The sequence below is a fragment of the Microcoleus sp. K5-D4 genome, from assembly GCF_036704575.1.
Taxonomy (GTDB): domain Bacteria; phylum Cyanobacteriota; class Cyanobacteriia; order Cyanobacteriales; family Microcoleaceae; genus Microcoleus.
Genome location: NZ_JAUBSD010000051.1, coordinates 1 through 46,062 on the forward strand (window position 1 = coordinate 1; position 46,062 = coordinate 46,062).

Annotated in this window: 34 protein-coding genes and 1 tRNA gene; 17 read left to right on the forward strand and 18 right to left on the reverse strand. The window is 45.5% G+C overall.

All coding sequences use genetic code 11. The annotated features are described in order from the left end of the window. Positions 1–208 precede the first annotated feature (208 nt). Positions 209–745, reverse strand: a complete 537-nt coding sequence (locus tag QUA77_RS16845; RefSeq protein ID WP_333451331.1) for a GrpB family protein — start codon at positions 743–745, stop codon at positions 209–211. Positions 746–828: 83 nt separating this feature from the next. Then, the gene (locus QUA77_RS16850; RefSeq protein ID WP_333451333.1) at positions 829–1,377 is read right to left on the reverse strand and encodes a GNAT family N-acetyltransferase; all 549 of its coding nucleotides are present in this window, start codon (positions 1,375–1,377) and stop codon (positions 829–831) included. Between the two features lie 203 nt (positions 1,378–1,580). On the opposite strand from QUA77_RS16850, the gene cax reads away from it, so the two are divergent. Beyond that, positions 1,581–2,702: a calcium/proton exchanger gene (gene cax / locus QUA77_RS16855; RefSeq protein ID WP_333040146.1), complete on the forward strand. Its 1,122-nt coding sequence runs from the start codon at positions 1,581–1,583 to the stop codon at positions 2,700–2,702. 1,117 nt (positions 2,703–3,819) lie between these two features. Continuing rightward, positions 3,820–5,892 carry a serine/threonine-protein kinase gene (locus tag QUA77_RS16860; protein ID WP_333040148.1) on the forward strand — a complete coding sequence of 691 codons (2,073 nt, stop codon included), beginning with the start codon at positions 3,820–3,822 and terminating at the stop codon, positions 5,890–5,892. Between the two features lie 105 nt (positions 5,893–5,997). Here the strand turns inward: QUA77_RS16860 and QUA77_RS16865 are convergent, their stop codons facing one another. From QUA77_RS16865 to QUA77_RS16875, 3 genes are all read right to left on the reverse strand, one after another. After that, a complete protein-coding gene (locus tag QUA77_RS16865) occupies positions 5,998–6,549 on the reverse strand; it encodes a GUN4 domain-containing protein (protein ID WP_333040150.1) in 552 nt (183 codons plus the stop codon). 49 nt (positions 6,550–6,598) lie between these two features. Further along, positions 6,599–8,299 carry a calcium-binding protein gene (locus QUA77_RS16870; protein WP_333451335.1) on the reverse strand — a complete coding sequence of 567 codons (1,701 nt, stop codon included), beginning with the start codon at positions 8,297–8,299 and terminating at the stop codon, positions 6,599–6,601. Between the two features lie 227 nt (positions 8,300–8,526). Next, complete coding sequence (locus QUA77_RS16875; RefSeq protein ID WP_333040153.1) at positions 8,527–9,165, reverse strand: transaldolase family protein; 639 nt, start codon at positions 9,163–9,165, stop codon at positions 8,527–8,529. A 437-nt stretch (positions 9,166–9,602) separates the two neighbouring features. Here QUA77_RS16875 and QUA77_RS16880 point away from each other — a divergent pair, with 437 nt between their 5' ends. Next, the gene (locus QUA77_RS16880) at positions 9,603–9,830 is read left to right on the forward strand and encodes a hypothetical protein (RefSeq protein ID WP_006635810.1); all 228 of its coding nucleotides are present in this window, start codon (positions 9,603–9,605) and stop codon (positions 9,828–9,830) included. 176 nt (positions 9,831–10,006) lie between these two features. On the opposite strand, the gene QUA77_RS16885 is transcribed toward QUA77_RS16880, so the two are convergent. Then, positions 10,007–10,675, reverse strand: a complete 669-nt coding sequence (locus tag QUA77_RS16885) for an ElyC/SanA/YdcF family protein (RefSeq protein WP_333040158.1) — start codon at positions 10,673–10,675, stop codon at positions 10,007–10,009. Positions 10,676–10,771: 96 nt separating this feature from the next. Between QUA77_RS16885 and QUA77_RS16890 the strand changes: the two genes are divergently transcribed. Continuing rightward, positions 10,772–11,443 (forward strand): aminotransferase class IV, encoded by a 672-nt coding sequence (locus QUA77_RS16890; RefSeq protein WP_333451338.1) that lies wholly within the window; start codon positions 10,772–10,774, stop codon positions 11,441–11,443. A 116-nt stretch (positions 11,444–11,559) separates the two neighbouring features. Then, positions 11,560–13,011 (forward strand): anthranilate synthase component I, encoded by a 1,452-nt coding sequence (locus QUA77_RS16895; RefSeq protein ID WP_333451340.1) that lies wholly within the window; start codon positions 11,560–11,562, stop codon positions 13,009–13,011. Between the two features lie 385 nt (positions 13,012–13,396). Here the strand turns inward: QUA77_RS16895 and QUA77_RS16900 are convergent, their stop codons facing one another. Next, positions 13,397–14,557: a quinone-dependent dihydroorotate dehydrogenase gene (locus QUA77_RS16900; protein ID WP_333040167.1), complete on the reverse strand. Its 1,161-nt coding sequence runs from the start codon at positions 14,555–14,557 to the stop codon at positions 13,397–13,399. Positions 14,558–14,788: 231 nt separating this feature from the next. Here QUA77_RS16900 and QUA77_RS16905 point away from each other — a divergent pair, with 231 nt between their 5' ends. Further along, positions 14,789–17,710 carry a GAF domain-containing protein gene (locus QUA77_RS16905; RefSeq protein ID WP_333451342.1) on the forward strand — a complete coding sequence of 974 codons (2,922 nt, stop codon included), beginning with the start codon at positions 14,789–14,791 and terminating at the stop codon, positions 17,708–17,710. A 343-nt stretch (positions 17,711–18,053) separates the two neighbouring features. Here QUA77_RS16905 and QUA77_RS16910 read toward each other — a convergent pair whose 3' ends face one another. Next, positions 18,054–18,512 carry an ABA4-like family protein gene (locus tag QUA77_RS16910; protein ID WP_333451344.1) on the reverse strand — a complete coding sequence of 153 codons (459 nt, stop codon included), beginning with the start codon at positions 18,510–18,512 and terminating at the stop codon, positions 18,054–18,056. A gap of 178 nt (positions 18,513–18,690) precedes the next feature. Between QUA77_RS16910 and QUA77_RS16915 the strand changes: the two genes are divergently transcribed. Beyond that, complete coding sequence (locus QUA77_RS16915; RefSeq protein ID WP_333451346.1) at positions 18,691–19,701, forward strand: leucine-rich repeat domain-containing protein; 1,011 nt, start codon at positions 18,691–18,693, stop codon at positions 19,699–19,701. 471 nt (positions 19,702–20,172) lie between these two features. Here the strand turns inward: QUA77_RS16915 and QUA77_RS16920 are convergent, their stop codons facing one another. Then, positions 20,173–21,672, reverse strand: a complete 1,500-nt coding sequence (locus QUA77_RS16920) for an NAD(P)/FAD-dependent oxidoreductase (RefSeq protein WP_333451348.1) — start codon at positions 21,670–21,672, stop codon at positions 20,173–20,175. Between the two features lie 70 nt (positions 21,673–21,742). Between QUA77_RS16920 and QUA77_RS16925 the strand changes: the two genes are divergently transcribed. From QUA77_RS16925 to QUA77_RS16935, 3 genes are all read left to right on the forward strand, one after another. Further along, the gene (locus tag QUA77_RS16925) at positions 21,743–23,434 is read left to right on the forward strand and encodes a hypothetical protein (protein WP_333451349.1); all 1,692 of its coding nucleotides are present in this window, start codon (positions 21,743–21,745) and stop codon (positions 23,432–23,434) included. 183 nt (positions 23,435–23,617) lie between these two features. Next, positions 23,618–24,613, forward strand: a complete 996-nt coding sequence (locus QUA77_RS16930; protein ID WP_333451351.1) for a pentapeptide repeat-containing protein — start codon at positions 23,618–23,620, stop codon at positions 24,611–24,613. Between the two features lie 154 nt (positions 24,614–24,767). Then, positions 24,768–26,099 (forward strand): serine/threonine-protein kinase, encoded by a 1,332-nt coding sequence (locus tag QUA77_RS16935; RefSeq protein ID WP_333451353.1) that lies wholly within the window; start codon positions 24,768–24,770, stop codon positions 26,097–26,099. A gap of 275 nt (positions 26,100–26,374) precedes the next feature. Here QUA77_RS16935 and QUA77_RS16940 read toward each other — a convergent pair whose 3' ends face one another. Next, complete coding sequence (locus QUA77_RS16940; RefSeq protein WP_333451369.1) at positions 26,375–28,786, reverse strand: ATP-binding protein; 2,412 nt, start codon at positions 28,784–28,786, stop codon at positions 26,375–26,377. A 255-nt stretch (positions 28,787–29,041) separates the two neighbouring features. On the opposite strand from QUA77_RS16940, the gene QUA77_RS16945 reads away from it, so the two are divergent. Next, positions 29,042–29,164 carry a hypothetical protein gene (locus tag QUA77_RS16945; protein ID WP_333079081.1) on the forward strand — a complete coding sequence of 41 codons (123 nt, stop codon included), beginning with the start codon at positions 29,042–29,044 and terminating at the stop codon, positions 29,162–29,164. Between the two features lie 918 nt (positions 29,165–30,082). Here QUA77_RS16945 and QUA77_RS16950 read toward each other — a convergent pair. The 4 genes from QUA77_RS16950 to ndhL all read right to left on the reverse strand — a co-directional run bounded on the left by QUA77_RS16950 (position 30,083) and on the right by ndhL (position 32,850). Next, the gene (locus QUA77_RS16950; RefSeq protein WP_333040193.1) at positions 30,083–30,730 is read right to left on the reverse strand and encodes a DUF6658 family protein; all 648 of its coding nucleotides are present in this window, start codon (positions 30,728–30,730) and stop codon (positions 30,083–30,085) included. 498 nt (positions 30,731–31,228) lie between these two features. Beyond that, complete coding sequence (trpA, locus tag QUA77_RS16955) at positions 31,229–32,026, reverse strand: tryptophan synthase subunit alpha (RefSeq protein ID WP_333158452.1); 798 nt, start codon at positions 32,024–32,026, stop codon at positions 31,229–31,231. Positions 32,027–32,328: 302 nt separating this feature from the next. Next, positions 32,329–32,634, reverse strand: coding sequence for a DUF3007 family protein (locus tag QUA77_RS16960; RefSeq protein ID WP_333040197.1), 306 nt, complete (start codon positions 32,632–32,634; stop codon positions 32,329–32,331). Beyond that, positions 32,635–32,850: an NAD(P)H-quinone oxidoreductase subunit L gene (ndhL, locus tag QUA77_RS16965; protein WP_193972727.1), complete on the reverse strand. Its 216-nt coding sequence runs from the start codon at positions 32,848–32,850 to the stop codon at positions 32,635–32,637. Positions 32,851–33,049: 199 nt separating this feature from the next. Between ndhL and QUA77_RS16970 the strand changes: the two genes are divergently transcribed. Further along, positions 33,050–33,134, forward strand: a tRNA-Leu gene (locus QUA77_RS16970). A gap of 240 nt (positions 33,135–33,374) precedes the next feature. Here the strand turns inward: QUA77_RS16970 and QUA77_RS16975 are convergent. After that, positions 33,375–35,150, reverse strand: a complete 1,776-nt coding sequence (locus QUA77_RS16975; RefSeq protein WP_333451355.1) for an ATP-binding protein — start codon at positions 35,148–35,150, stop codon at positions 33,375–33,377. A gap of 236 nt (positions 35,151–35,386) precedes the next feature. Further along, complete coding sequence (locus QUA77_RS16980) at positions 35,387–38,101, reverse strand: DNA methyltransferase (protein ID WP_333451357.1); 2,715 nt, start codon at positions 38,099–38,101, stop codon at positions 35,387–35,389. A gap of 290 nt (positions 38,102–38,391) precedes the next feature. On the opposite strand from QUA77_RS16980, the gene QUA77_RS16985 reads away from it, so the two are divergent. The 5 genes from QUA77_RS16985 (at position 38,392) to ureC (ending at position 43,449) form a co-directional block, all read left to right on the forward strand. Continuing rightward, positions 38,392–39,267, forward strand: a complete 876-nt coding sequence (locus QUA77_RS16985; protein ID WP_333451359.1) for an urease accessory protein UreD — start codon at positions 38,392–38,394, stop codon at positions 39,265–39,267. A 154-nt stretch (positions 39,268–39,421) separates the two neighbouring features. Further along, complete coding sequence (gene ureA, locus QUA77_RS16990) at positions 39,422–39,724, forward strand: urease subunit gamma (RefSeq protein ID WP_006635319.1); 303 nt, start codon at positions 39,422–39,424, stop codon at positions 39,722–39,724. Between the two features lie 33 nt (positions 39,725–39,757). Continuing rightward, entirely contained in the window at positions 39,758–40,075 is a 318-nt protein-coding gene (locus QUA77_RS16995; RefSeq protein ID WP_333451361.1) for an urease subunit beta, read from the forward strand. A gap of 332 nt (positions 40,076–40,407) precedes the next feature. Next, entirely contained in the window at positions 40,408–41,535 is a 1,128-nt protein-coding gene (locus QUA77_RS17000) for a glycosyltransferase family 61 protein (protein ID WP_333451363.1), read from the forward strand. A 177-nt stretch (positions 41,536–41,712) separates the two neighbouring features. Then, entirely contained in the window at positions 41,713–43,449 is a 1,737-nt protein-coding gene (gene ureC / locus QUA77_RS17005) for an urease subunit alpha (RefSeq protein WP_333451365.1), read from the forward strand. 232 nt (positions 43,450–43,681) lie between these two features. Here the strand turns inward: ureC and QUA77_RS17010 are convergent, their stop codons facing one another. Then, a complete protein-coding gene (locus QUA77_RS17010; protein WP_333451368.1) occupies positions 43,682–44,311 on the reverse strand; it encodes a hypothetical protein in 630 nt (209 codons plus the stop codon). A 255-nt stretch (positions 44,312–44,566) separates the two neighbouring features. Then, on the reverse strand, positions 44,567–46,054 hold the full coding sequence (locus QUA77_RS17015) for a calcium-binding protein (RefSeq protein WP_333451371.1): 1,488 nt from the start codon (positions 46,052–46,054) through the stop codon (positions 44,567–44,569). Positions 46,055–46,062 lie beyond the last annotated feature (8 nt).

The following is a 46,062-nucleotide window of genomic DNA, read 5'->3' on the forward strand; positions in this document are numbered from 1 at the left end:
GATTTTAAATCACCCTAACCTTCCTTCAGTCTTGTCTTATGGTACTTTGGCTGCTTAAAAACTGTCCGGACTATTGTAATACCAATTTAATGTGAAGTGGCACATATCTCGATCCCCCTCGCATCTCCCTGATAGTCGGGGGACGAAAGATCGGACTCTTGTCCCCCCCGGACACGGAGGGCTAGGGGGGATCGGATTCTACGGGGCCTCATAAAAAATTGGTATTAGCCGCATTCAGATCCATTGCTTTAATGAAACCATCTTTTCCGTCCATGTACCCTTGAATATTATCAGGGTATTTTTGGGCAAGTTTTCTCTTTAGTTCGCTGTATTGCTGCGCGTCATCAGGATGGGAAATCATATAATCTCGAAACGCTAAATGGCGCTCTATCTGCGCTGAGTTCACTTCAAATCCGTGAAGGTGGTGGGTTCTAATCCCTGCTTCATTACCCTTGCGAAAAAAACGACGACCGGATATCCCAAACTCACCCATTGCTTCATAACCTAATGCCTCCATTTCTGAACTATGTGTATCGATTTTAAGAATATCTTTAACCTCAACTAGCATATCGATGATCGGCTTTGCATGAATTTGTGGAATCGCTGTGCTACCAATGTGATGTATAGCAACCACATTTTCCTTAAGTGCAAGTGCAATCAGTTTCGACTCAGTTTCAAAGGCGCTGCGCCAATTTGGATCGTGCGGGACGACTTCTACTTTGAAAAAATCTAGTTTTCTTGACATGGCTGATAATTATGTGCTTTTTTTGTTATCTCATTGATTTACCATCGCATTTAACCGAAACTGATTTTATGATGCCTCATATTTTACGGGCTGCACCCAAAGCTCTTAAACATACGGACAACGGGGAGGAAGTGACTGTTTGGGAGAGAAATTTCAAACCGCTCGATCGCCTGATAGTCAAATTTTGTGTAAAATGGCTCTCCCGCTAGCGTCGCAATCATCTCAACTTGCTTAAATCCAGCACGCTCAGCAGCCAGTTCACATACTCGCATAATCTGACTTCCAATTCCTCGACGTGGCCAGGCTGGATGAATAAAGAATGCACGAATCTTTGCCGAGTCGCTGTCTGGGTTGAGCAGGCCCTCTTCTGGATTATTTTTGCCTGAATCACCTCCATAAAGCGTTTTACGCTTACTCCAACCACCGCAACCAACAATTTGGTGATTGTTCTCAGCAACAAAGTATGTTTGGTCTAGAATCAGTTGAGTATCAACCCCAAAAACTTTGCCGAGTGCGCCTTCAATCTGCTCTGAACTATAGTAGCCTGCTTGCAAAGCTCTGGCAGAACCAGGAATTAAAGTTGTCAGCTTAGGAATGTCTTCTAAGGAAGCTAATCGAATACAAAAATCCATTGAACCGATCGGCTAAACAAATCGCTCTCTTAGTTTGTCACATCCGTGAAAGCGGCAATGTAGCGATCGCCCGTTAGCGGCGAAGCCCTCGAAGAGGATCGCCCACCCCCAGCTTTAAGCCCACATCCAAATATCGAACCCTCCCCCTTTGTTAAACATTGTGGCAGGCTATGATTGACGGTTGGCAGCTTTTGAGAATCTAAATGCTAAACACAAATACAATAATTTCCAGTCTGCTGTTATTTATCCCGGTTTCCATCGCCGGACACTTTCTCGGCTGGGAATCCTCCACAATCTTCATCACCTCGGCTTTAGCCATCATCCCTCTAGCCGCCTGGATGGGGACGGCCACCGAAGAAATCGCCGTCGTCCTCGGTGCCAATTTGGGGGGTTTGCTGAACGCTACCTTCGGAAATGCTACGGAACTGATTATCGGCATCGTCGCCCTCAACGCCGGACTAATAGATGTTGTCAAGGCCAGCATCACCGGTTCAATTATGAGCAACCTGCTGCTGGTGATGGGATTGGCGATGCTGCTGGGCGGCTTGCGCTACAAAGAACAAGATTTTCAGCCGACAGTCGCCCGCTTGAATGCTTCAGCGATGAACTTAGCCGTGATTGCCATTTTGGTGCCAACAGCAGTTAATGCCACTTCTATTGGCATCCCTCCGGCAACTATGCAGAACCTCTCTAGCGCTGTTGCTGTAGTGCTGATTGTCGTCTACGTGCTGACGCTGCTGTTTTCGATGAAAACCCACAGTTATCTGTACGATGCAGGGGTGGCAGAAATAGAAATGCTTGAAGAATTAGCCGAAAGTAACTTAGCACCAGACAGTCCTGACCACAAAGTCAATCTGCCGCTGTGGATTGGGGTGCTGTTGGCCTGTACCCTGATGGTAGCTGTCGAGTCGGAACTGTTGGTGGGTACTCTCGAAGAAGCGACGGCGCGTTTGGGGCTGACATCACTGTTTACCGGGGTGATTTTAGTGCCAATTATTGGTAATGCGGCCGAACATACGACAGCGGTGACGGTGGCGATGAAAAATAAAATGGATTTGTCGGTTTCTGTGGCCGTGGGTTCGAGTTTGCAAATTGCTTTGTTTGTTGCCCCGGTGTTGGTTTTGGCAGGTTTTGTCTTGGGCAAACCGATGGACTTGAATTTCAACCCCTTTGAACTTGTAGCGGTTGCGGTGTCGGTGCTGATCGCCAATTCTATCAGTTCTGACGGCAACTCTAACTGGCTCGAAGGTACTTTGCTGTTGGCAGCTTATACGGTTTTGGCGCTGGCGTTCTACTTCCATCCGGTAATTGAGGGACTTGTTTAACAGGCTTTCTTCTGTTGAAGGAAGAGGGAAGAGGGAAGAGGGAAGAAGGCAGATTTTTTCACTGCCCCACTCCCCCACTTCCCTACTCTCACTTCTTTGTTCGAGAGTGGTGGTTGCGATCGTACAATTGAAATGTGGCTGCTCTCTCGTTATTAGTTCTGGTGTGTTTGTACATTATGTGCTGTGATCAGGGATTTGTGACCTTGATCGGCTGTGACAAACAACAAAACCTTTGGCATCAACCCGATCATCGTTAGAGCGCACTGCCACAGGTTATACAAAAACACGGGATGCTCAAGTCAAGCGAGACTAAAGCCTCCCTTGACTTCAGAGAAGCTGCAAGATTTCAATCAAGGGTGCTCATGAGTCTTTTACTAGGTGTGCTACGATCGTCATAAGTTGAAAATTGAGTCTGACTAGACAACGTAAAACCTCGTACTCTTATTGTTGAGTACGTCGTCCCACAAACACGGTGTTGCCGTCTAGGAAAACTCATATTTGAACAAAAACCGAACTAGATAAAGAGGATTAATTAAATACGGTATGCCATACCGCAATTAACGATTTTACAGAGGACACCTCTAATTCGGCTTGAGTCATCTTGTCAAGGCAAGTAACGCAAGCTGAATCAAAAATCTCACTCACCAAGAGTGCACAGAGGTTAATCTAATCGCTTAATACTTGATTAAACTTCCTCCGAGCTGCCGATCACAAGCATATTGACAGAGGCACATTTTTGTGCAACATTCTCAGAATAATGCCCAAAATCTGCAGGAAAAATTTTCTGGAAGAGTAAACGAGGGTCGATTTAAAACTGACCAGCCTATAAAAAGGTCGAACGGGATACCACGATTCGTTAAATTGGTTGAAAATAATGGTTAAACAATGGCTAAAAGCTTCCACAATAATAAATAGTTGTACAGACTTCAAAAATAGGGTGCTGCTCCACCCGAATTTACGCCTGTGGACAAGTAAGAGCCGACTCTCTTGGCAGAAGCAGGAATCAGACCCTCTAGAAAATACTTCTAGTTGAATGGTGAAGCTTAGATAAGTTTAGCCAAGTTTTGTATAGCAGTGTCAAAGTAAAACTTGATAGAGCAACCTCAATCAGGGTTATGTGGCTTCTGTGAGTTATTGCCTCAATCCCAAATGTCCGAATCCCTCCGATCCAGCCAACTCTGGCAAATCCGTGTGTATCCACTGCGGGTCTGAACTTTTGTTGCAAGGTCGATATCGGCTAGTCGCGCCTCTCGGAGGCGGCGGCTTTGGCAGAACATTTGAAGTGGACGACAACGGCGCCCGAAGAGTGCTCAAAGTCCTGCTCAAAGAACATCCCAAAGCTGTAGAACTGTTTAAGCAAGAAGCCGACGTGTTGGTCAGGCTAAGACATCCAGGTATTCCAAAAGTCGATCGCGACGGTTATTTTACATTTACGCCCGCTCACAGCACAGAGTCTTTTCACTGTCTGGTGATGGAGAAAATTGCTGGGGCCAATTTGCAAGACTGGCTGAAACATCGGGGCCGCCCCATCAGTCAAGAACAAGCTGTGAACTGGCTCAAACAACTGTCGGAAATTTTAGACCAAGTTCACCGCCTCAACTATTTCCATCGGGATATCAAGCCGCACAATATTATGTGCAAGCCAAACGGGCAGTTAGTGCTGATTGACTTCGGGACTGCTCGGGAAGTGTCGGCGACTTATTTCGCTAAGGTGGGCCAGGGGCAAAATGTGACCGGTATTGTTTCCCCGGGCTACACGCCGCCGGAACAAACTAATGGCAAGGCTGTTCCGCAGTCAGATTTTTTTGCTCTGGGCCGCACTTTTGTTTATTTGCTGACTGGAAAGCCACCGACTGCGTTTCCAGAGAACCCGCGCACGGGCAGATTAATGTGGCGCAAAGGAGCTCCTCAGGTTTCCGACGCCGTGGCTAATGTAATCGATTATCTGATGGCGCCTTTTCCGGGAAATCGACCTCAAAGCCCGCAGATGGTTTTGCAGTGCTTGGAGGAAATTAATCTCGACGGCGCGGAAAGTCAGTTGCCTACTCAGTTGCCGACGACGGGGCAAACTAAACTTCGCGCAACTTCCGGGACGCCTGATGTGAAGAAGCAGACTTCTGTAAACCGCCTCAGACCTCTGAATTCGGGATTGAAAAAGGCGGAGAAAGATGTTTTTGATTGGAAAAAGAAGTTGCTGGCGGGCACTGCTGTTTTGATGCTGGGTATTGGGGGGTCTCAAATTTACGGGTCGATGCGTTACGGGGTGTTTCCGGCAAACCCGGTGTGGCTGCTTTCTACTTTACCTAGCAGTAAGTTTTTGCAAAAAAGTTTAAATAATGTCGAGGGTGTAAATGCGCTCGCCCTGTCGCCTGACGGTCAAACTTTGGTGAGTTCAAGCTTTGGGACGATTAAAATTTGGAATGTGAGGACGGGAGGCCTGGTGCGGACTCTCAATTCGGTGCATTCTAAAAAATCGGTCAACACGCTGGCGGTGAGCCCGGACAGCTCGATTTTGGCCAGCGGCGGCGGGGACAAGAATGTGATCCTCTGGGATTTGAAGAGGGGGCGACGGATGCGGACGATTCCCGCTCACACAGCCGCCGTCAACGCGATCGCTTTTAGCAGGGACGGTCAAACTCTGGCTAGCGGCAGCGATGACAAAACTATTCGCTTGTGGAATGTCAGAACCGGCAGCCGGTTGCGGACTTTGAGCGGCCACGCCGGAGGAGTAAATGCCATCGCTTTGAGCCGGGACGGTAAAACTCTGGCTAGCGGCAGCGAGGACAAGACTCTGCGTTTGTGGAATCTCAGCACCGGAGAAGTCAGAAGAATTATCACAGGGCACGGGGGCCCGGTTACTGCTGTGGCTTTTAGCCCGAACGGGAAAATTGTGGCTAGTGCTAGCACCGACAAACGGATCGTATTGTCGAACGTGCAAGACGGGAAGCGCACCCGCACTTTTAAAGGGCATTCGAGCTCGGTGAGGACGATCGCCTTTAGCCCGGACAGCCGGACTTTGATCAGCGGGGGCGGAAATATTATAGTTTGGGATTTGAAGACGGGAAAAGAAAGAAGCACTCTTTCTGGTCACACTCAGTTTGTGAGTTCTGTTGCTATTGCTGCCAGAGATAGCAAGACTTTTGTGACCGGCAGTCCCGATCGCACTATTAAGATTTGGCGAATGCCATAGTCCTACTATTTTAGATTTTAGATTTTAGATTGAAGAGTCGAGGCGATCGAGAAATCCCATCCCGACTCCGACGTGGAAGTCTGGGCATTGCCCGTCCTACAACTGTTACTTGCCGCAATTGGCAAAAGTAGAAAACAGGTTAAATTCTGTAACTCTCCACGCTTGCCATGTCTGCGCGCCCGCAAAAAGACTGTACCTAGTTATGCTTTTATCGCTGTCAACATAACTTTGCCAACTTAATGAAGCAACAGTTGGATACTGGGCTGGAAACTCCCCTGGTATAGGACTTACTTGCGAGCTCATGTTCCATCCTACTTGCTTGCTAAATTCTTTAATTTGACCTTCGCAAGTTCGACAGTTAGAACCGCCGACTTTCTGCCAAATCTCTAACTGCGGAGTCAATCCATATTTGCCATTGCTCGATTGCATCCACATCCCATCGATCGCCCGGAGGTTCGGACAAGACAGATTGGCGGAGTTGTTGCGGATCAGAGACACTGTTTCTTGATCTGCTTCGTACCATTTTTTGGCTTCTAATAAAGATTGAAGTTTGCTAAATTCGCTGTTGCTTTCTTGTGAATTAGCGGTAAATGCTGGTTGCAAAACTGCAATAAATGTGCCTACTAATGCGAGGGATAGTTTGCCAAGTTTAATCATGATGTTTTTCTGAGTAACAGTGATTTAACAAATGACCAGTTTACCATCTCTAGACTGAGATGAAATCTTCAGAGCCAATAAAATTGGGAGCAACGCCTGTCAAAGTAGCTAAAACTTCACCGCTGCTGGCAACTCTAATTAATGTGCCGTTAGTTCCAGGGGAAATTGATAGCTGTCCGAAAGTCAAGCCATTGATTAATTGAATGGTATCTTGAGAGTTGGCGAAATCAGAGATTGTATCAACTCCCAATCCCGCACCTAAAACAAATACATCGTTGCCCGCGCCACCGACAAGATTATCGTTTCCCAAACCACCGTTGAGGGTGTCAAAACCTTTTCCCCCAGACAGGTTATCGCTGCCGTCGCCACCATTGATGATATCGTTGGCCCGCAAACCACTCAGCACGTCATCGCCTGCCAAACCGTTGATGGTGTCGTTGCCGTTCGTGCCTGTCAGGTTGTCGTTGCCGTTCGTGCCGTTGATGACGTTTGGAGGGTTATTGATGTCGCCTGAAGTGTTGCCAGTGTCAGAAACGAAGATGTCGGTGGTGTTGTTGGTATCTCCCGGCACGAGGTTGGTGGCACTAGAATCAAACGCCACAAACCGCCCGTTGGTCGAGATGGAGGTAGAGAAGGAGATGTCGTTCCCCTGGTTGCCTGCTGAGTCAACTGAGACGCGGGTGGTTGTGTTGGCGCGCGTGTCGCGCACGAAGATGTCGCGACTACCGTTAGTGTCACCAGGCACGAGGTTGGTGGCAGCAGAATTAAATGCTACAAACCGCCCGTCGTCGGAAATAGAGGCAATCGCGAAGGAATTATTGTTCGCCTGATTACCTGCTGAGTTAACAGAGACGCGGGTGGTGGTATTGGTTGACAAGTCCCGCACAAAGATGTCGGTGTTATTGTTAGTGTCTCCCGGTACTAGGTTGGCTGCTATAGACGAAAACGCCACAAACCGCCCGTCTGCCGAGATGGAGGGGAAGCCAGACAACCCGTTCCCCTGATTGCCTGCTGAGTCAACAGAGGCGCGGGTGATGGTATTGGTTAATAAGTCGCGCACGAAGATGTCGGTGCTACTGTTAGTGTCTCCCGGCACGAGGTTGGTGGCATCAGACGAAAACGCCACAAACCGCCCATCGGCTGAGATGGAGGTAGAGATGGAATTGTTGTTCCCCTGATTGCCTGCTGAATCTACAGAGACGCGGGTGGTGGTATTGGCGAGCGTGTCGCGCACGAAGATGTCGTCCCTAATGTTGGTATCCCCCGACACGAGGTTGGATGCTGTCGATACAAACGCCACAAACCGCCCGTCTGCCGAGATGGAGGGCTTGCTCAAGGGGGGGTTGGAGATACCATTCCCCTGATTGCCTGCTGAGTCAACAGAGAGGCGGGTGGTGGTGTTGGAGCGCGTGTCGCGCACGAAAATATCTCGGCTGCCATTAGTGTCTCCCGGTACTAGGTTGGCTGCATCAGATGCAAACACCACAAACCTCCCGTCGCCGGAGATGGAGGGGACGTAGGATTCGCCGTTCCCCGGATTGCCTGCTGCATCCACAGAGACGCGCGTGGTGGTGTTCGTTAATAAGTCGCGCACGAAGATGTCGAGGCTAGCGTTACTGTCTCCCGGCACGAGATTGGGGGCACGAGATGCAAACGCCACAAACCTCCCGTCACCGGAGATGGAGGGATCGCCGGAGCCATTGTTCGCCTGATTGCCTGCTGAGTCAACTGAGACGCGAGTAATAGTCATAAGCCCTGACATTTAAGAGTATAAGTTTGGAGCTCCCGTGCGGTTGATTGACATTATTCAATAAGCAGATTTCAAAGTCAATTCATAAAATCCATAACCTTGACTTCATAAAAGTCATATTTATCAACAAATGTTACCAAGAGTAGACAAAATAGCCAAACTCATATGCAGTCAGCGAGCGAATGATACTTGCTCCAGAATTAATGAAGTTTTATCTATTGCAACATCTAATAACTAATTCCCCGCCCGTTTTTGGCAAATTCATCAACTGTTTGCTGGGACAATTCGTGAACTGCGATCGCCTGCAATACATCAAAAGGCAATGTCAAATGATGTGCTCCAGCTAATAAAGTCTTTACCGCTTCTTCCGGCGATTTAATGCTAGCTGCCAAAATTTCAGTATTAGTTCTGTGCAACACATTTGCCATATCCCGCACTAAGGCAAAACCGTCTCCCAACAATCGGGTGGCGCGATTCACGTAGGCGATCGCATATTTAGCCCCTGCTTCTGCTGAGACAACTGCTTGTGATGCGCTGTATATCGCCGTCACCGCACAAGGAATTTCCGGTGATAAATGCGCGACTGCTTGGAAACCCGCAGCCGTTGCTGGAACTTTCAAAACTGTTTGCTGTCCAATTAATTCAAAAGCGGCTTTTCCTTCTGCTACCATGCCATCAACATCAGATGCCATTAGCTGATAATACACTTCCCCAGGAATCAGTTGTGCCAGTTGTTTAAGGGTTTGCTCAGGAGATAACTCGCTTTTTGCCAAAAGTGTCGGATTAGTAGTAATTCCCGCTATCCATCCGAACTTGCTTGCCCGTGCGGCTTCCGCTACAATTGCAGTATCAACATAAATTGCCATCGGCTCTACACCTTCAGTTTGTTAATATTTCCCAGACGGTTGCTTGCAGATTGATATAAATCCGAGCGAAATTAATTGTTAATCTTTAACAATATCAGAATCTCGGAAATATTACTGTTAAGTAAATATAACACTTCAGTGATGTGCATCATCCGTAGTAGCGCGTGAGTTTTGAATTTAACAGGACTTAGGCTCCGAAAGCCCGTTTATTACAAAAAATTGGTAGAGGACGACCTATCTGTGAATAAATCGGCTTTCTGAGGAAAATTGGCTAAGTGCTATTTAAGATAGCTAACAACTGAAATCAAAACTTTTAAGTCAGTTGGTAACTGCGATTCTCGGGTAAGAAAAACTTGACTCCCAAAATCCCGGATACAAAGAAATTACATTTGTAGTAAGGGTTATGTATGCAATAACTCCAGGAGGTGACTCAGAAAATGACCGAAGAAAAAAATCAGCAGCCACAAGTCAGCCTTGAGACATCTTCTGAACAACCTCAGTTGGAAAAGTCAGCAGAAACCGCTGAAGAATTCTCGATAAATCTTAAGTCTGAAACTCTGTCTCAAACGGTTGAAAATAACGCCGAAGACCGTTTGAAGGCTCTAGGCCGCTTAATGATGGTGAGCCTAACTTGGTCGCTGGCGGGGCTTTCCAAACGCGAGTAAGTTATGGAACACTACCGCAACGGGCGAGTTATGATTTGTGAGTTGTGTTGTAAGTTTTGTTTAGCTCAAAACTTACAACTCCCGGACTTAGATGATGTCCGGTTAGTTGTAGGAAAACTCGTTTTTAGTGAAGGCTTTAGTCCTTAAAGCAAGGACTAAAGTTTTCAACAAAGCACTCATAACTTTTCTTTAATTCCTTCAAACGGCCCCAAAAAAGTCGGTTCTGGACGGGTAACGCGCACTTCCCAAAGCGCTTTGAGGACGGCCAAAAATTCGCGGAAACTGTAGCGAATCATGCCCTTTTGGCGAAATTTGCCCCAATCCGGCGTTCCTAAACCGATCGCCTCTACGCCCAACTGGCGGCAGGTATAAACAGCGCGGGCTAAGTGAAAGTTTTGGGTAACTAAAACAGCCTGGGTTATGCCAAAAATCTCTTTCGCCCGGTAGCAACTTTCATAGGTGCTAAATCCGGCATAATCGAGAATGATATTATTAGTCGGTACGCCCTGGGCTGCGGCGTAGTCCTGCATTGCTTGGACTTCGTTGTAATCGACGCTGCTATTGTCTCCTGTCATCAAAAGTTTGTCCACTCGCCCCGCTTTGTACAACTCGACGCCTGCTTGGACTCGATCGGCTAACATGGGGCTTGGAGTGCCGTCTTCCCAAAGTCCGGCACCAAAAACTATAGCAATCGGTTCTGCCGGCACGTTAGCTATATCGCTGTGGCGGTAGTTGCGGGTAACAAGTCGGACGTAGTAGTTGAGTGCTAGGGGTGTGATCGCTGAGGTTAATATTAACAGCCCGATGGCAAGCCGCCATTGAAATCTAAAGGATTTAGGCAACATAAATTCAAGTTAACTTCCTATATAATTACACCAACCGGAACCTTCGCGGGTCGAAAAATTGTCAAGTTACCTCATTTACATTATATTGACAAAAATATGATTCAACAACAGCAAAAATTTGAATTGCTGGAATCACTTTTATGGGAACCCAAAAACGGCTATTTTTTGCTAGACAGACATCTTCAAAGATTAGAGCGTTCGGCTGATTATTTTAATTTTCCCCTATCGCTAACAGAAGCAAGCAAAGCTTTACAAGCATTAAGTATGACTTGCGGGTCAGTCAAACAAAAAATACGGTTAACAATATCTTGTGAGGGAAACATAACATTACAAGCTCAGACACTAGATAGCGGTATCTTAAAAATCGGTGCATCTGTGGGAATTGCCCGCCAACCGATCGATTCTCAAAACCCATTTCTTTACCACAAGACAACTTACCGATTGCCTTATACAATGGCTTTGGAGTCGCAGCCCGAATATCAGGATGTCTTTCTGTGGAATCAAGATGGAGTTATCACCGAATCTACGATCGCCAATATCGCGATCGATACACCCGCAGGTCTAATCACACCTCCCGTCAAGTGCGGTTTATTACCGGGGACGTTTCGTTCTCAACTTTTAGAGGAGGGAAAAATTAGAGAAGAATTAATTACCTTAGAGGATTTGTGCAGTACCAAAACTCTATTTCTCATTAACTCCGTTAGGGGTTGGATACGCCTCAAAAAAGAAGCAACCCGAGATGTTTGGAAAGTTGTCAGTAATCGCTGATATAACGCTTTCAATCGATTTTAGTAGGTGCGAACTGTGCACCTTACTACTACAGATAGTGTCAAACTTGACTCGTAGCGTAAGTCCTGAAAGTGTTAACCATAGTGCAATTTATTATGAAACAAATACAACCTTGGCATTGGCGAAAGCTTCCCCTAAATCAGCGCAGCGGATCTGAGATTTTTCAAACTTTATTTCTCGGTCAAAATGCCCACAATGCAAGCTCAATATATGATTGTTTCCCCCGCGATATGGCGGTTCTGCTAGAAAGTCCAGTTACATCTTCTACTAAATTGGCACGATATTCTATTTGTGCAGGTTCTCCCCGGATAATTGACGGTCAATCTCAGCTATGGACACCGCCAGTCGGTGAAATTTTACCTTTTTTGCGCGCTCTTTTGGACCATCAAAAGCAAAATTTAGCAGTGAATGTACCGCCGGAAATTCCTTTTACTGGGGGTTGGTTGGGATGGCTGGGTTATGATTTAGCATGGGAAATCGAACACCTGCCCCAACTCAATACCGATCCGCTTCCTTTCCCGGTTAGCTGTTGGTACGAACCAGAATCTTTTGCGGTTTTAGACCATCAAACGCAAATTCTATGGTTGGCTGCGAGTCAACCTTCTCACCTCGATGTTATGCAGCATCAAGTAGAGCAAACAGATCGAGAAATAATCGAGAATAATTTACCGGAAACTTATCAACAAAATTCCCTTACTCCTATTTTTCAACTCTCTCAGAGTGAGTATAAAGAAATAGTGCAAAAAGCTCAGAAGTATATTCATGCGGGCGATATTTTTCAGGCTAATTTATCTCTGCGGTTTGAAGCCCGTACAGATTACAGTAGTTGGTCAATTTACCGCGCTTTGCAACGTATCAATCCTTCGCCTTTTGCAAGTTATTGGCAAACTCCGTGGGGGGCGATAGTTAGTTGTTCCCCGGAAAGACTCGTTCAATTATTAGGAAAAAAAGTGGATACTAGACCGATCGCGGGAACGAGACCGCGAGGTTTAACCTGCATTCAAGATGAGAAGTTAGCACAGGAATTAATAGAGAATATCAAAGAAAGAGCCGAACATATTATGTTAGTTGACTTAGAACGCAACGATATCGGGAGGGTGTGTGAATGGGGTTCGGTAAAAGTTAACGAATTTCTGACCATTGAACGCTACAGTCACGTGATGCACCTCGTCAGTAATGTTATCGGTACATTAAGAGGAGATTGCGACGCGATCGACTTGATTCGAGGGGTATTTCCGGGCGGTACGATTACAGGTTGTCCGAAAGTGCGCTGTCTGGAAATCATCGAAGAATTGGAACCCGTGAAGCGCAATTTATTTTACGGTTCCTGCGGTTATTTGGACTGGCGCGGCAACCTGGATTTAAATATTTTGATTCGCACCCTTTTATATGCACCAAAAAGTGACGGTACGACCGGGGGAGTTGTTTGGGGACAAGTGGGTGCGGGGATTGTTGCTGATAGCGACCCCGAAAGGGAATGGCAGGAGTCGCTGCAGAAAGCTCAAGCTCAAGTTAATGCTTTGAAATTAGCGGAAATATTTGATTAGATGCGTATTAGATAAATCGAATTGTTAATCTTGTTGAAGATTTTGAGCGCGGATTTAGTTTTGAGGTAATGCTGATATAAATCGCTCGAAAACAAAAGATTTCTTGTAGTATTAATGTTAGGGAACTGTTGGTATGGTGTTGCCTGATAGTTTTTTTAGCGATCGCACTGTGAGTCAGATTCTGGGTGAACTCATGGATATTAGACGAGACTGCCAAAGCTGGTTAGCTGTTGGATAAGCTCACTATCACGATCGGAAAGGAAAAGTACAAGCAATTAACAAAGCCCCTCAATGGCTGATTCCTGCAAGAATTTATTAGACTTCTTCAACAATTCTTGTGGGGCAGGCAGGATGCCTGCCCAAAACTTGCTTTTCCCTCGTATGTCTATTGATTGTCCGAACCTACTGCCTCAGAAATAGAACTAAATCCGCCTTCTTCTAACTTTTGCAGCAAACCTTGGAGAATCCGGCGCACCATCCAAGGGCCTTCGTAAACCCAACCGGTGTAGACTTGAATTAAACTCGCACCGGCGGCTATTTTCTCCCAAGCATCTTCGGCGGTGAAAATGCCACCAACTCCAATTATGGGTAATTCGCCTTTTGTATATTGCCAGATAAATCGGATTACTTCTGTCGATCGCTCCCGCACTGGAAGCCCGCTAATTCCCCCGGCTTCTTCGGCGATTGGTTTGCCTGTTTCTCGCAATATTTGTGTTTTCAATCCATCGCGGCGGATGGTGGTATTTGTGGCGATAATTCCTGCTAGTTGGTAGGTTTTTGCTAAGTCGAGGATTGATACGATCGCCTCCGACTCCAAATCCGGCGCAATCTTGACTAAAATTGGCTTGCTTCCCTGATTTTCTTGTTGCAAAATTTCCAAAATTGTGCTTAGCCCAGCAGCATCTTGGAGCGATCGCAACCCCGGCGTATTCGGAGAGGAAACGTTCACTACAAAATAGTCGCCCCAATCTTTCAGCAGCTTAAAACTCTCCAAATAGTCGGCTGCGGCCTGCTCTAACGGTGTTACCTTAGATTTACCCAGATTGATGCCCAAGGGGAACCGAGACTGAGGCATGGGGCGCGAGGCATCGAATTTTGACTGTTTCTGTGCTGCCTGAAACCGGGCGGCCATTGCCGCGGCTCCTTGATTGTTAAATCCCATGCGGTTGAGGGCTGCACTGTCCTCCGTCAAGCGAAACAAGCGAGGTTGGGGGTTTCCCGGCTGCGGTTGACAAGTGACAGTGCCGAGTTCGGCAAAGCCAAAGCCAAAATTTGCCCAAATATCGGCAGCTACGCCGTTTTTATCAAATCCGGCGGCTAAGCCGACAGGATTGTTAAAGCTCAGTCCCCACAAAGATTGTTCGAGGCGAGAATCTTGGACTCCCAAAGATTTCTGCAATCGCCAGAGCATTTGGCGGGTTGCGGGGTTTGACTGAGTTCTGGCTGCGAGTTCGAGAACTTGGAGAGTGCGGTTGTGCAGCCACTCGGCATCGGTTTTCAATACGGAAAACAACAGCGGGCGTACACTTGATTGATAAATATCCAATGATTTGTACTGGGGCAATTTACAAATTAGAAATGAGAAGGGAAATAAAAATATTCAGGAGCAGACAGTGAAGGCGAAGTTTTTACTTCAACTTCGCTCGACTGTATCCAATGTTTTAGATTCAAGGATAAGTGAGACGATTATATTATAAGTTGATTCTTTTGCAATTTAATTTTTTGAATTTTTAAGTTGGTAATTTTAAATTAGATAAATGTGCGGGGAAGCTTGGAAATGGGGCAGCAGCAAAGACCAAAGGATTTAGACGAACAAATCGCGACCCTAGAGCGCGTTCTCCAGACTCTCCGAGAAGAGGAGAATGTGGAAGTGCTACTTTCGACCACACTCGGTTACTTGCAAACTGAATTTGACTGGCCGTTGATTTGGATCGGGTTGTACGATCGACAAGCCCACAGATTGTTCGGCAAAGGTGGCATAACTCCTAACGGCGACCTGTCTTTTCTCAAACAGCGGTTTGCCCTCAGTCCGGGGGATTTGCTCGAACAAGTGGTGATTCAGCTCCGGCCGGTGGGAGTTCCGGATTTGCGATCGGAAAGTAGAGCCGGAGAATGGCGCAAAGCAGCTCAAACTTTCAATATTCAAGGCACGACTCTGTTTCCCCTCCGCTACAAAGACCGCTGTTACGGCGTGATTTTGCTCGGGACTGACCTGTGGGGAGCGTCGCCAAAGTCGGGGGAAAAAACGCAGTTGGCGATCGTATTTGGAGCGCTGGCAACTGCTCTTTACCAAATAGAAAAAGACTGGCAGCGACAACAAGTCAAACACCCAGATGAGTCTCTTTTAGCGCTGATTTCGCAGTTGGGGGAACTGCGATCGCTCGACCAATACTTGCAAGCGGTGGTCGAACAAACTCATGAATTTATCGAGCCGACGCGCACCAATGTTTATTGGTTCGAGCGAGAGCGGCGCTATTTTTGGCGCCGAGTCAGCAACCGCGAAGTTGCTCCGGGTTTGGGCGGGCCGAGCCGAGCGGCTTCAGGCATCACCGTTCAAGACTTGGGCGAATTTTATCAGGCTTTGGGCAGGGAAGAAATGGTTTGGATCGGTGAATCTCAAAGTTCTCTGAAAACTGAGCTGACGGGGCGGTTGATGCAGCAAATCCGCGCTCGCTCTCTGTTGGCTGCGCCGATTGTTTCGGAAGGGGAATTGTTGGGATTTTTGGCAGTCGAAGCCGGCGAGCCCCGGATTTGGCAAGACAATGAAAAACATTACCTGCGGGGAGTGGCGCAGTTAGTGGCTCTGACGGCTCCTGTGTCGGAGATGGAGGAGAAAATTCAGCAAATTGAGATCGATCGAGATTTAACTGCCGGAATAGCTCGCGCCATCTACAGCGATGCTGACTGGGAGGCGACTTTAAAAAATACCGCCGAACAGTTGTGCGAGCGGCTCAAATGCGAATACTTTTTGCTGCTGCTGTACGGCGAAGAACAAAATCGCTTTGAAATTGTCTGCCAAAATCTGCCACGCAACCGCAGGTCAGTGCCGTCGCCGCTCAACGCCCTCGATGTGGCTGACGTGGGGCTGTTGCAAGAAAGCGAACCTGTGGCTATTGAAAATTGGGAGGAAGACGGGCGGTTGAGCGCTTGGCGGGAAGTGTTGGGGGAGGCGGGGGTGCGATCGCTTTTGGCATCGACCACGAGGGGGAAAAACAAAGAGGGAGAAAACCCCAATCTAAAATCGAAAATCGCCAATCGAAAATCGATCGAGGGTTTGCTGGTTGTCGGACACAATGCAACTCGCACTTGGAGGCGATCTGAGCAAGAATTAGTTCGGCTAGTGGGCCAACAGCTAGGATTGATCCTGCACTCCTGGCAGCAGAGTGTGGAAATCGACAAATATCAGCAATTTGAGCGATTGCTCAAATCGGGTTTGGCGGTTTTGCACCATTCTCCTGATGAGCAATCTGAGCAAGAGATATCTGCTGCTTCACCGACGATGTTCCCAGAGTTGCCGCTACAAAAGCTCGATCGTAACTTTGCTCAACACGTTTCCCAAACACTTTCCTGTCCTTTAGTCGCCGTAATTACTTGGAATCCGGGTCAGGAGGAAGGTTCCATCGTGGCGACGGTAGCTGCCAATCCGGTATTTGCCCTCAATCCCGAGGCGGTGATTCCTGTCCGAACAGATGCCTTGATCCAACAAACCCTGGCAGAAGCGGGCGTGCTGCAACAGAGCACGAGCCAACTGCCGCTGGCGACGAAGCGGTGGCTCCGCAGTCCGGGAATTGGCGAGATTCTGACGGTGGCGCTGCGGACTGCCCCAGAACACGCTCCGGCGGGCATTGTGGTGGCTGCGGACGCTCCGGGCCGCCAGTGGTCGGAGTTGTCGGTGAGTTTACTCAGCTCGATGGCGTCTCAGTTGGCTTGGTGGCACAGGTATTTGGCGGTGCAATCGGCAAGCGAGTCGCAGCGATTGGATCTGGAGCTGCTCAACTGGTACAAACAGCGCCGTTTTGAGGAGTTTTACCGCACTGTGGGAGCGGGGGTGAAGGAGTTGGGGGAGTTGAGTCAGTCGATTTTCCAGTCAGTGAAGGAACAAAAGGATGCTCTGAAAACTTTGCGCTACCAACAGGTTTTGCGGCAAATGGGCAATGCTTTGGGGTCAACTCATTTGCTGCTGAAACAGGAACATTGGCGGCTGCAATTCGCACAAGATGCGGTGCCTGTGAGCGCTTGGCTGAGGCGATCGCTCGATCGAACGGCTTCCTTGGTCAAACAGTCGCAAGTCTTGCTGGAAGTACACAGAGAAACTGCTGTGTCGATGCCGGCGGGCCAGACTTTGAGCGTTCGCGGGGACAGCATCAAGCTCGATTTGATACTGTGCGAATTGCTGGCGGCGGCTTGCAGGCGCTCTGCTGTTGGCGCCAAGATTGAGATTCGCTCTCAGTTGTTGGGGGAAGGTTGGCTAGAATTGTCTGTGATCGATAGCGGCGCGTGCGATCGACAGTTAATTGCTGCCTTCAACGGCGGTTCCGGGCCGGACATATTAGCCGTTTCTAGTTCCAATAGGTCGATCGTCCAAAATCTCTTAATTTGTCAGCGAGCGGTACGCTTAATGGGAGGAAACTTTTCTATAGAAATGTTAGAAAACAATTTAATTGTGGCTCGTTTAGTGCTGCCCCTAGCCAATTCTTAAAATTCTGTACGGGCGAGTTCACCCTATCTGCAATTCACATACGAGGTACTTATAAACCAGCCCCTATCCAACTTTTAGCGGTAAAGTGCTTCAGGTGCACGCTACATAATTAGGTTCTGCGTCCAAGAGTGGATGATTGATATCAACTTTGTTTGATTCGGACTTGTATTATATCGAGTTCTGTTAGGTCGTAAGATTAAATGAACCGCGAAGACGCTCATAGCGCGAAGGAATAACCGCATCTTCTTCTTTCTCTTCCTTCGCGTCCTTTGCGCCTTCGCGGTTTAATCATTCCGATGCAACCGGATGCGATCTAACATCCAAGGTATTAAAAACCCTCTGCCTAAACCGATGAAGTAACAGTTTCCGCCGCCTCAGAACTCGGGAAAAACCTTTGAGTAATCCAAGCCGTTACAATATGAGAAAGCAATCCCATCGGCCCAGCAAAAAAACACAAAGCCAAAGAATGAACCGTCCAAACTCCTGTCCGCTGTCCTTCCCAATAAATCCAGCGCCCGACAAACAAGTCCATCACTAAAAAATGTATCCATCCCGTAGCAGCCGCCGTTTCTTCCCCCAGAAACTTAGCAATATCTGCTAACTTAGGATTCGACAAAGCAGCCGCATTTTCCGCAGTCAGACTGCTACCAAACAAATATATGTACAAAACGGCGAGCATCGCAAACGGAATAAAGGAATTCATCACTTTTCGGGTAATTCCCCAGTTGGGCAATAAAATCATAATTGCCCAGAAAGGCACAACGAACAGATTACCGACATTAAAAATTAGTTCTGGTGTCATAGTTGGCTCTTGGCTCCTGCGAATGCAATTCAATTAAGGATGTTAAGATTACTTTACACAATTTTTGCTGAAATTTCTCAAAATCCGAAAAAAATGTCATTCACAAATGAAATAGAATTGCTATACTTATCTAAAATTTTAAATCTCCCATCTAAAATCGATTAAGGCAGCACAGCCCATGAAAACTTATAATAACTTTCCCGATTGGTGCCAGCAAAAAGAGAATCTCTCGCCCGACGCCAAACATACGGTAGAAATACTGTTGCAAATATCAGACACTACCGAGTGCGATCGAGCCAACGCACTGCTTTCTAATACAACAGAACTTAACCTCAAAAATCTTCAAATTTCCGATATCAGCCCCCTCTCATCTTTCACTAAACTTACTAATCTTATCCTCGGCAGCAATCGAATATATGACCTCGCTCCCCTGCAATCTTTAACCAATCTGAAAACTTTGATTATGGATGTCAATCAAATATCAGATATCAGGCCGCTTTCATCTCTAATAAATCTGACTCAACTCGTTCTCGATACCAATCAAATCTCAGATATCAGCCCCCTAGCAGGTCTAACGAATCTTACCGCACTTGTCTTGTTTGACAACAAAATTTCCGACATCACTGCGGTGAAAAACTTAACTAACTTAAACGCGCTGATTCTCTACAACAATCAAATTTCCGATCTCGCTCCTCTGGAAAATTTAACTGAACTCCAGACACTCTACCTTTACAATAATAAAATATCAGATATCACCCCGCTGGCTTCCTTAAAAAATCTCACTACGCTGTTTCTCTTCGGAAATGAAATATCTGACATTACTCCTTTGAAAGCTCTAACTAACTTAAATAAATTGGTTTTATTCCAAAATCAAATATCAGATATTACTCCTTTGACCTCGCTCACTAATTTAATTGAACTCAACCTCGGTAACAATCAAATATCCGACATCAGTCCGCTGAAATCGTTAACTAATTTGACTGAACTTTATCTGTTCAACAACCCGATTTCGGATACCAGCGCGCTGCAAGCTTTAAATAATTTATTTTTACTAGACTTGTACAACAATCAAATCTCTGATATCAGTTCCCTGCAATCTTTGCAAAAGTTAACTACCCTGGACTTGCGCGGGAATCCCATTGTTAATAAAATTTGCCCTGTCAATCCTGAATCTATATGTCGGTTTTAATTAATTATTAAGACAGAGGCAAGATGGCAGTTTATAGAGTATAATGTTTAAGGTCAATATCAGGAGAAAGTGATGAGCGGACACGATGCTTTGATGTTAGGATTGCTGCTGTTGCCAGGTTTGGCTTTGTCGATCGCAATTATGGGCGCTTTTGCCGCTGGTGGGTAATCAGTTTTGGGAGCAGGCAGATTTTGTAAAAAGTAGTTTTTTCCTCGTACCCTGCCTCTGGCTGGGAACGCATTTCACTATTGCTCTGCCTCCTGTTTTTTTGCAAGCGAGGCAGAGCCTCTGGAGCTCGGTTCCCAGCCAGAGGCAGGGAACCAGTTAATTTCCATTCTTCCTTCTTCCTTCTATCCTTTACATCCGTTACATCCGTTACATCCGTTACAGAATCCGTTGCCGAACTTCCTTCTATCCGTTACATCCGTTACAGAATCCGTTGCCGAACTTCCTTCTTCCTTCTGCCATAACTTACAAAAATTGTGCTGTCACATCCGAATTCACCAAAGTGTTCGCGCACAAAATACCCGATGCTGCGACGGCGGGGACGCCAATTCCTGGCATGGTGCTGTCTCCCACCCGATACAAGCCTTTGACTGGTGTTTGTGGGCCGGGAAATGTGCCTTTTCCGGCGGCAATTGCAGGCCCGTAAGTTCCTTGATATCGGCGTAAAAATCGGGCGTGGGTTAGGGGTGTGCCGATCGACTCTAAGACTATCCGCGATCGCAAATCGGGTATAATTTTTTCTAAAGCTTGAAACAGAGATTGCGATCGCTCTTGCTTTTTCGGCTGATACAATTCGCCATATTCCCAACCTTCGTAAGGTTCCAATGTGTAAGCGTGAACGGCGTGATGTCCGGGCGGCGCCAGAGTTGCATCCCACACTGTAGGAATCGAAATCATGCAAGTATTTCCGGGTACTGTAATGTCAATCTTGCTGTCGTGAACGACGACGTGGTGGCCGGTCAAACCTTCGAGTCCTTCGGCTTTAATTCCTAAATGCAGGTGCATAAAACTGTCTACTGCGGGCATCGACAAAGCGTTTTTTCGGTAGCTTTCCGGCAAATCTTCAGGTCGCAGTAATTTTGTATAAGTATCCCAGATTGTGGCATTTGAAATAACAATTGGGGCGCGGATAACTTCACCATTTTTCAAGCGAACGCCCGTGGTTTTGCCGGATTCAACTAATATTTGCTCAACGGGAGATCCCAGGCGCAATTTTCCTCCCCAGCGCTGCAAGCCTCTCACTAAAGCATCGACGATCGCACCGCTGCCACCTACAGGATATTCGATCGCACAGCGCGATCGTTCGCCAATCATAAAAGCTATTTCCGGCGCGACAGTTCCGTGCGCTTTCAAACCCGACAGCAAAAAGCACTCCAAATCGATCAAACGCCGCACCCAAGGATCGCGCACATCGCGATCCATCAATGAACCGGCTGAACCCGCGATCGCACCTACTAGTGGCAACAGCTTCAGCAAAGCAGGCGAGTACCGAGACAGCAAAACAGGTATCAACTGCCAGTCGGATCTCAGCGCTAAAGCCGGAATTCCACGCAAAGCTTCATACAAAACTAATAAGTTTTTTTGAAATTGCTGTAATTCTACAGCACCTTGCGGTGCGAACTTAGCTACAGCATCTAAGTAACTTCTCGCATTAGCATAAATCGGTAAACTTCCCTCTGGAAAATGGTAATGCCCCAGCGGATCGTAGGAAATTGCTGCGATCGATTCCTCCAAAACATCAAAAACTTGCCGCAAAGGATTAAACGACCGGGAGTCAGTCAAACCGCAATAAAAAGAAGGCCCCGAATCAAAGTGAAATCCTCGGCGCGAAAAGCTGTGAGCTGCCCCGCCCGCTATGATGTGGCTCTCGCAGACGAGCACCCGCTTGCCGTAGCGAGCTAGCATCGAGCCGGCGACTAAGCCCCCAATACCGCTGCCAATTACGATCGCATCAAAGTCTTGCATTTATCAAATGTGGTATAATTGTATTATTTCTTGCTGAGTGTTGACAGGGTATTTTTATGGGAGGAAAACTATGAAAGCTTTATCTATTTTAGATGAAGTTGTTCGCGAATTAGAACAAGACGTGAATCTCTCGCGCATTAAAAAAATAATATTTTTTGCTTGTAAAGAGTCCTGGGAAAACGATCCGGCCCAACTCGCCAGCGCAGATGTAAGGCTTTTAATTGAAGAGCTGTGCGCCAAATACAGCAGGTTAGAAGATATTGAAGCAGTTTTAAATAATATAGTCTCTAAGGTTAATAAAAAAACCGAGTATGCTTTAGTAGCAGACCTCATAGTCTGTCAACTTAGCAGGCTGTATGAATTTGAAGATTTCACCAAATTAGAAATAAACATATCTAGTTTTGGCGGTCAGGAAGCTCCCGCATTTGAAGAACACTTTAGTTCGGAAGTACCCAGCAGCGAAGAAAGAGCAAGAAACCCCGGCAAATTATTTGATGTCAGACAAAAAATTTTGCAGCAAACAAATCCGCTGAGGGCGAAAATCCTAATTTTTTCTACTCTTTATCACGAGTTTACTTTTAGCGATCGCGACTGGCTAATGCTGAAAACTCAAGAACTTGACAATCTACTGCGACAACTGTTTAATGTCTGTGGCAGCCTAGCCGAACTGGAATCTCGATTGTACACAACTGCTAGCAATCTCGACAACAGAGATGAAAACGACCAAGCTGCAAGCGTAATCATCAAAGCGATGAATCCTTGTTACGCAAAAATGCAACAGGAAGAATCCTATGAAGCCGAATCTTCAGTTAGTGAAGATTACGATCAGACACATTTAAACAACAGTGTTTATGAAGAGAGCGAGCTGGTGGACAGGCGCAGCGATTATTTTGATCCAGGGGAGATTACTCACATCCTTCAAGCTGCTCCACCTCACTATCATTATGACCCCCAAAAGAGTTACTTAGTGCCGGACACTGCAGAAAATGTACAGTTTAAAGAACCCGAAACCAGCCATAATTATGCTACTGATTTCAGACAGGAAATGGTAGAAACATTCCCAGTTGCAGAAATGCCGACTATTATCGAAACTTTAGAACCGGCGGCTCCTGTTATTATAAATATTAGCGATTCCATCAAACGCAAGTTGGAATTGGAAGAAGAAATGACAGAATTAGTCAGTCAAAGTGCTAACTCCGCAACGGCGCAAATAGAAAATATATTTACCAAGTTAGAAGCTGCTTTGAACGGAAAATTTTCTACGGGAAGTCCAGAGGAGCGTTTGTACTGGAAATATAAAAATCTCAGAGAGTATGTAGGAAAAGTTCAGAAGTTTACCGATAAAATGCTGGAAATCTTGATCGAATTGGAGTCAAAAGAAAGCGGTAAATATCCTTATGAAATCACAGACAACCTGGATGACAATATTTCAGACATACCGCAGGAAAACTCTAGCCATAAAGCAAATCAGTATCAGCTTTTGGAAATGGCAAAGCAAGGCAAACCAAAGGCGATCGCCCAATTGATTAATCAATTGCTACAGCCTAAAGGAATTGCTGCTACAGCGGGATTTAAAGACGGTTGGCTCCATATTATTCTGGAGTCTGCTGAAGTACCAAACCAACAGGCTACAGCTACATACATTCACAAAAAACTGTGTACCTTAAAATCCAAATATCTTACTCATGTGAAAATTCACGGGCGACAGTTAGGTAACAAAACAGTCTTTTGGACTCAAGAATTTGTCAATCAAACTCATTAAATGCCCCAACTCAAGTCTGAGGCTACACCAACTAAGTCGGCCTGCGTCAACTGAAATTCAAGAAATTTCATCAAATTTCTCAGACTCAAGTCTGGGCCTACAAAAACTAAGTCCGCCTGCGCGAACAGAAATTTAAGCAGTCTAGAAATAGCAGATTGTACATAATTAACAACAAAAACAGATATGAATGCTAGCGAAATTTTAAGGCGATATACATCAGGAGAACTAGATTTTCAAGGTATGAATCTCAGAGGGGTATACCTGAGCGGTGCCGATTTAATTGGCGTCAATTTAAGCAGTGCTGACCTCTGGGGTGCAAACTTAGCGATGTCGTACCTGAGCAGAATTAACCTTCAGCGCGCAAATTTAACTAATGCAAAGCTGTGCGGTGCTAACTTAAATCAAGCAAACTTGAGCGGAGCAAATTTGTCCGATGCAGACTTCCACGGAGCGACTTTGCAAGGTGCAGACTTTCGCAAAGCCAACATCTCTTTGGCAGTTTTTATTGATGCAAATTTGAGCGATGCAGATATGCGAGGTGTGAATTTGCAAGGTGCAGATTTGCGCGGTGCGTGCTTGCGGGGTGCAAATTTGCGGAAGGAGCTGCGGCTTTTTGAGGGTGCAAATTTGCGGGGTGCAAATTTGCAAGGTGCAGATTTGCGGGGCGTCAATTTGCAAGGTGCAGATTTGACTAAAGCTAATCTCAGTCACGCTAATTTGACTGAAGCATTTCTGGGAGAAGCAAATCTGACTCAGGCGAACTTGAGCGAAGCTATTTTAGATGGCATATTTTTGACTGAAGCAACTTTGGTAGAAACAAATTTTTCCTGGGCTGTAATGGCCAATGCTAAGTTGGAAAGAGCTGTGTTACTTGATGCTGAATTGGCTGGCGCTAATTTGCGCGGTGCATTTATGACTGATGTAAAGTTGAGCAATGCTAATTTAATCATGGCTGACTTGAGTCGAGCTAATTTGGTGCGGGCTGATTTGAGTCGAGCTAATTTTAATCAGGCAAATTTGAGTGAAGCTGATATGACTGATGCTTACCTGGCTAGAACAGATTTGCGGGAGGCAATTTTGCACCGCACAACTTTGATTAGGGCAGATTTGAGCACTGCTAATTTATCAGGTGCTCAGTGGCGCGGTACAATTATGCCGAATGGAGAAATGCACGGGTAATTACTTATAGCAGCAATTTATGGCTGTCACCAAAAGATTTAATCTCCGACCTTGTGATTTAACAATTATGAGGAAAAATGAGCTAGGTAGGAGAGCCGTCATTAATTTAATAGTTAAGGCCATTTTGTAGCATTCACAACTGGAGGGCAATGCTGTGTTAGATACAGGAAAAATTTTACAAGAACGTTATCAATTGCAACAGCGTTTAGGACGCACAGCGGCAGGCCATCAAACTTGGCTAGCAGTAGATTTAGAGTCTCAAGAACAGGTGACGCTGAAAATGTTAGCTTTTAGCCCGGAAATGCACTGGGAAGAACTCAAGCTTTTTGAAAGAGAAGCACAAGTTTTGCAGGCGCTAAATCATCCCCGCATTCCTTGCTATCGAGATTATTTTTCCCTGGAGCGGGAAGCCGGAGCAGGATTGCCTTGGTTTGGCTTAGTGCAAGATTATATTCCGGGATTTTCACTTCAGGAATTGTTAGAAAAAGGCAAGAAGTTTTCAGAAAAACAAGTACGCAAAATTGCCACTGAAGTGCTGGAAATTTTAATTTATTTGCATGAATTAAGCCCCCCAGTTTTGCACCGAGATATTAAGCCGAGTAATTTAATTTGGGGGGAAGATCAGCAAGTTTATCTAGTAGATTTTGGGGCGGTACAAGCTCAAGCGGCGGTGACAGGTGTAACGTTTACAGTGGTAGGAACGAGTGGCTATGCACCCTTAGAACAGTTTTGGGGGCGGGCGGTGGCGGCTTCGGATTTGTATGCTTTGGGAGCTACTTTAATTCATTTGTTAACGGGGATGACTCCTGCGGATTTGCCACAGAAAGATTCTCGGATTCAGTTTAGCGATCGCGTGAGTGTGAATCCCACTTTGGTAAGCTGGATTGAGAAGATGACGGAAATCGCCTTAGAAAAGCGTTTCAGCAAGGCTAGAGAGGCTTTAGCAGCTTTGAAATCGGGAAAAATACAAGGGGCTAATCTTCAAATTCCGACTGTTTGGAAAATTGCTAAACCACCTCGCTGTCGCATTCAACTTAGCAAATCAGCAACGGAGTTAAACATTAAAATTCCGTCTACTTTAGCCAGAAAGCCTTTTTTAGGTTCTTTTATAGGAATATTAACTATACTGCTATCTTGGCCGATAGTCTTAGCATATTTGCAAGTAAATGTCAGTATGGGATTAGGATTTTTTCCGCTTGTAGCAAGTATGTTACTTAAGATTTTGGGCAATGGTACTAAAATTACCTTTAACCGGAACTACTTTAAACTGGAACATCAGATATTTGGTTGGAGTTATTTAGGACAAAGGGGGGAAGTTTCTGAGATTTTGGGTGCTTTTCTATACAATACTTATCAGGGAAATCAAATCAAAATTCGTTCAGGTAACGAGAGGGGAACTTACTTTTATACTTTAGCAACAAATTTGAAAGAGGTTGAGGCGGCTTGGTTAGCGCAAGAAATTCAAGATTGGTTAAATTTAAGATAAATTTTTGTAGGACGAAGCCTTGGTTATTAATTTTTTTGTATAATAGACACCTCGCAACTAAAAATGGGTAACGCGCTCACTTATAGGGTGTCTAAAATACAGCAGATTCCAGGTTCATTAAGTACAGTAGCAACAGCTTGTAAACCAGACTGCTCGATCAAAAAAATGATGCTACTTTAAAAGAGTTATGCCAAGGCTTTCAAAAAAAGACCCCAATTAAAGTCAGTATATCTTATTACGCGATCGCCCCAAAAACATTGAATTTTAATTCAAATTTATCCTTTCACAGGCAAAACGATCGCAAACTCAGTGCCAACTCCAGGCTCGCCATTCACCTCGATGCTTCCGCCATGTTTCTCTACCGCAATCTGGTGGACAATTGCCAACCCCAATCCAGTTCCTTTGCCGACACCTTTCGTCGTGAACAAATGGTCGAATATCTGCTGTTTAACTTCCTCTTTTATGCCCGTGCCGTTATCAGCAATTTTAATTTTAATGTACCCTTCGCCGACTATATCAGTGCCAATCGTGATGCGGTTGGGGTTGGCGGTAATTTCGCTAAAACTGCGTCCAATATTTGACTCTTCTAAGGCATCGATCGCATTCGCAAGCAGGTTCATGAAAACTTGATTCAATTGACCAGGGAAACATTCGATTTTAGGGAGATTGCCGTATTTAGTGATCACTTCGATCTGCGGGCGGTGTTCGTTTGCTTTTAGACGGTGTTTCAAAATTAAAATAGCGCTATCAATGCCTTCGTGAATATTAAAAGGAACTTTGTAGTCTTTGTCGCCTCGGGAGAAGGTACGCAAACTGTTGCTGATGCTGCAAATGCGCTCGCACCCAAGTTGCATTGAATCAATCATCTTCGGTAAATCTTCCAAAAGATAATCGAGGTCTATCTCTTCGGCGTGGTCGGCTATTTCCGATTGCGATGCACCGGAGCGATACAATTCTAAGTGTTCTATAACATCTTCCAAACTTCTTTTACCTTCGCTTAAATTGCCAGAAATAAACCCAATCGGATTGTTGATTTCGTGGGCTACTCCGGCGACCAAATTACCCAAGGCCGACATTTTCTCACTTTGCACGATTTGCAGTTGTGCTTGTTGTAAATTTTTTAAAGTTCGTTCTAGCTGTTGGTTTTGCTCTTGCAAAAGTTCTGCTGCTTGCTTGCGATCCGTGGCATCAACACCCAAACCAATAATCCCGATCGTCTCGCCCTGGGAATTTTTTAACTGCACTTTCGTGATTTCTAAATAGTGTAGTTGGCCGTCCACAAGTCTGAGAATTTCGCTGGAGTAATGCGGCAAATCTTGAGTAAGGCAGGCGGCATCTGAAACCAGACAGCCCGCTGCATTCTCCCCTAGTATATCTTTATAATGATCGACAGCTAGGAAATCGCTCAGAGGCACGCCCACCTCTTGAGAAAATGTCTTGTTCACAAACTGTACTTTACCACTGGGATTCACCATCCAAATCCAAATCGGAGCGACATCAAGAATCGCTTGGAGCATTTTTTTCTGATCGGCAAGCTGAGCTTCGGTTCGGCTAATTTTTACTAGCGATCGCTCTAATTGTTGGTTGTAATCCTGATACTTTTTATATAGCAGAGCATTTTGCAAACAGATGGCTGCCTGGGAACACAGTAGATTGAGAAGTTGCAGGCGATCGCGGGTAAAAACTCTTGCGGTTAAGCGATTTTCCAGATACAAAATGCCGACTAAGCTGCCTCGATCGAGAATCGGCCAACACAACAGGCTCTGCGGTTGGTATTTGAGGATGTAGGAGTCGGAATCCCAATCACGTTGTTGAGCGAGATCCCGAACAATAACAGGTTTCAATAAATTTTTAACGCAGTCAACAATTTTGAGGGGCAAGATATCGCTGTTGTCATCGAGTTTTGCGGATAATAAGTCGATCGCCCATTCGAGTCCTGAATTGTCGAGCGTGCTGGTAGCCGCGATTTCCCATTGATTGCCGTTTGGCAAAATCAGCGCTCCTTTGTCAGCTCCTGTATTTTTCATCGCCAGTTGCATCAGTTTGGCAATCAGTCGCTCGAGTTCTCTTTCACTAGAGAGCGCTTGACAAGCTTTTAGCAGTGTGGAAAAATTCCCGAAATCTGAGACGCTCGCCGAAACAGACGGATAAATGGATGGATGAATGGATGGATGAAGCGATTGATTTTGCCCAGCCGGTGTTGAAAAATTTGCTAATGGATTTGCAGGGAGTTTTGCGGCTTCTAAAATCGGTTTTAATAATTGAGGATAACGTTTTTCTAAGTCATCAATTTTTGCTCTATCTCCCCAGCGCACATAGCAATCATAGGCATCTATCATGTAAATTCGGGCAATTTTTTCTCTTCCCAATGACAGGTAAAACTTAGCAGCGAGTTCGCAGGCAAGAGCTTCTTCATTGACATATTCGTTAGCTTTAGCTCCGGTAATAGCTCGATCATACAGTTCCATTGCTTCTGCTGTCTGTCCCAAAACCCCCAGCAATTCTGCCTCAACCAGCTCGAACTTGTGTTGGTAATTGATCGGCGTATGGTGCGCGAATTCTTTGAGTTTTTTCTGACTAGCCCCAACGCGATTAAGGATTTGTTGGCGCTCTGCCGGTGCGGCATCTGCATAGATTGCCAAATCTGCCAGCGCATCATAAAAGTCGTGCATCATCGTTACTAGCATCAAAACACAATTCCCAAGATAAGGTTTGCCTCCATTTCCCCTGTCGATTGGCGGCGGATTACGGCTCGAATATATCGCGAATCCGTGGCCTTTTTTGGTTAAAATTTATACACCTCTATTTGGCAGCTAACAGTCAAGATTAATTGAAAGATTGGAAGGTTTAATGTATTTGTAAATAACCGATCTGCGTTGGAGTTCGTCGAGAATGTCTGTTCGGTTGAGGACTATTTCTACCGATCCCATGAACGGTCGCTAATGCAACTTTTTTGGATTGTAGCAGCACCGCGTCCCGGAAATCCTCCCCCACAACGAGGTAGGTTTGAGAATTTTAGCGGCGGGTTGTCGGTCTTTCTCGCGCACGAACCGATCGATCGCTGATCGAGAATGTGTTTACAATTGCGCGATCGGGCGAGCTCCAGGCATTACCGTAGTCAAATCTACTGCATTTATTATTGCGTCCATATCGGCTGACCTCAACTCCGAAATTAGCTTGACAAAACTTAGTGTATCTATCTTAGGGCATAAACCGCATAATTTTTGATCACCCGATCGAAAATTCCAATTATCTGTGAATGAACAACATTTTATACTTTGGCGATCGCGATTAAAGCTTTTTACTTACGTATAAGTTTCTGCTGTTAATCTCAAATGCGATTCAATGAACGCGAAATACCGTAGAAACACTGCCTTATCATATATTGAAAAATACAATGGGTAATTAATTGAATTTAATATAGCTCGATCGCCCAAATTTCCGCTACGTCGGTCAAAAAGTTTTTATCTTAAAAAATCCAAATACAATCTATAGAAATTATAAAGAATCCGTCGTGAAAAAAGTGGCATTCCAGTCCCCCCTAGAAAACGACAGGGACGTTGGATTGTGCTGAAACCCCCCTCCACTCTCCTTCCGGCCTAATAGCCCTCCCAGGGGTTAAAACCCAATCAAATATTAATAGGCAGTAGTCTTCACATGACCGGAAGCATCCAGGATACAAGCCCCCGGATTCATTCCTTCGCAGACTCAGGACCCAGAAATAAAAAACCTGTATCCGATGAAACTTGCCCCCCGAATTTATCCGTGGGGTCAATGCTTCAATTCTTTAATCTAAAATCTAAAATCGATTGATTTTACCTAGATTCCGACAGGGGTTTTAACCCCTGTCGGAATCTAGCTTCCCGAAAAGGAAACAGCGTTATTTGAGATTAGTCGTCTGTCGCTCTTTCAGCCGCTCGTTGAGTTCAGTCAATATCTCGATTCACTTTCTAGGAAATATTGTCTGAGGCATCTTGAGCATTCTATCTTGCATCTCGTGCTGCATCATTGATATTTTCTTGGCCGCCGCTGGTATTATATCTCAGAGACTCAGTACCCTCTGCTGCTCTTTCTTTTGCTCCCTGCGTGGCTTCTTTAACAACATCTTTTGCTCCCTTCAAGCCTTCGCGAGTGTTTTCTTTAAGATTAGAAAAGCCTTGTTTGGTTTTGTCGCCAAAGTTATCAGCTTTGCGCTGGGCGGTGCGAGCATCTTCCTTCACCTTTTCCCCAATTTGGCCTAGTTTCTCAGGTGCGTCATCCGCTACCCGCCGCACATTTTCGCCTACATTGTTGCTAGATTTCGTGTCAATGCGGTGCTGCGCTTGCTCTTTAAGAAGCTCAGCTTTTGCTTCTGTGGTGGTCATCTTTTTGTTTCTGGGATCGACCTCGCTGTAGTCGTTCATCCCGCCTTTGAATTCGGACGTTACAGCCCCTGAAGGCACTTCTTCTCTAATTTTGTCGGCAGTTTTTCCTACCCTCGCATCAGCCTGTCCTGCCATCACATCAGTTTTTCCTGCCGTCACATCAGGGCGGCTACAGGCTGTACTCACTAATACTAAAATGCCAGCCAGAAACACTGTTAAGATTTGTACAGCTCGAATTTTTTTCACAAATGCAGTTAGTCTGTTCATAAAAATGCTCCTTTCTATTGTGAGATGCTCAAATGCCTTGTGGCTTTGTAGATGTCTAGCCGTACCAAATTAGGCACTTAAACACTTTTTAAGTATACGAATAGAAACCGTAGCTTTTCATCTATCCCAAGTTACATTCCTCAAGTTATAGTAGAAGGAAGAAGGAAGAAGGAAGAAGGCTCTTCGGCTTTTCGAGCGGATAGAAATCAGCAATCAGGAAGAAAAAATGGACAATCCTCAATCTTCTACCAATTATTAAAAGTCGCAGCACCCCGCACCGGAGAAGGCAAAGTCGTTTCCATACATAGCTGTTTGGTTTTCCATGCGCGCACTATGTTGAAATATTGTGCGTGTTCGGCTCCAAAAAAAACCTTCTAGTCAGGAACTAGAAGGAAAGTGGTGTATGATCTCAAGTACAACAAGGTCTTTAATCGCAATTGTGGCGGCACATCCCGATCGCACACATCTGTCTAATGGCTGAAAGTATGTGCACACTTACTAAGCATTTTGAATCGCTGTTTTTAAACTCTTGCAGAATTCCCCGATCGCCTCTAAACCCTGTTCTGGAGTTCCTTCAGCCAAGCGTTTGACAAAAGCACTGCCAACAATCGCAGCATCTGCACCCCATTCTTTCACTTGGCGAGCGTGTTCAGGTTGCGATATACCAAACCCGACGCCGATGGGTTTGTCGGTGACGGTGCGGAGTTCTTGCAGCAATTCTTTTGCTCTCGTTTCTAAGCCTTCGCGTACTCCCGTAACCCCCGTCACACTGACTAAGTAAATAAATCCTTGAGACTGACGGGCGATCGCTTCTATGCGACTTTTGGGACTTGTCGGAGCAACTAATAATGTTAGTTCAATCCCTAATTTGTTGGCAGGTTGGATGAGACTGTCTGCTTCTTCTAAGGGCAAGTCTGGTACAACCAACCCCTGAACTCCAGCACTTTTGATTTGCTGCAAAAAGGTTTCTATACCTCGGTACAAAATCGGGTTGTAGTATGTGAAGAGAATGATGGGCGATCGCAAATTCGGACTAACTTTCGCTACCATTTCAAGCACCGCATCTAACGTCGTTCCCCGCTGTAGAGCCCTTGTAGCAGCGGCTTGAATCACCGGCCCGTCAGCTAGCGGGTCAGAATAGGGAACGCCAAGCTCGATCGCATCTGCACCGTTATCATCCAAAATTTGCAGTGCTTTAGCCGTTGTCTCCAAGTCTGGGTCGCCAGCAGTAATAAAAGGAATCAATGCACATTGGTTGCTTTTTCGCAACGTTTCAAAACAATTAGAAATAGTCATTAGTTATTAGTCATCAGTCATTGGTCATTGGTCCTCATAGGATGTCCCCTCGATCGAGCGCAATTAAATTTGTTTGTAGTGAGGACTTCATTTCTCATAAAACTCCCTCGGACTGAAGTCCTCACTACAAACCTATCGCGCTTATTTTAGGGAACGTGATATCAATCATCAGTCATTAAATTAGCAGTCAATATTACTATTGATGAGTTGTTATTCCCCAGTCATTAGTTCAGAGTTTATTGCTAATGACTAATCATTAATAACTCACTAATAACTAATGACTGAGGACTAAGGACTATTGACTAATTATCTTTTTCCTGCTCAATTTCGGCTTGAAGTTGGGCTAATTCTTCAGGAGTGAGTGCATCTAGCTGCTTCTGCAAGACAGCTTCTTTGTAGTCTTGCAATTGCTGGCTGTAGGTCATATTTTGAGTCAGTGCTCGAAATAAATAAGTCACCAGCCAGCCAATCAAGCCGGCGACCAAAAACAACTGACTCCAAATCCCTGCATTCATGCTGTCGAGTCCGGCAAATTGCAGTAGCAAGTAGACAAACCCACCTGCTACAAAAAAGCCGACACTGATTCCAATTACGTCAATACGTCGCATTTAGGCTTCTATCTGCCGCCGTTTGGGCCGAAAATTCAAAAATGGAGCTAGGAGAAACATACCTGGGAAGAAGAAGAACATCAAGAAGTACATGAAGCCGCGCTCAAAAGAGGTAGCGACGTACCAGCGGCTGTTGAGGTAAGCGTAGGTGGCCGCGGGTACTACCAGGAGGTAGGCTCCTGCCAAGACGGCGTAAAGCAGTAAGGTAATATACATAGATTTGCTTTAGGGGAATAATAACACGGGTAAGTTCAGTTGACACGCTCCGTTGGCTGGTTAACTATTGTACCGCTTGCGGAGATCCAGCGCGACTTTTGGGAATTTTTTGATTAGGGGTTGCGTAAATTCGGGTTTTGGCTGTAGAATAAAAGGCTGTTGCTGTTAGTGGCTCAAAACCACAGCAGCTTGACCAAAGGGGGGCGTGGCGGAATGGTAGACGCTACGGACTTAAAATCCGTTGACCCGAAACGGTCGTGTGGGTTCAAGTCCCTCCGCCCCCATCCATTTCAATGATTTGTGATTCAACGGTTTCTGATTTCTTGTCACCAAGAGTTCTGTTATCCGTTCAATTTTCGCGCTAATGGTTTTCTACTATGTCCAAAAGCGCCTCTCTCTATATCTGCCAAGTTCGCCCACGACTTTTTACGTCGGGTCTTCAACTGGTTGAGCAAATCGGCTGGTTTGGGAAATTCTGCGACAGTCGGAAGCGATTTTTTCTGTTCATCCCGTCCCGCGTGATATTACGCAGCAACTGGCAAAGTAATCACAAATTCCGTGCCCTGTCCTATTTGAGAATTTACCTCAATTTTGCCTTGATGCTTGGCAAGGATTTGATAGGAAATAGCCAATCCTAATCCCGTACCTTTGCCGATCGACTTTGTTGTGAAAAAGGGGTCAAATATCTGTTGGGCACTGGCGGACGCAATTCCCGGCCCGTTATCCCGAATCTTGACGGTGACAGTATTGTCGGCTGTAATTTCCGTGCTAACCCAAATAGTTGGCGAATAGCCTTTGTCTTCCTTTTTCACCTCCTCCAGCGCATCTATTGCATTGCCGATCACGTTCATAAATACTTGATTGAGTTGGGCCGGATAGCACTCAAGCGCAGGCAACTTGCCGTATTGTTTAATAACTTGAATACCTTGTTTGAGCCGATGATTGAGAATTACGAGGGTGCTATCAATTCCTTCGTGAATGTCGGCTGATTTCATTTTTCCGTCGTCCAATCGCGAAAAATTCCGCATCGATACGACAATTTCGCGAATGCGATCGGCTCCCATTTTCATCGAAGAGAGAGTTTTTGGTAAATCTTCTCTGAGAAATTCGAGTTCAATGTCTTCGATGCGCTCTAGAATGGCATCTGGTGGGTTGGGATAATATTCTTGATAGAGAGTTACCAAACCTGCTAAATCTTCGATGTATTGGTTGGCATAGTCAATGTTGCCGCCGATGAAGTTGACAGGATTGTTGATTTCGTGGGCTATCCCTGCCACCATTTGACCGAGAGATGACATTTTTTCGGTTTGAATTAATTGGGATTGAGTTTGTTTTAGTTCTTGTGTATACTCGCTAACTCGCTGAATCAATTGATTGAAAGAGACAGCTAAAACTCCGATTTCGTCGTCGGTTGTGACTGGTACTTGCAGGTTAAAATTTGATTCGCGAGCAACTTGCTGAGCCACATTAGTGACGGTTTCGAGGGGTTGGGCGATCGCGCGGCTGGTTTTGTCCGCTAGGGTGGCGGCGATGAGTGCTGAAATTAGCATACTCCCGATAATAATTCGGTTTCGCAAACTTCCAGCTTCTTCTAATGCTTGGGTTCCTTGCTGTTTGTGAATTTCTACTGTAGAAATTAGGTCAGTTAAACTTTGAGCAAGGTTATCTAGTACGATCGCCTCTTGGCCGCTGCTAGTCCTCAACATTTGTAGTTGTGCGGACTCAATGCTGTTGGGTGGCAAGTTCCAAACATCCGCTTCTTTTAACTGCAATTTAATTAGCTTACCGTAGTAATCAATGACGAGGGCAGATTTCTTCAATATAGCGTGCAATGCTGCCTCTTCTGTTGCTAGTCTATCCGGATTTTCTCGTGCGAAAGATTCAATTTCTGAAATCAGGATTTTAGCCTGATGGATTTGCCTGAAAAACCGATCTTGTTCGTATTGTAGCGCCAGAGTGTTTCCCAAAACGACTGGCAATCTCGCCGCGTGCGATCGGGCTTCAAATACGGTATTTTGCAAATTTTGCAGCAGTTGCTGCTGCTGCCCAGCAACATTCACCTGAACTAAAGCTTGCTTGCGAAAGTAGTCTCCCAATCTCAGTCCCGCACCAGTTCCCAAAATCGCTATGCCGATAGCTAAAGCATAGCCATAGCTAATTTTTTGGCCGATCCGCAAATGGTTGCATTCTGCCTTTAGCCCAGTTAGATTAATAGTTGAAGTCGGTAACAAATGTTTTTGAGCATAGTGCTTTTGCTCTACCTTGCTATTTTTGGACTGGCTGTGGGTAAATAATAACATGGGAAGTTCCTCCCAAACAAATCAGGAGTAATTGAGCGAAGAAAAGCAGAATGCACTTATGCTGAAGGCGGAAAGCTGTTTTGACTGTTTAATTTTGAATTTGGAAATCTTTAACTCAAAACTTAACTCTTCCCCTATTATCTCTGTTTTTATACTAGAGTGTTTGTGATCTCTATCAACAATCTATGTGATTATACGCAAATTTACAAAACTTATGATTACAACGATTAGTATTTTTAGTCAGTTGGGACACAAGGCCCAACTACGGGTTCTCCCCGTTTTTCTTTTTTTGCCAGTTCTAGGTTTAATTCCAGCACTTTTGCTAAAATATCGTCGCGGTCAGTAAAGCCGTAAGCTTGCATTACTTCGCGATCGAGCTTAGCATGAAGTTTATAAAGTTGACTTGTTGGTTCATTAAAAAATTTATTGTAAAGTTGAGTAATTCCCCACTGCTTTGCGGACATTTGTTGAGTGCGGTATTGATGCAATTCGACCGCCGTTACCCGAATTTGCTCCACTAATTGATCGGTCGGGGTCTGGGGAAATGGGAAAGTTTCAAAGCAGGTATTGTGGGTGTAAGCTATTCTGTCCTCAAGTGTAGATTTTTGAGCATTCATCCAAATTCGGTGAATTTTCGATGTTAGGATGCCAAAAACATAAAAATCATCAGAGACAACAACTTTAGTTTTATTTCCGGGCAGCCATTCACAAGAGCAAGGAACGAAAACAGCCCATTTGGATACCTCTGGAACTGCAAAGTATTGAGATAAAGGGGCGATCGCCTTTCTCATTTCTGAACGCAATCGCAAAAAATTCCACCAATAAATTCGGGATCGTGCATCTCGATTATTATCCCGTTCAGGCTTGACATGAGCTTTCACATACTCAAAAGGCAGCACATATTCACTCGCTTCTTCAATGTTCATATCATTGAAGTCAATAATCCAGCGTTCCGGCATACCGTTAGGATTCTTTGCTAGATTTGCACCCATTGAAAAAAGTTTAAGAACCTCTTGATTTTTAGCATCTTCTTTAATCCAATCATTAACCTGCTGTTGACTAACAATAAATCCCATTCCCACTGGAATTACACCTTGAAAGCATGTGTTTAAATTCGCTGACAACCTAGCAGCTTGAGAAACATCAATCGTAGCTTGCAGCGAAGAGTTGATACTAGAAACCGCGAGATTATCTAAATAGTAAACTTTCGGCTTTTCCTTGCTCCAGTTAATCAAGCTGACATGAACCTTAGCTTGCCCAGACCAAGGCTGAGTAGAAACGGCTGCATAAATGTGACCGCCATTTTGCGCGACATAATCTAAAGCAGCAGCACGACTTTTACCTTGACTGATTGAATTAGTAGCAACTAAACCAGCCCTACCATTGGGTTCTAAATTGTTGTGAGCAATCCGAAACCAATAAGCACAAAAATCAACCGAATCTTTCACATCAGGAAAGCGTTTAAACACGCGGTCAATATATTCATCTCCCAAGGCAATCCTCATGTGCTTGCCACCTAAAAACGGAGGATTCCCGATAATCGCGTCAGCCTTCACCCAATCAGTAAATAAAGCATCCTTACAGACAATATTTTTATCCAAAGTATCTAAAGGCAGAGAAGGTTCTTTCAATCCCAAATTATCGATCGCCACCTTACGGCCAATCATCAGTGTCACCCGCGCCAACTCCACCGCAAACGAGTTAATATCCATGCCGTAAAATTGCTGCGGCGTGACTAAATTCATATAACCTCTTGTACCGTCGCACTCGTTTAGCTTATCTAAAAGTAACTTTTCAACTTGCTTAAGTTCTTGATAAGCTACATACAGAAAATTACCCGAACCGCAAGCCGGATCTAGGACGCGATAGCGACCTAATTCTTGATGCAGATTTTGCAGTTTTGCTACCGTATTTGCAGCGTTAATTCGCTCTTCCCAGTAATAGCTAATTGTGGGCAAAACAATGCGGCGAATGTCTCCCTCTGTAGTAAAGTGAATCCCGTAGGCGCGGCGCTGTTTTTTATCTGTTTTCAAAGCCGATTCAAAGATATTGCCAAAAATAGAAGGGCGTACCTGACTCCAGTTTTGTTCGGCACAAACTTCTAATATTTTCAACTCACCCTGTTGCAGTTCAATGGGGTGTATTTCCGAAAATAATCCGCCGTTGAAATACTCGACTCCTTCATAACGTCCTCCGGGCGTGACTCCCTGCTGATTCATTGCTTGAAATAAGCCACCCAAGACATCGTAAGAACTTGCTCCTTCCAGACAATCTTTGACGCAGCGAGTAAAGAGTGCAGGCGGCAAAAGTCCCCTATCTTCGGCAAACATTGCTAAGACGCATTGCAACACAAATCGCTGGGCCTGAAACTGATTAAATTTAGCAAATTTGCGCTCTTGGCCGCGTTCGATTAACATTTCTAGCAGCATCCCCATTCTGCTAGCAGCTTTTTCGGTAATCTCGACTTGGTTGTTTTTGAATATGGGGCGGCGGCTGGTAGATTCCATGAAGGCAAAAGCGGGCGATCGCGCGGGCAATTGCTTTAGGGATATAATGTCTACAGGCTGATCCGGCTGAAGGTCGAAATCGTAAATGTGAAACTCGTCAAAGTTGCACATCATCACGTAGCGCGGGCGATCGTCTTTTTTTAGGCGAATATAATAGCGTTCTGTTTGGGTGCGGTGTTCTCTTTTAGTCAAATCTTCACCGCGCTTTTTCATTTCAATCAAAACGTGCTTTTTCCACACCAAATCAGCAAATCCAAGTTGACCTTTTTTGCTGCTTTTTTCTATGCGTTCCTCATAGGTTGCGCCTGCTTCTAATGCCCCCTCGTGGCCGAAAGCCCGAAAGAAGCGGTCTAAAAATACCTGTGCTTGTCCTTTTTCATCGCCTGTAATGTGTTGTTGGCAGTAGGTAACAAATTTTTGGAGGCTTTCAGGGGTTGCTGGCATGGGAGGATTATTTAAAACGCCTATTAATTAGTATAATCTGCTATCTTGTATTATTGTTATCTTTGGTCATAGGCCGCCAGGGAATGAATTCCCTGTCTAATAGCTAAAGTCCTCTGAAGAGGACTGAAAAGAATATGTTATTTTTTTCAACAAAATTTGATACTATTTATTTAGTCCTCTTTGAGAGGACTTGAGCTGTGAGCCAGGGAATTAATTCCCTGGCGGAATGTTGGGTAGCGGGTAGTAATACTATATTGTTAATAATCTTTATTATTAAATCCTAAAAATCTGTGATTCAAAACTCGACTGAAATACCTACAAATAACATTCAAACTGGATGGCACGGCCACCTGGATTTAGTCTACGCTAACCGCAGCGGTGCAACTCAAATCATTCACAGTCAAATGCAAGCGCCCCTCAAGGTGCAGCGCCCGTTTTATCCTGAAGGGAAAGACATTTGTCACAGCGTCATCTTGCACACGGCTGGCGGAGTTGTCGGGGGCGATCGACTTTCCAGCAATTTTCACCTCCAACCCAACGCCAAAGCCTTGATTACCAGCGCCGCTGCTAGTAAAATCTATCGTAGCAGCGGACTAGAATCACAACAAAATATTGACATTCAACTAGATATCGCTGCTAATTTAGAATGGCTGCCACAGGAAACAATAGTTTTTGACGGCGCAATATATCGGCAAAATTTGCGGGTAGAATTAGCACCAACAGCGAGGATTTTACTGTGGGAAGTTACCAGATTTGGACGCAGTGCTAGGGGCGAAAACTTCTTGTCTGGAGAATGGCGATCGCACACCGAAGTCTGGCAACAAAACAGCCCTTTATGGATTGACAGACAATTGCTCAAAGGTGGAGAAAAAATGCTCGAAAGCCCTCACGGCCTCGGAGGAAAACCCGTAGTCGCCACCCTTGCTTGGGTAGGCGAACCCGTCACCACAGAGTTCGTGGAAAAAGTGCGAAATTTGCCATCTGAGGCAACAATTTATCCTGGTAATTCCACCGTCGGCGTCACTCGTATTCCTAACGGTTTGCTGTGCCGATATCGCGGTTCATCCACCACCGCAGCTAGAGACTGGTTTGTCAGCATTTGGCACTTGCTGCGCTTATCTTTTTCAGAACGCCCTTGCTGTTTGCCCAGAGTTTGGATAAAATAGGATGATCTTTGAGATTCAATGTATAGTTCCCATCCTAACTCGATTATTTATCTCTCTCTTCTGGAGACTCTGCGCCCTCTGCGGTTAAATCATTCACAAAAAACCGTAAAAGATATCATAATCAAATAATGCGATCGCACTTACAAGAATAAAAATGCAACTCACCCCCCAAGAAAAAGACAAACTGCTGATTTTCACCGCCGCCCTGGTAGCAGAGCGCCGGAAACAAAGAGGTTTAAAATTAAACTATCCAGAAGCACTAGCCTACATTTCCGCCGCCATTTTAGAAGGAGCAAGAGATGGCCTCACCGTCGCAGATTTAATGAGTTATGGAACAACTCTCCTGACGCGGGAAGATGTGATGGAAGGGATAGCAGAAATGGTGCATGAAGTTCAGGTTGAGGCGACTTTTCCCGACGGAACTAAGTTGGTAACAGTGCACGATCCGATCCGTTAAAAAATTAACCAGACAGACTCATAGGAGGAAAAGATGATTCCAGGAGAAATGATTGTTTCAGCAGGCGAAATAGAATTAAATGCGGCTCGCCCAACGGTGCGGTTGCTGGTAGGAAATAAAGGCGATCGACCCATTCAAATTGGTTCACACTATCACTTTTATGAGGCAAACGAAGCCTTAGAATTTAATCGAGAACAAGCAAAAGGAATGCGGTTGGATATCCCCGCAGGTACAGCAGTCAGGTTTGAACCGGGAGATGAAAGGGAAGTTCAATTAGTGCCGTTTGTTGGTAGTCGTCAAGTCTACGGCTTTAATGGAAAAGTGAACGGTCATCTGGATGCTGAAGTATGAAGCCAGAAGGTAGTTCACAATTGTTTAGTTTTGAATTTGAAACTTTTTAACTTAAAAGTCCCAGCAGTTTCAAAAAAAAATGCAACTGTAGGGAATTTCCACACTATGATAGTGATCAGTCATCCCCAATCCCCCATCGAAAATGGTATCAATTCCAGCCCTACGCCTGGAGAGTTCTCAAGTAATTTCAAAACTGTTTCTCTGCCTTCTGTATAAGTCCCTTCTGCCTTTCTTTTGTTACTTAAATCTCATACTTTTGAGCGAGTTAAAATCTGCCGTTTGGGGGATACCGTAGTTGTTAAAATTGCAAAGATATACAGCAAAAGTGCGTGATGAACCCAAAATTAGTTGACCAGATAAAACAGGCTTTGAAGCAGAGCTTGCTTGCAACATCAAGGCGTGTCTGGAGAACCCCGTTAGACCGGCGCACCAGCATCAAATTGTTAGATGACAGCATCGTTTATAAAAAGCAGCATGAACCAATCAATATACCCGCATTAACCTCGGTAAATAAAGTGCCTTCTCGGTTTTTTGCCACGGAAAAAACCGTGTCTTTTGACCCAGATTATGTTTGGAAGATTTCCCTGAATCAAAAAATAAATTCTCTAACTATTTGTACGTCTGGCAACACGCTTTTGAATAACAAGTTGCTTTTAGACTTGGATTTTCGGATTAGCGGTGCGGGCATTCTGGAATGGCCTTACAAACCTAACCAAATTACCTATCCGCTGGTAGTTGCTCCTTGGTCGCATTTGTGGTGCAGTTATTATGATTATGTGATTTTTGTGCTGGCTAAACTTTGTCGAATTGAGGAGGCTTTAGGTAAGGAAATTTGGCAAGAAGCCAAAATTTGTTATCCTTTACGACATACAAATTTTGAGTTGGGCTTTATGACCAAACTCGGTATTCCTGAAAGTTCACTAATCGACACTAGGGCTAGAGATACGGGATATCATGCAGAAAGTCTGGTGGTGGGAAACAATCAAGACTGGTATTTTCCGAGTCCTTACGATATAGAGCTTTTGCGGAAAAAATTCTGTCTTAAAGAAAAAGTAAAGCCTTATAGAAAACTTTATCTGTCGAGAAGCGGCCGGCGCAAGGTTAAAAATGAAGTACAAGTGCGAGAGGTTTTGAAAGAATTTGATTTTGAAATTTTGGAAGATATCTCGCGCACTGTTGATGAACAAATTCGTCTGTTTGCAGAAGCGGTGGTGGTTGTGGGCCCTCACGGGGCTGGTTTTACAAATTTGCTGTGGTGTCAGCCGGGAACGAAAGTATTGGAATTCTTTTATGGAGGGTACACTCCGCCATATTTCTATTACATTTGTCAGCTATTGGGAATAGAATACTCGCGTATGGTTGATGACAACAATGTAGCGGAAGATTGGAGTTTCATTGGCATGGATATGACGGTAGATGTGGAGATTTTGAAAAGGGAAATCCAGAAAATACTGGAGTAAATTTGCTCCTTCATAGCATTTGCGATTTTCGAGGGGCAGAATTGAGGACGATCGGGGTTTTAAAGCTTGCCTAATGTGGTATTTTTTTTACGGTTGCAGATTGAGGAACTCGGCACATACTATAATTCAAGTGGGTCTCAACTGGTAACTAAAAATTTATTAATATTAGGAGCGAGCATGAGTTACAGAATGGATCGCCGCGCCTACGCGGAAACCTTCGGGCCGACTGTGGGCGATCGCGTCCGGTTAGCCGATACAGAATTATTCATAGAAGTTGAAAAAGACTTCACAACCTACGGGGATGAAGTTAAATTTGGCGGTGGCAAAGTCATTCGTGACGGGATGGGACAGTCGCCTATTTCTAATGCAGACGGCGCTGTTGACACGGTGATTACTAATGCTTTAATATTAGACTGGTGGGGAATTGTTAAAGCAGATGTCGGCATTAAAGACGGCAAAATTGACAAAATTGGTAAAGCCGGAAATCCTTATATTCAAGATAGGGTAGATATTATTATCGGGCCTGGTACTGAAGTAATTGCGGGCGAAGGAATGATTCTCACTGCTGGGGGAATTGACACTCACATTCACTTTATTTGTCCGCAGCAAATTGAAGTGGCGATCGCCTCTGGAATCACGACAATGATCGGCGGCGGCACTGGCCCTGCAACGGGTACAAACGCCACAACTTGCACTCCGGGGCCTTGGCATATGTACAGAATGCTGCAAGCTGCTGACGCTTTCCCCGTAAATCTAGGATTTTTAGGTAAAGGAAATAGCAGTCAACCGCAAGGATTAATTGAACAAATATTAGCCGGTGCAATGGGTTTGAAACTCCACGAAGATTGGGGAACTACACCAGCAACGATCGACACTTGTTTGAATGTAGCTGACGAGTACGACGTGCAAGTTGCAATTCACACCGATACTCTCAATGAAGCGGGATTTGTGGAAGCTACAATTGCGGCTTTTAAGAATCGAGCTATTCATACTTACCACACCGAAGGTGCTGGTGGCGGACACGCACCGGATATTATTAAAGTGTGCGGACAAGCTAATGTTTTGCCGTCGTCAACTAACCCGACTCGCCCTTACACTGTCAATACTTTAGAAGAACATTTAGATATGTTGATGGTTTGCCACCATTTGGATCGAGGCATTCCTGAAGATGTGGCTTTTGCTGAATCGAGAATTAGAAGGGAAACTATTGCTGCTGAGGATATTCTCCACGATTTAGGTGCGTTTAGCATGATTTCTTCTGATTCTCAGGCGATGGGAAGAGTGGGAGAGGTGATTATTCGGACTTGGCAAACGGCACATAAAATGAAAGTGCAGCGGGGACATTTACCCCCCCTAACCCCCCCTTACCAAGGGGGGGAAACAGAGGAAATTAACGATAATTTTCGCGTGAAGCGCTACATTGCAAAATATACAATTAATCCGGCAATTACTCACGGAATTAGTCAGTATGTCGGTTCGGTGGAAGAGGGAAAGTTGGCGGATTTATGTTTGTGGCGGCCGGCTTTTTTTGGGGTGAAACCGGAACTGGTAATTAAAGGAGGGGCGATCGCCTACGGGCAGATGGGAGATGCTAACGCCAGCATTCCGACGCCGCAGCCGGTGCATATGCGGCCGATGTTTGGCAGTTTTGGCGGGGCGATTGGGGCGACTTGTCTGACGTTTGTTTCCCAAGCTGCGCGCGATCGAGATATTGCCGCACAGCTCGGTTTGCAAAAGCCCACTGTAGCAGTTTCCGGGACGCGACAAATTAGCAAAAGAGACATGAAACTCAACGATTATTTGCCACAAATGGAAGTCGATCCAGAAACTTATGAAGTCAGGGCGGATGGGGAATTGTTAACTTGCGAACCGGCAACAGTTTTGCCAATGGCGCAGCGATACTTTTTGTTTTGACTGATATTTTGCACCATTGTCAGCAACAGGCAAGATGCCTGTTTCACAAAATATAAATTTTTTTGTGGAACAGGCATCTTGCCTGTTCATAAAAAGCTAATTGAGAATGGTGCAACCTATTAGTTTTAACCGATTATACAATCATGTAGGGGCGGGTTTTACCAACAATATTTGCCCAAAACCGACAATCTAAAAAACCCGCCCCCACCCAACGGCCAATCTTCATCTTACTTCATTCGGGATGTAATTTCCGGTTAGAAAAATTGATCGCTCGCACTATCAAGCCCTGACACAAAAACCAAAAATAAAGTGCAATATTAATCCCGCTCAACAGCTTCGGTATTCCCTCCAGCAAGCTCGAAATTATCTCGTTTTTTAAAGGCAGCGCTTCTGCAAAAAAGGCAACAAATAACAAACCAACGCCACTCAGCAGTAAAGCATAGGGAGTCGAGCGAATTTGTCTCCGAAAAGCTAATCCGTATGCAATGGCCACCCCGGCGTAAAATATGACAATTGTCACTTTCGGGAAACCCGCACGTCCCAGATGAACGTGGGTGCGAAAAACTTCATTGAACAGAAAGCAACCGGCAAACAGTGCCGAATATAAAATAAATCGATTTTCGGGGCGCTCTGGTTGAATAATTCTCAGCAATCCAAAGGTAAAAGCGCACACCATTACCGATAAATAAAATAACATTTGAAACGCCAAAAAAAAGAAACCTGCACCCGGATACGTGGCAGAGCAAGGCGGCAAAAATAACCCTTTTACTGAAGAACTAAATAAACTCAGACACGCCGTCACTAGCCCAACTAGCACTAAAGTTAAACTATTGAACAACAAGACAGTTCTGTAATTTGCCATAATTAATAACTAAAAGCCAACAACAGTATATTGCGCGTCAAACCATTTTTTGCTAGGGCTTGTGTACGGGGGTTCAGAAACCGGGTTTTTTACGAAAATACTGCGTTGTGACCCGCAAATTCGGTAAAAAATCCGGTTTCTCTGTCGGAGTGCATAAGTCCCGATCGCGTTCTTTGAGTAAAGGTGAAATATTCGGTAAAAGGACAAAGCGCCGTGCTGTGTTTCTACACTAGGCAATTGAGAATCGGCAGATATCTAAACAGAGAGGAAATCTTCAGGGCCGATGAGGTTCGGAGCAACGCCTATCAAAGAAGCTAAAACTTCACCGCTGCTGGCTACTCTAATTAATGTGCCGTCCGTTCCAGGGGAAATTGATAGCTGTCCGAAAGTCAAGCCATTGATTAATTGAATGGTATCTTGAGAGTTTGCGAAATCAGAGATGGTATCAACTCCCAATCCCCCACCTAAAACAAATACATCGTTGCCCACGCCACCGACTAGAATATCGTTGCCCAAACCGCCGTTGAGGGTGTCAAAACCTTTGCCCCCAGACAGGTTATCGCTGCCGTCGCCACCATTGATGATATCGTTGCCCCGCAAACCAGTCAGAACGTCATCGCCTGCCAAACCGTTGATGGTGTCGTTGCCGTTCGTGCCTGTCAGGTTGTCGTTGCCGTTCGTGCCGTTGATGGCGTTTGGAGAGTTATTGATGCCACCTGGAGTGCTGGTTAAGTCAACAACAAAGATGTCACCGCTATTGTTGGTATCCCCCGGCACGAGGTTGGTGGCATCAGAATAAAACGCCACAAACCGCCCGTCGGCTGAGATGGAGGGAGATAAGGAGTAGCGGTTCCCCCGATCGCCAGCCCCTGAAACAGAAACGAGAGTGGTGGTTTTGGCGAGCGTGTCGCGCACGAAGATGGCCTCGTCATAGTTGGTGTCTCCCGGCACGAGGTTGATGGCATCAGACGAAAACGCCACAAATCGTCCGTCTGCCGAGATGGATGGAGATCGGGAACCTGGGAAGAAATCGAAACCGATCGCCCGATCGCCGCTAGAACTGACTGAGACGAGGGTAGTGGTGTTGGCGAGCGTGTCGCGCACGAAGATGTCTTTCCTGTTGTTAGTGTCCCCCAGCACTAGGTTGTCGGCATCAGATTCAAACGCTACAAACCGCCCGTCGGCTGAGATGGAGGGGGAGTAGGAGTCGCGGTTCCCCCGATCGCCTGCTGAGTCAACAGAGACGCCGGTGGTGGTATTGGCGAGCGTGTCGCGCACGAAGATGTCTCTGCCATTGTTAGTGTCCCCCGGCACGAGGTTGGTGGCATCAGATTCAAACGCCACAAACCGCCCGTCGGCTGAGATGGAGGGGGAGTAGGAGTCGCGGTTCCCCCGATCGCCTGCTGAGTCAACAGAGACGCCGGTGGTGGTATTGGCGAGCGTGTCGCGCACGAAGATGTCGAAGTTATAGTTGTCCCCCGGCACGAGGTTGCTGGCATTAGAATAAAACGCCACAAACCTCCCGTCGGCTGAGATGGAGGGAGATAAGGAGTAGTTGTTCCCCCGATTGCCTGCTGAGTCAACAGAGACGAGGGTGGTGGTATTGGTTGACAAGTCGCGCGCGAAGATGGCCCGGTAAGAGTTAGTGTCCCCCGGCACGAGGTTGGTGGCATTAGATTCAAACGCCACAAACCTCCCGTCGGCTGAGATGGAGGGAGATAAGGAACTTGGGAAGAACCCCACACCGATCG

Excerpts from the sequence above, each read along its gene's own strand:
- QUA77_RS16845 (WP_333451331.1), bottom strand. The coding sequence starts at position 745 with ATGTCAAGAAAACTAGATTTTTTCAAAGTAGAAGTCGTCCCGCACGAT.
- QUA77_RS16850 (WP_333451333.1), bottom strand. The coding sequence starts at position 1,377 with ATGGATTTTTGTATTCGATTAGCTTCCTTAGAAGACATTCCTAAGCTG.
- cax (WP_333040146.1), top strand. The coding sequence starts at position 1,581 with ATGCTAAACACAAATACAATAATTTCCAGTCTGCTGTTATTTATCCCG.
- QUA77_RS16865 (WP_333040150.1), bottom strand. The coding sequence starts at position 6,549 with ATGATTAAACTTGGCAAACTATCCCTCGCATTAGTAGGCACATTTATT.
- QUA77_RS16870 (WP_333451335.1), bottom strand. The coding sequence starts at position 8,299 with ATGACTATTACTCGCGTCTCAGTTGACTCAGCAGGCAATCAGGCGAAC.
- QUA77_RS16875 (WP_333040153.1), bottom strand. The coding sequence starts at position 9,165 with ATGGCAATTTATGTTGATACTGCAATTGTAGCGGAAGCCGCACGGGCA.
- QUA77_RS16880 (WP_006635810.1), top strand. The coding sequence starts at position 9,603 with ATGACCGAAGAAAAAAATCAGCAGCCACAAGTCAGCCTTGAGACATCT.
- QUA77_RS16885 (WP_333040158.1), bottom strand. The coding sequence starts at position 10,675 with ATGTTGCCTAAATCCTTTAGATTTCAATGGCGGCTTGCCATCGGGCTG.
- QUA77_RS16890 (WP_333451338.1), top strand. The coding sequence starts at position 10,772 with ATGATTCAACAACAGCAAAAATTTGAATTGCTGGAATCACTTTTATGG.
- QUA77_RS16895 (WP_333451340.1), top strand. The coding sequence starts at position 11,560 with ATGAAACAAATACAACCTTGGCATTGGCGAAAGCTTCCCCTAAATCAG.
- QUA77_RS16905 (WP_333451342.1), top strand. The coding sequence starts at position 14,789 with ATGGGGCAGCAGCAAAGACCAAAGGATTTAGACGAACAAATCGCGACC.
- QUA77_RS16910 (WP_333451344.1), bottom strand. The coding sequence starts at position 18,512 with ATGACACCAGAACTAATTTTTAATGTCGGTAATCTGTTCGTTGTGCCT.
- QUA77_RS16915 (WP_333451346.1), top strand. The coding sequence starts at position 18,691 with ATGAAAACTTATAATAACTTTCCCGATTGGTGCCAGCAAAAAGAGAAT.
- QUA77_RS16920 (WP_333451348.1), bottom strand. The coding sequence starts at position 21,672 with ATGCAAGACTTTGATGCGATCGTAATTGGCAGCGGTATTGGGGGCTTA.
- QUA77_RS16925 (WP_333451349.1), top strand. The coding sequence starts at position 21,743 with ATGAAAGCTTTATCTATTTTAGATGAAGTTGTTCGCGAATTAGAACAA.
- QUA77_RS16930 (WP_333451351.1), top strand. The coding sequence starts at position 23,618 with ATGAATGCTAGCGAAATTTTAAGGCGATATACATCAGGAGAACTAGAT.
- QUA77_RS16940 (WP_333451369.1), bottom strand. The coding sequence starts at position 28,786 with ATGCTAGTAACGATGATGCACGACTTTTATGATGCGCTGGCAGATTTG.
- QUA77_RS16945 (WP_333079081.1), top strand. The coding sequence starts at position 29,042 with ATGCAACTTTTTTGGATTGTAGCAGCACCGCGTCCCGGAAATCCTCCC.
- QUA77_RS16950 (WP_333040193.1), bottom strand. The coding sequence starts at position 30,730 with ATGAACAGACTAACTGCATTTGTGAAAAAAATTCGAGCTGTACAAATC.
- trpA (WP_333158452.1), bottom strand. The coding sequence starts at position 32,026 with ATGACTATTTCTAATTGTTTTGAAACGTTGCGAAAAAGCAACCAATGT.
- QUA77_RS16960 (WP_333040197.1), bottom strand. The coding sequence starts at position 32,634 with ATGCGACGTATTGACGTAATTGGAATCAGTGTCGGCTTTTTTGTAGCA.
- ndhL (WP_193972727.1), bottom strand. The coding sequence starts at position 32,850 with ATGTATATTACCTTACTGCTTTACGCCGTCTTGGCAGGAGCCTACCTC.
- QUA77_RS16975 (WP_333451355.1), bottom strand. The coding sequence starts at position 35,150 with ATGTTATTATTTACCCACAGCCAGTCCAAAAATAGCAAGGTAGAGCAA.
- QUA77_RS16980 (WP_333451357.1), bottom strand. The coding sequence starts at position 38,101 with ATGCCAGCAACCCCTGAAAGCCTCCAAAAATTTGTTACCTACTGCCAA.
- ureA (WP_006635319.1), top strand. The coding sequence starts at position 39,422 with ATGCAACTCACCCCCCAAGAAAAAGACAAACTGCTGATTTTCACCGCC.
- QUA77_RS16995 (WP_333451361.1), top strand. The coding sequence starts at position 39,758 with ATGATTCCAGGAGAAATGATTGTTTCAGCAGGCGAAATAGAATTAAAT.
- QUA77_RS17000 (WP_333451363.1), top strand. The coding sequence starts at position 40,408 with ATGAACCCAAAATTAGTTGACCAGATAAAACAGGCTTTGAAGCAGAGC.
- ureC (WP_333451365.1), top strand. The coding sequence starts at position 41,713 with ATGAGTTACAGAATGGATCGCCGCGCCTACGCGGAAACCTTCGGGCCG.
- QUA77_RS17010 (WP_333451368.1), bottom strand. The coding sequence starts at position 44,311 with ATGGCAAATTACAGAACTGTCTTGTTGTTCAATAGTTTAACTTTAGTG.